The following is a 57,671-nucleotide window of genomic DNA, read 5'->3' as shown; positions in this document are numbered from 1 at the left end:
CATTGGATCCAAATGGAACTTATGAAGCATCTACAGAAATTTCAGATATGTTACAAGGGATTATTCAAATAAAATCTTTGATTCCTGGAACAGAATTTAAAATAACAGAAGTTAGTGAAACAACTACAGGAACAGATACTACTGTAAAAGGAACATATCAGTCAACAGCAACTGCAGTAATGGGAACAGGTAAAGCTGCTTTAGAAGATGCACGAGATGCATTATCAAGATTGGTTACTGGTAATCAGCAAAGTGTTTATACAACACAAGATTTATATGGTGATGCAACTGCAGCAACTTCAACTAGAGAATATAAATTTAGTATAACTATTTATGATAAAGATTTAGGATATGATATTCCTGTTCCAAATGATGGAAATGTACCTCCAAATGCAGTACCTATTGTAATTAATGCTGGTACAGGAGTTACATTAGATGATATTGTTACTGAAATAAATAATCAAACAACAGCAAGTGGACCACAATTAGGGGATTATATAACAGCAAAAAATGTAAATGGATATTTAGTTATTGAGACAAATGATGGAAATTATGATGTTGAATTTGATGCTGCATTAACATATACTGATCCAACACATCCGACAACTCCTGTAACAGATGATACTTTAATTGAAGTTAATCCAGATTATTCAGGAAGAAAAGGTGCTGGTGCAGAGTTTATGGAAATAACTACAAGGGTTGATCAAACTTCGACTCAATCAAGTTTACAATTAAGACTCGATAAATTAGGAATTTCAGATAGTAAATTTGGTTCATTTTCAGTAGATGAGACTGGATTAATAACTATAACGGAAGGTGGAGTTCAATATGCCGTTGGTCAAGTATCAATCGCTAGATTTACAAATAATCAAGGTCTTTTAGCTGTTGGTAATAATAACTTTCAAGCAACACAAGAATCAGGAAAAGCAATATATAGCACAAATAATAATAATACTGCTGGAATGCAAGGTAAAACTTTGGAACTTAGTGAAGCAGATTTAAGTGAAAGTTTAGTAAACTTAATGGTATTTCAAAGAGCTTTTGAAGCGAATGCAAAATCAATCACAACTGCTGATGAAATGCTTACAACACTCATTAATTTAAAAAGATAATTTTATAAATAAAGCAAGAAAGTTCTTGCTTTATTTTATGTATAGGAAAAAATTTGGATTTTTTAATATCATCAATACTTGGAATATTATTATTATATTTTATATCTAGTGCAAATGTTTATCGTTCTATGTATAAGAAAATGAATGAAGAAAAAAGTATCATAGAAGAAGATATGGTAAAACTTGAATCACTAATTGAAAGATATGAAAAACAAGTTAAAATTGGTACAAACACACTAAAAACAAATCAAGAAAATTTACAAGTTGCACGAGATGATTTACAAGCACTAAGACTTGAAAATATAAATCTGAAAAATAAAATCAACGATTTGCAAAAAAGAAATGAAGAACTTTTTGCACAAGTTAATGCTATTGTTTAGAATGGAAATTTTAAAAAAATTAGTATATAAAATACTTTTTGGTATTTTTATTTTTAACTCTATTTTATATGCTAATAATGATTTATTAGAGTCTCAACCAGAAATTATTTTTGAAACAGAGAGACTTTTAGACTCACAAGAAAACCTAGAAATTCAAGTTGATTTTAATAAAGCGGTTTTACATTTAAAAAAAGGTGAGTACGAAGAAGCTATAAAGATTTTTGAAAAAACTGCTTTAGTTATAGAAGTACCATCTCTTTTAAATATGGGTATTGCTTATTATAAGCTTGGAGACACAGAAACTGCAAAAAGTTATTTAAATAAAATATATGAAAAAAAATCAAATCTTGTAAATCAAACTTTCTCTTTTATATCAGCATGTTATTATTTATATGAGATAACAAAAGATGATAAATATATAGTTGATTTGGTAAAGATATTTCAAAATAGTAATAAACTAAGCGACCACAAGCAAGTAATTACTGATATAAAAGACTCTATATTAAAAGAGTTAGCAAATAGATATTTACTTATAAAAGATTATAAAAATGCTTTAGGTGCATTAAATGCAATGAGTTACTCTCTTGACTTAAAAAAAGCGATGATATATATAAAGCTCAATGAATTTACAAAAGCAGCATCTATTATCAAAAAATTAAAAGAGATAGAAAAAGACCCAAAAACTCTTGATAAAATTTTATGGATTTCAACTTTTGTAGATTTGAAACTAAATAAATTTGAAGATGTAAAATTAACTTTGGATTTAATAAATAGTAGAAAATCAAAGTTCAAAGTAAATGTAGAACTTCCATTTGAAATCTTTTTTAATAAAGATTTATATAGCCCAAAAGAGTATTTTTATTCAGTGTTAAAGTTTGATGAATCAAGAAAATTGGATTTTATTTATTATTTTGCTCCTTTTATTTTTTCTGATTCTCAAGAAATAATATATGATTCTGTAAAGGGTTTTATTTATAGCCAACAAAGTAATGTTGCTAATTTAGAAGATATGGTTGAATACAATTCAAAATTCTTAAGAATTGTAAAAGAAGACCCAATTTTAAGAGTTAATGAACTAAATGAATTACTAAAAAAAGCAGAAAATAATAGAGCATATATGTTTTATAATTTAGCTTTATCTTATGCACAAATAAATGATATATATAATGCTAGTAAATATTTTGAAAGAGCATATAAATTAAATCCAGGAAACAAGTTATATTCTGTTATGTATTTAATCACTGCAAGTAAAACATCTCTTGGCATTGATGATAAACAAAAAGAATATTTGGATACGAATATAAGAAATAGTGGTGGCTTATATAGTTATTTTGCCAAAGAGATTTATAAATTATTTGTAAATACTCAATATGTTTCAAATGATCCTTCTTATGAATATGAAAATACGATGTTTTATAAAGCAATAGATTTTTTAAAAGCAATGAATGCAAATCAAACTTTAATAAATCATAAATTACTTGATGAATATGAAAGAGACCCTTTAATTTATTTAATAAAATTAGTACAAAGAAAACCTAAAGAGAACGATTTTGCTTACTATTCAAGAATGCAAGATAATATTCCATTAATTTATAATAATAATTTTTTACAAGGTCCTTTAATTATTCCTAAGTATTACATAGATATATTAAAAGCTTTAGGTATTTTTTCAAGAGCAGATTTTTATATTGAAGGTAATACTAATCCAACATATATTGTAAGTACAATTTTAAAAGATTTATATTCAAATAAAGTAGAAAATGCAATAAATAATTTAAATTATCTAAGAGATACTTATAAATATGATAATAGATTTACTATGTACTTAACCGTTGCATCATATTTAGAAGCAAAAAGATATGGAGATGCTTCTATTCAAATCTCTTTAATAAAAGCATTTTATAAAGATACAGATACTGATTTTTTAACAGCAATTCAACTAATACAAGAGTTAAATATTAATAGTGCAAAACAATTTTTAAATGTAAAATATCAAAATCCATTGATAGATTTTCAAATGATAGGATTTGATGAATATTTACTATCTTTATAATTTTTTTGTTATAATAATAGACAATTACTCACATTTAGGAGAATCTTATGGAAATTGGAAGAGTTGCACAAATCGATAATGCAAAACAAAATAACATAGAGAAAGCTCAAAAAGTTAGTACAATAGAAGAAAAAAACAAAACTATTCAAGATGAAGAATACAAAAAAAACTCAAATATACTTCCTGATACAGAGTTAAATGAGGTAATTATTGATAATGTACGATTTGGTTATAATAAAGAATCAAAAGATTTTTTTGTAAAAGTAACTAGAGGTGAAGCAGAATATAAATACCCAACAGAAGATATGATGAAAGTAAAAGCTTTCCTTTTACAAGAGTTAGAAAAACAAAATAGATAATACAAAAAGGTAATATTTTGGCATCAGATTTATCAAATATTTTAAAAAGTGAACTTGCAAACACATTAGAGCAATTATTGTCAAAAAAGACAAAAGTAGATAGTGTTGAAAAGTTTAAAAATGATACAAATTTAACACAACTAATTGAGTGTAATGTAAAACTTGATATGAAGGGTTTATCTTCAAGAATTCACTTTTATATTCCAGCTGTAAGTGCAACAAAATTTGAGTACTTAATGCTTGGTGGGATGGGTGAATTAAAAGAATCAATCGATGATGAAACAACAGATGCGATAAATGAGATAATATCAAATATTTGTGGAAGTTTTTCAACTTTAGTAAATGCTCAAGGTTTAAGTGATGTTGGTTCAATAAAATCTGAAATAAAAAGTACAATAAAAGTTGAAAATTCTGTTTTATCAGCAAAAGATGATGCTTATGAGTTTACGATTAGTTTAGATGACGAAAAATACAAATTAATGGTCGTTTTTGATAAATTGCTTCTTCCTTATTTTTCTGCAATAACTGGTATTTATCAAGAAGAACCAAAAGTACAAGTTACTCCATCTACTCCAGTTTCAAATAATACAGGAAGTAGTAATAATTCTTCTGTTACTCCTACATCAAAAAATTTAGAACTTTTATACAATGTAAAGTTAAAGTTAAGTGTAAGATTGGGTACAAAGATAGTTTTATTAAAAGATATTTTGAGATGGGATGTTGGAGAAATTATCGAACTTGAACAAATGGTAAATGAACCTCTTGAAATTTTAATAAATGGTGTAAAGATTGGAGAAGGTGAAGCTGTAATCGTTGAAGGGAAATTTGGTTTAAAAATTAAAAGAATCATAAATGAAGATTTTCAAATTGATAAAATAGGATTATAAAATGGAAATTAATAGTAATAATCTGATAAATAAAGATATTTTTCAAACAAATAAATTTGATAATATTAATTCTGAATCTTTAAAAGAAGACAAAGAATTAAGACAAGTAAGCAATGACTTTGAAGCATTTTTCTTAAATCAAATATTAAATGTTTCTTTAAAAGATACAGCAGTTGCAGGAGAAGGAACTGGTTCTGATATTATAAAAGGTATGTATTTACAATCTCTTGCAGATAACTCTACGGGAACTTTTGGAATTAGTGATATGTTATATGATTTTTTAAGTCAAAATAATAAAAAATAGAAGTAGGAATTTTTTATGATAGAAGTTATTATTGAAAATATGAATAGATTGATAAATGAGTTGAAAGATTCAATAAATTTGGATATTGAAGACATAAAAGCAGCAAAACAAGAAGAGCTTTTAAAAAGAAATGATAAAAAACTTTCTATCATTGAAAATATTACAAATTTAAAACAAGATTTAAATCAAGAACTAATAAAACAACTTCAAGCAGGAATTGATGTTAATATTTATAGAAGTAAGGTTGATTTTCTAGAAACAAATTTAAAAGAATTAAATGAATTAAATAAAAAATTGGCTTCTATAGTTTTACCTGTACAACAAATGTATAAAGAACTAATAGCTGATGTTGCTGCTAAGCAAGGAGGGCAAATTTTTGATATTAAAGCTTAGTTTTTTATCTTTAATATTAAATTGTTCTCTTTTTGCTGTCACGGTGTTAGTTTCAAAAACTGCTATAAAATACGAAGAAAAGATTGACCCTTCAAATGTTATAGTAAAAGAAGTTGAAAGTATCAACAAAGCTTGTACTCCTTTAACTTTACAACAGTTAGAAAGTAATCAATTTATAACAACTCACTATATAAATAAAAATATGATTATTTGTGACAAAGATGTTAAAAGTTCTGAAAATGAAGGTGTTGTTTTCAATTTTGGTGGAGTGAAAATTGAAAAAAAAGGAAGAATAATTTTTGAAAACAATGAGTTTATTAGAATAAAAAACTTAGATGGAACGATAGAACAAATATATAAAGATGGAAGATTAAAATGAATAAACTCTCTTTTTTAGGTGAAACTCCTACTATTGCATTAAGAAAAGCTCAAGAAGAGTGTGGTGAAGATGCAATAGTAATCTCTACAAAAAAAATAGCTAATGCAAATGGCTTAAACAAAGATATGTATGAAATTGTAGTAGCTATTGAAGATGAAGAAACAAAAAAGAATTTAGTTTATACAAAATCAGCAATTACAAAAGCAAATGAAAATCAAGAAGCTATAAAAGCACAAGTTTATGATTTTAAAGAAGAAATTCTAAAAATGCAACACCTTTTAGAGCAAGTGCAAAAGTCTATTTGGAATCCAAAAAGTCAACTTTTTGATTTGACTATTCCTCCTGAATTTGCTCCAATGTATGATATTTTTGAAAAAAATGAATTTGATCAAGAGATGACTTATACAATTATGAAAAAAACTATTAAGCAACTTCCAATCTCTTTAAAATCAAATCCTAATAAAATAAATGATTTTTTCAAATTAATTTTAAGAAGAGTAATTCCAATAAAACATGAAGTTCCTTTAAGACCACAACAAAGAAAAATTATAATGATGGTAGGGCCAACGGGTGTTGGAAAAACTACTACAATTTCAAAATTAGCAGCACGATATGCTTATAAATTAGGACAAAATTATAAAGTTGGAATTGTTACTTTAGATTCGTTTAGAGTTGGAGCAGTTGAGCAACTTCAAGCTTACACAAATATTATGAGATTACCATTAGAAGTTGTGAAAAAACCTGATGATTTAGCTGAAGCATTGCTGAGGTTAAAAGATTGTAACTATATATTTATAGATACGGCTGGTTCTAGTCAATATGATATTGATAAAATTGAACTAATAAACGATTATCAAAAAAAAGTAGAAGAACTACCAATTGAAAAGATTTTAGTACTTCCAGCAAATGTTAAACATAGTGATTTATTAGAAATTTATAAAAATTATTCAATTTTAGATATTGACTATTTAACTTTTACAAAGCTTGATGAGACTAGAAGTTTTGGAAACTTAATCTCTTTTGCTCATAAAACAAAAAAATCTATTACATATTTTTCTATTGGGCAAAATGTTCCTGATGATTTGATAGTTTCTGATGCTACTTATTTAATTGATTGTTTTATGAATCAAGAGTGTGCTAGGAAATAATTGTGCTTGATACAAAACTTTCACAAGCTAGTAAATTAATAGATATTACTAGTAATATAAAAAAGAATATTCAAAATTCAAGAACTAAACTTCTAACAATAACTTCTGGAAAAGGTGGGGTTGGAAAATCTACTTTTACAGCTAATATTGCTTTTTTATTAGCCCAAAAAGATTTAAAAATAGCAGTTTTAGATGCAGATATTGGTTTAGCAAATATGCAAGTTCTGTTTGATATAAAACCACAATACACTCTTTTTGAATATATAAATGGACAAAAGAATTTATCAGAAGTTATTTTACAAACAAAGTATAAAAATATATCATTAATTGCAGGGAAAAGTGGTTATCAATATGCTTCTGGTACAAATAGTTTTGTATTTACAAGGCTTGTAAATGATATTATCTCTTTAAATCAATTTGATATTTTAATAGTTGATACTGGTGCTGGATTAAATGACTATGTAAAAGAGTTTTTATCAATATCTGAAAATATTTTAGCAATCACTACAACAGATCCAAGTGCATTAACAGATGTTTATTCTTTATTAAAGATGTTGGCCATTGATAAAGATAGTTTGATGTTGTGTTTTAATCATACAAAAAGTTATCATGCTGGAGAGACAATTACAAATTCTTTGGTAAATTTGGCGAAAAAGAATAGACTTAAAGAAGATTTTATGATAAAATATTTAGGTAGTATAACTAGTTCAGAAAATATTTCAATAACTGGTAGATTAAGAAAGTTATTTGTTAGTGAATTTCCAATGGGTGAAATAACAATACAAATGCAGAGAGTTGTAGAAAAGATATTAATAAATATTCGGTAAAGGGGTTATTTAAGTGCTAAATACAATTTTAAATAATTCTATATTTTTATTAGAGATTGAAAAATGGTAATTGAGCGTTTTTCTCAAAATTTAATAAATAGTGGTATATTTAAAATATATATTGCAACAGGATTTTTTGCAACATTAATATTTTTTGTAGTGAATTCAGAACTATTTAGCCCAATAGAGATGATATTAGGAAGTATTCTAATAACTATCATTTTAAAAGGCTTGAGTAATTTGATGCTTTCATTTATGGTAAGTTCTTTTAGTCTTGAAAATAAAAAAGCAGAGTTTGATTTTAAATACAATGAAGAAAAAATAAATATTTTATTAAATCAACTTGTTGCTAAAGAAGCAGATCAAAAACTCAATAAAGATAGTGTAAACAATGATGAATTTAGTGCACAGAATAATGATAAAACGGCTCAAGTAGAAGCTAGTTAAAAGGAGTAAAATTTGATTGGTACGATAAATTCTTTAAATTCATTAAATCCTTTAAAGATAAACTTGAATGCTGTTCAAGAAACACAACCTGATGATAATAATGAATTAGCAGGAAAATCTTTTCAAGAGTTACTTGATGGTGCAGTTAATGATGTTAATAGCACACAAATTAAAGGTTATGATTCTATGAAAGAAATTGCAACAGGAAAAGTTGTAAATTTACAAGAAGCTGTACAAAAAATTGAAGAAGCAGAACTAACTATGAAATTAGCATTAGAGGTTAAAAATAAAGCTATTAATGCTTATAGAGAAGTTATGAGAATGCAAGTTTAATTAAAGGAGTTGTTATGGGTTTTTTTGATGGATATAATGTAGCAACATCTGGAATGAGTGCACAAAGAACTAGAATAAATGTAGTAAGTGCAAATATTGCAAATGCTAAGACAACTCATACGGCTGAAGGTGGACCTTACAAAAAGCAAGAAGTTGTTTTTGAAGATGTTTTAGTTGCAAATACAAATAAAAGAACAAATGCAAATGATGTTGAAACTACAAATAGTCCTTTATCAGAAAGTTCTTTAAGAGGAGTAGGAGTAAGAAAAATAATTCAATCAGATGCTAAACCAGTTTTAAAATATGATCCAACTCATCCTGATGCAAATGAAAAAGGGTATGTTGCATATCCTGATATTAATCCTGTAATTGAAATGGTAAATTTAATAGAAGCTATGAGATCTTATGAAGCGAATGTCACTTCATTTAATACTCATAGAGGTATTGATAGCAAAACTTTAGAAATATTAAACTCATAAAAAGATAATTAAATGGCAAGTTTAGTAGATGTTTTTGTACAAAACAAAACGACAACACTCGATGTTCCAACATCAACATCAAAAGATGAAGGTGTAAAAGAAGCACCTTCTTTATTTGATTCTTTATTAAGTGACACTGCTAAAAAACTTGAAAAACCTCAAGAAGAGATAAAAACAACTAGTAATAATACTAATGCGTTAGAAAAAAAAGAAAGTAGTTTAAATAACTTAGATGCTACAGAAAAAAACAGTATCGAAGTTTCTGAGACTAAAATAGAAAAAAATCTCAATAGTGAAGAGCCAATAACTAGTCAAGATATAGCAGATAATAAAGCTCAAAAATCTTTATCTTTATTAGATAGACTAATAATTGAAGCAAAAGGTGAACTATCTGAAGACAAAACAGTTTCTAATAATTCTTTAAACAAACCAAATGAAAATCTTAAAAATGAGCCAAATTTAGATAATAAAAGTAGTAAAGAAAGTGATATTGAAGTAGTTGATGAAAAAACAGTTGATATTTCAACTGAAGAAAATGCTAAAGAGGATACTTCTTTAGAAGAAAATAGTGAAAAAACAGAAAATACTAAAAATCCTATTTTACCAAACGATACTCAAATAAAAGAAGAAACGAGTAACAACTCATCTGATATAATAAAAGATAATAAAATTCAAAATGAAGTTATTAATAACGAAATCATAAAAACAGAAATATCAAAAGAAGAGAATAAAAAAAATACTACAAAAAAAGATAATATTTTAAATATCGAAAATAATCAACAAAAAAATGAAGAGATAAAAGTAGATAATAAAGCTTCTTTAGATAGTAATTTTAAAGAACTTCAAGAAACTGTAACTTCAGAAGGAAATACAGTTATAAAAAGTGATAATACTCAAACTTCAAATGATGCTAATAAAACTATTGATAATTTATTGATACCAACAACAGAAGATGGAAAACCTATTTTAGAAAATAATCAATTAGAAGAAAAAGTAGAAGCTAAAAAAAGTTTGATGGATTATTTAATTGAAAAAAATAGTCAAAAAAATATTTTAGAAGTACAAGATACTAAAGTTACAAATTTATCAAAAGATGAAAGTGTTGTTTCAAAAGATTTTGTTTCAAATATTTATTTAGGTGAACAAAAAAATTCTATGGTAAATCAATTTTTATTTAATAAAAATGAAGCTTTAAAATTATTACAAAATGGTTCAATATCTCTTGAAGATATAGAAAAAAGTGCAAATATTTTAAATCTAGAATTAGATGATGTATCTGTTGAACAAGATACTACTATACAAATTTTAAAAAATGCAAAACAAGATTTGGATTTAAGTAGCGAAAAGAAAAATATTTTAGATACGATGCTTAGTGAAAAAAATATTAGAAGTGCTGATATAAAAAATCTAATTACACAATCAGTTGAAGCAAGTAGTGCTTTACTTGATAATACACTAAATGTTTTTAATGATGTAACTGTTGATATAAATCCAACATTATTAAATAATATTCAATCTAGAATTATTGGTGCTAAACAACAAATGTCTCAAATGATGTCAGATGTTGCAAGACAGATGTATGAAAATTATAAACCACCTGTTACTGTTTTTAAAATCAATTTAAATCCAGTTGAACTTGGTAGTATTTCTATTTTAATGAAGAATGATAAAAATAATGGTTTAAATATTAGTATGAGTGTTTCAAATATGACAACTTTAGATACACTATTAGGTAATCAAGACTTATTGAGAAATTCTTTAGCTAAAACATTCAATGAAAATACTCAATTCAATCTTGACTTTAGCTCTTCTAACCAAAATAATCGAGGAAATGAACAACAATCTTCAAATAAACAAAATAGAAAGTTTGAAGATAAGATTGATACTCAAACGGTTTTAAAATTAAAAGAAGAAAATAAAGATAGAGATGATAGTTTAGATTATATGTAATGGAAGAACTACTATCTTTACTTAATGAACAAACTGTTTATCAATTTCTTCTTTTACTTGCAAGAATATTAGCTTTTGTTGTTTTTATGCCAGTTTTTGGACATACAGCAATTAATGTAACAGTTAGGATTGCTTTTGCATTTTATCTTTCAATATTCATATATCCTTTTGTAGATATTGTAACAAGCATAAATCAAAATAATTTTATAATAAGTTTAATTTCCGAGATAACTTTAGGTTTAGTTGCAGCAATGCTTGTAAATATAATTTTCTCAGCAGTTAGAATTATAGGGGAATTTGTAGAATACTCAACAGCTTTATCTATGGCTATGATGTTTGACCCAACGACAAACTCTCAAGAAGGTTTAGTTGCAAAATTACTTTTTTGGATATCATTGATGCTATTTTTCCAAACAGGAATGTATGAAATGACTTTAGTAATTTTGGCAAAAAGTTTTACCATGATACATTTAGGAAGTTTTAATATATTTTCTTATGATGGAATACAACTTGCAATAGATGAGATAAAAAGGATGTTTTCTTTTGCATTTGCATTTGCATTACCACTATTTTTTATTGGTTTTATAATGGATGTATATTATGGTTATGGTACAAAATCAATGCCAGCTTTTTCACCGTTTATTATTACTTTTCAGCTTAAATTCGCACTAATATTTATATTTTTGATATTAGGAATGGAGATATTTGCTGATACATTTACAAACTATTTTATTAATAAATTTGAATAAAGGTTGTTTTAATGGCTGATGATGAAGAAAAAACAGAAGAACCCACATCCAAGAAACTTGAAGATGCCAAAAATGAAGGTAATGTATCTAAATCAATGGAAGTTGTTGGTGCTTCTATTCTAACTTTTGGCTCAATCTTTTTATTGTTTTTTTCTGGCTCATCTATGTTAGAGATAAAAAAATTGATGATGCTTTCTTATAATTTTATAGGTCAAGAGATGGATGGTCCTCTTTACTATGCAATTACTTATACTGTTGTAATAACTTTATTAAAAGCATTAGCGCCTTTATTTATTTTAGTGATTCTTTTAGGACTTGTTGGAAATTGGGCACAATTTGGTTTTATTTCTATTCCTTTAAAATTTGATTTACAAAAATTAGATCCAATAAAAGGTTTAAAAAATATTTTTGGATTAAAAAAATTATTGGAAGCTTTAAAATTGAGCTTAAAATTAGCAATTATTATTACAGTTATGTTCATCATTTTTAGTTTAACATATAATGAATTTTTAGCAATGATGAATAAAGAAACAATGGCAACAATTTCATCAATGCTTCAATTAACAATATACTTTATATTCACAATTCTATTTATTATTATTATTTTTGCTATAATGGACTTTTACTTTTCTAAATATTATTATATGAAGTCTTTGAAAATGAGTAAACAAGAGATAAAAGATGAATATAAAAATATGGAGGGAGATCCTCAAGTAAAAGGTAGAATTAGAAGAATTCAAATGCAAATGGCACAAAAAAGAATGATGGGTAATGTACCAAATGCGGATGTTGTTATCACAAATCCAACTCATTATGCAGTTGCTTTGAAATATGATAATAAAGTAAATTCTGCACCAGTTCTTGTAGCTAAGGGTATTGATTTTTTAGCTTTAAAAATAAAAGATATAGCCAAAGAAAATAATGTAACAATAATAGAAAATCCAGCATTAGCTAGGGCTTTGTATGATCAAATTGAAGTTGATAAAGAGATACCAAATCAGTTTTATAAAGCAATTGCTGAAATTTTCTCTTATCTTTATGAATTAAAAAGAAAAAGGTAAAAATTGAAATTTATATTTGTATTGTTTTTATTAGTAATTACTTTAAATGCACAACAAGAAAAAGATTTTTATTATAGCTTTATTGATTCAAATGGACAACAAATTCCCCAAAAAGTAACTCAAACAATAGTTGATGGCTTGAACTATTTACAATATATAAGAGATTTAGCACAAGATGGAAAAATAAACGAAGCCTTTACAAAAATAAAAGATTTTAAAGAAAATAATAAAACAAAAATTTTGTATTCAGATATTATGATTTTATATTCAGAATTAGCATTAAAAAATCAATCAAAGAAATTATTACTAGAAACTTCAGTTGAACTAGAAAAAGCAATAAATAGCTCTTTAGTCAGCCAACAAGATTTATTAAAAGCATATATGATTTTAGTAGATTTAAAACTAGGAGTAAATAAAATTGAAGATGCAAAGTATTTTTCAAAAATAATTATAGAAAATTTTGATGATGAACTTACAAAAACTTATGGGAAAATATCTCTTTCAAAAGTTTATAAATACCAAAAAGATTATGAAAAAGCTACAAAAACTCTTTTTGAAATATTGTCTTCGACAAAAGATAAACAAGTTGCAACTGTTGTAGGGAATGAACTATTTGATATTTACTTATTACAAGGTAAAAATGAAGAAGCAAAAGAGTTAATGACTCAAATTCTTAAAAGTAATATGGCTTTTTATATAAATGATGTTTTTTTAGCAAATAAAAAAATTGATGTTTTTGCAAGACTTGGAATGATTGACCAATCAATCGAACTTCTTCAAGGAATTATTGAAAAGTCAAAAAAAGATGATGCAATAGAAGATGCAAAATTTAAGTTAGCAAATATTTATATGCAACTTTATGACAAAACAGATCTTTATTTAGATAAAGCGAAAACTTTATATAAAAATATTTTAGATGATTATCCAAAAGGAGAACATGCAAAAGATTCTCAAATGTATCTTGATGAAATTTTAATGAGGCAAAATATTTTGGTTCCAAATAATGTTGCTGAAAAATATACTGATAATGAAGATATGCAACAAAAAGCTCTACTTCAAGAACTAATAAATAATAATAAAAATAAGCAGTATGAAGAGATATTAAAATTTGAAAAAGCTTATAGAGAAATTCCAATTAAAATACTAAAACGATTTGGATATGACACTATAAATGACCTTTTAGATGAAGTATATATTCAAATTATAAAAGATTATATATCTAAAGAAGAGTGTGTTGAATTAAATAAAATCTTAAAAAATATAAAATTTTCAATTTGGCAAAAATTGGTTAATGATGAGGTTATGAGAGGTGGACTTATAAATTGTGTTGTAGAAGTTCCTTCGGAAGAGTCTTATTCCCAAATTAAAAATATTTTTAATGATACAACAGATGCAAATATGTATTTGATTCTTGAAACTATGGCTTATTCTCTAAATTATATAGATGATGCTTTATATTTTTCATCAAAAATTGAAGCTATAAATGATAAAAAAGTTTTAGAAAAAGAGTTTTTATATAAATATCAAGTAATTAAGGCTAAAAATGATTCTAATAGATTGGATAGATTTTTAAAATCTGTATCTGAAAATGAAGAATATATTTCACAAAATGAGAATAATCCAGTGATTATAGACTTTTATTATGATTACTATAACTATTTATTGAGAAATGACATTGAAAAAGCAAATAAAGTATTAAAAAAACTTTATGACAAACAGAATGAATTTAGAGCCTTTGTGTATTCTCCTTTAGTAGAGAGTGATTTGTCAAAAGTTGCAAAAAAAGAAAATAAAACTCAAGAAGCACTTAACTATTTATTAGAAGGAATAGAGCGTTCAAAAAGAATAAAACCAGATGAATTAGCAAGAATGTATTATGAGATTTTATCTTTATATAGTGATTTAGGAGATAGCAAAAATAGTGATGAATATCTTAAAAAATGTAAAGATTTAAAAAATGTATCAGAAGATAATTTATACAAAAAAATGTGTGATATGAAATGATTAATATAGAAGAATTATTAAATAAAATAGACTCTGCTTCTTTACCTATTGCTTTTGGAAGAATAACAAATATTTCAGCTATTACTTTAACGGCAATTGGGCTTGAAGTTGCAGTTGGTGATATTGTAAGAATAGAATCAGAACAACGATTATATTCCGTTTTAGGAATGGTTACAACTATAAATGATAGTTCTTTTATTATTGTGCCTTTTTCATTTATAGAAGGTTTTAAAATAAATGATAAAGTGTTTCTACAAAGAGATGGATTAACTGTAAAATGTGGAAATGGACTTTTAGGAAGAGTTGTTAATGCGTTGGGAGAACCAATTGATAATAAAGGTAAGATAAGAGATTTAGATGAAAATTCGGCCATAAATAAAATCTCTATGTCACCACTAGAAAGAGGAATAATTGATCAAAAGTTTTCTACAGGAGTTAAGGCAATAGATTCAATGTTGACTTGTGGAAAAGGTCAAAAAGTTGGTATTTTTGCAGGTTCTGGGGTTGGAAAATCAACTTTGATGGGTATGATAGTAAAAGGTTGTGAGGCTCAAGTAAAAGTTGTAGCATTAGTTGGAGAAAGGGGAAGGGAAATTCCTGAATTTATTCACTATAACTTAAATGATGATTTGGAAAATACAGTAATTGTTGCTGCAACTTCAGATGAGTCAGCATTAATGAGAAAATATGGTGCATTTACAGCTATGAGTATTGCTGAATATTTTAGAGATAAAGGTCTTGATGTTCTCCTTATGATGGATAGTGTGACAAGGTTTGCAATGGCTCAAAGAGAAATTGGACTAAGTACTGGTGAGCCACCAGTAAGCCGAGGTTATCCACCTTCTGTTTTTGCACTTTTACCACAATTAATGGAAAGAGCTGGAAATAACCAAAAAGGTTCAATAACAGCCTTTTTTACTGTTTTGGTTGATGGTGATGATATGAATGATCCAATTGCGGATCAAAGTAGGTCGATTCTAGATGGACATATTGTTTTAACAAGAGAATTAACTGAACAAGGATTTTATCCACCAATTAATCTTTTAAAATCTGCTTCAAGGGTTATGGATAAAGTTGTTACAAAAGAACACTATAATGATTTTTTAAAGTTAAAAAGAGTATTATCGCTAATAAAAGAGAATGAAGTTTTAGTTAGAGTTGGTGCATACAAAAAAGGTATGGATCCTGAGCTTGATAATGCAATGGCAAGAAAAGAGAGAATACGAGAGTTTTTAACTCAAAGTACACAAGAAAATGTCTCTTTTGATGAAATTATTACAAATTTTAGAAAGGTTTTACAATGATAGCACAAGTTAATTCCTCACTGTATAGATTAAATAATTTGAATAGTACTCAAGATAAGTTAAACTACCAAATGGGTGGTGAAAAGCTTGAATATGGAAGTGACGATTCTATGCTTTTTGGAAGACTTTCTCATATAAATGATAAAGTATTGACTCAAACAGAGATAAAAGATCAACTTGAAAGAACAAACGTTTTAAATAAGAATGCAGATTCAGCAATATCTACTGTGAAGCTTAAATTAGAATCAGTAAAAGAAGAACTTATTAAAGCAAATACATCAACAACAAGTATTGAAGGGCTGGAAGCAATTGCACAGAATCTTTCTGGATATAAACAAAATCTTTTAGATTTAGCAAATACTCAAGTTGAAGGGCAATATTTATTTTCTGGTTCGGATTCTTCAGTAAAAGCTTTTACAATGGATGCAAATGGAAAAGTAACATATAATGGAAATGATAGTTTAAGAAAAATTGCTGTTGATGAAGGTTCTTATAGAGAATCAGGAGTTAATGGTCTTGAACTTTTTTATTATACTGCTAACTCAGCATCAAAAGGTGAAACTTTAACTTTTGAAGATGCTGATAGAATACTTGACCAAGAGGGGAATGAATGGACATTAGATACGGCTACAAATATTTTGTCTAAAAAAAATTGGGATGGTTCGTTTGATACTTTAACTGTTACTCCTCCAACTGCACCAGCAACTGAATATAGCGTTACAGTACCAAATACTGATGGGACAAGATTTGAAGCAAAAAGAAGTGTTTTTGATTTGTTAGATGATGCAGTAAGTAGTTTAAAAGGTTTAGATAGTAGTGGAAATGCAACTTTAACTTATGAACAAAGACGTGCTGGAATTTCTTCAGCACAAGATGAAATAGATAAAGCGAATAATAATGTTAGTATTGCACATGCAGATTTAGGTGCAAGAAATAAGACATTCAATAACTCTTTAGATATAATAGAATCAAAAATTAGTCAATATAATAAAACATATACAGAAATAGGTTCTTCTAACTTAACAGAAGTTGGAATTAAACTAAAAAGCTTAGAATTAATGTTCTCAGCTTTATATTCAACTATAAGCCAAACAAACCAATTGTCATTAGTTAATTATATGAAATAGTTAGCTAATTAAATAATTTATGAATTTTGATTTTAAAAAGATATTTACAAGAGATTTAATCGCTGTAGCATTGTTCCTTTCAATGCTTGCGATTATAATTGTTCCTTTAAATCAAGAGGCACTTGACTTTTTTATATCAGTATCGCTTGCTATATCTTTTCTTATTTTATTAATTTCTTTATATATTCAAAAACCAGCTGATTTAACAACTTTTCCAACTCTTATTTTGATTTTAGTTGTATTTAGACTTGCTTTAAGTATTGCAACCACAAGATCAATTTTGGGAGAAGGGCATAATGGTCCAGATGCTGTAAGTTCTATTATTACAGCATTTGGTCAATTTGTTGTTGGTGGAAATATGGTTATTGGTATAATCATATTTATCATATTAGTTTTAATTAACTTTATGGTTGTTACAAAAGGTGCTACAAGAGTTGCAGAAGTTACTGCAAGATTTACACTTGATTCTATGCCTGGTAAACAAATGGCGATTGATGCAGATTTAAATGCTGGATTTATAGATGATATACAAGCACAAGCAAGAAGAAAAGCTTTAATATCTGAAGCAAACTTCTATGGAGCGATGGATGGGTCTTCAAAGTTTGTTAAAGGTGATGCAATTGCAAGTATTATTATTACTTTAGTAAACTTGGTTGGAGGAATTTTAGTTGGTCTTTTCCAACATAATTTGTCTATTGCACAAGCAGGAGAAACTTATACTATTTTAACTATTGGTGATGGATTAGTTAGTCAAATTCCAGCCCTATTATTATCAACAGCAACAGCTATTATTATTACTCGTTCAAATACTGATGATGAAAAATTTGCTACACAAACAGTTAATCAGCTTATTAAAGATAGTAAATCTTTAATTTTAGTTGGTATTGGTTTAATGCTTTTTGCATTAGTTCCTGGTTTCCCAACATTCATTTTAATGACAATGGGTCTTTTAATGGGTGGATTAGGATATATTATTATTATGATTGAAAGAGGTGATAATAATATAGTTACAAGATTCTTGAAAACCCCCGAAGTTAAAAAAGTTGATAAACCAGAAGATTTAAAAGAAAAAAGAAGAACTGCTTCTGCCGCTGATGAAACACAGACAATTGAAACAATTATGAAGTTAGAAGTTTTAGAGTTAAAACTTGGAATCCGACTTTTACAGTTAGTTCAAGGAAACTCTGAACTTTTAGATAAAATTAAAGCAATAAGAAAAACAATAGCTAGTGAGTTAGGATTTGTAATACCACAAATTAGAATTTCTGATGATTCATATTTATCACCAAATGAATATCAACTTTATCTTAAAAGAATTCCTTTGGTAAAAGGAAGAATTGAAGTTGATAAGTTTCTTGCGATGGGTGGAACAGGAAATGAAAAATTACAAGGTATTCATGTAAAAGAACCTGTATTTAATCTTGATGCAACTTGGATAACTGGTGATTTAAGAGAAGAAGCTTTAATGAAAGGTTTTACTGTTGTTGATGCTCCAACGATTATATCTACGCATATTTCAGAGATTATTAAACGACATGCAGAAGATATTATAACAAGACAAGATATCGTTGATATTGTTGAAAGATTGAAAAAAGACTTCCCTATAGTAATAGAAGAAGCAATGAAAGTTACTTCTTATGGAGCATTATTAAAAGTTTGTAAAGATTTATTACATGAAAAAATACCAATTATTGATATGTTAACAATTATTGAAGCAATAGCAGATATTGCAGAGTTTACAAAAGCTCCTGAAATTTTATTAGAACACGTTAGAGCAAAATTATATAGATTAATTACTCAAAAATTCAAAGATACTGATGGAATTTTGCATATTATTACTATTAAACCTGATGTTGAGCAACAGTTTATTGGAAAGTTACAAGAACACCATGGAATTTCTCAATTGATGTTATCTATTGCAGAGATAAATAATCTAGTAACTAAAACAAAACAACTTCTTGATGATGTAGAAATGAAAGGTTTTTCTAAAGTTTGTATGGTTGTTGATCCTGTTTTAAGAAAAAGAATATCAGAAATTTATGAAAAATTTGGACTTCAAATTGCTGTCTTATCTCATGCTGAATTAGATTCAAAAGCAAATTTTGCTATTGAAGGTACTTTAGAGTTCTAAAACTCGCTGCTTTTTTATATTTAAGGAAATTATTTGAAACAATATATTTTATTTTTAAAAGAGAATAAAATTATTAGAGATTTATCTTTAGTAAATTTTATCTCATCTTTTGGTGCATGGTTTTCTACTGTTGCAATATATACAATGGTTGTAGAATTTGGTTCTACTGAACTTGCTATTTCTATTGTTACAGCAATGCACTTTATTCCTGCAATTATAATTGCACCATTGAGTGGAGCAATTATTGATAGAGTTAGAATTAAACCTTTGATGATATCTTTACTTTTTGTAGAATTGCTTATGACAATTATGTTTTTAACAATAAATGATTTGAGTCATTTGTGGATTTTATTAATTTTTATTTTTATTAGAATGAGTGCAGCTTCAATGTATTTTTCAACAGAAATGTCGCTTTTAGCTAAACTTTTAGATGGTAAAAATCTTCAAACTGCAAACGAGATAAATTCTATAATTTGGTCATTTACTTATGCTGTTGGTATGGCAACAAGTGGATTTATAGTAAACTTATATGGTGTAAAAACGGCAATTATGGTTGATGTATTTATATTTGTTTTAGCAATTATTGTATTTTTGCAAATAAAACTTAATATAGAGCACAAAAAAGTTACTGAAAAGATTTTTGAATTAATGAAAGATGGTTTTTTATATATCAAAAATAATAAGGTTATTTTACATTTGATATTTTTACATGCAAGTGTTGGACTAGCTTCTTATGATGCTTTGATTACAATTTTAGCAAAAAATCAATATAAAGAGTTGATTGCGGTTCCTTTAGCTATTGGTCTTTCAAATGCTGTAAGAGCACTGGCTTTGATGATTGGTCCACTTTTTTTAAATAAAATTATAAATAAAGAGAATCTTCATTATCTATTAGTTTTTCAAGGAGTAACTATAATTCTTTGGGCTTTAACACAAGATAATTTTTATTTATCTTTAGTTTCTTTATTTTTTGTAGGATTAAGTACAGCGTTCTTGTGGTCATATACATATTCTCTTTTACAAAATAGTTGTGATAATAAATATATTGGAAGAGTAATATCGTATAATGATATGTTCTTTATGTTATCAAATGTTTGTACAACTATGTTTATTGGTTTTATGGCACATATTACAACAACGCAAGTTATTACGGTTTGTTTAGGAGTAGCTTTTTTATTATTTGCTTACTACTATACAAAAATTTTAAAACTGATTTAAGAAAGGCTTTTTTCTAAAAGCCCTTTAGAGTTTTGCTACTTTTAGAAATTTTAGAAATTTTGTTAAAAAGTAGTTATTAAATGATAGGTTTCCTTTTAAATGGAAACCATTTAAAAGGAGAGAAAATGATTTTAGATTATAAAGATGTAAATGATTTAAATAGATACAAAATAATGTCTGGAAGTATAGTTCCACGACCAATAGCATGGATAGTAACAGAAGATAATGGAGTTTTAAATGCTGCACCATTTTCTTATTTTATTCCAATCTCTACAAATCCAGCTCTTGTAATTGTTGCTATTGGAAGAAAAGAGAATGAAAGTCCAAAAGATACTTTAGCAAACATATTAAAAACAAAAAAGGCAACAATTTGTTTCCCAAATAAAGACAATGTAGATCAAGTTCAAAAATGCGCTATACAATTGCCAAAGGATGAGAGTGAAATAGAAAAATATGAAATAGAAGTAAAAAAAGAATTAGAAGATTATCCTCCTATGATTTGTTCTACTCAAACTGCGCTTTTTTGTGAGTATTATGATACTTATAAAGTTGATGGAGACATAACACCAGTTATTCTAAAAATAAATTATCAATATATTGAAGATGGACGAATAAATGAAAGAAATCATACAAATATAGATAGTATCGGAAGAGCAGGAGTTACTTTTAAAGCTATGGTTGATTTATAAAATAAAAATCTCTCTTTTTGAGAGAATTTTTAATATTTATATATCAATATATCTTGATATATAAATGTATTTGTGATACAATTTCCAAAACTTTATAAAAGGACAAATATGAAAAAAGTATTGATTTTATGTACAGGGAACTCTTGTAGAAGTATTATCGCTGAAGCACTTATAAATGCTAAATTAGAAGGAATTTATGCAGATAGTTCTGGTGTTCGTGCAAGTGGAAAAGTAAATCCAAATGCAAAAAAACTTCTTGAAGAAAAAGGGATTTGGAAAAAAGAGTACCATTCAAAAACTATTGATAAAGTAATAGATAATGTTTATGATTTAGTAGTAACAGTTTGTGACCATGCAAATGAAACTTGTCCAATGTTTCCAAAAGCTGTAAAAGTTATTCATGTGGGATTTGAAGATCCTGATGGAAAAGGATTTGAAGCTTTTGAAAAAACATATAAAGAGATAGAAGAAAAACTTCTTCCAAAAATTGTTGAGGTATTAAAATAGATGTTTGATTGGCTTGTAAACTTAACTTCAATTTTTGTATTTGATATTTTACGACTTTCAAAAGGAACTCATTTAGGTGAAGCTTTAAATTTTTTTATTTACGATACGATAAAAATATTTATCCTATTAATAACAATTATTTATATGGTTACACTTCTTAGAAGTTATTTTCCAATAGAAAAAGCAAGGGATTATTTAAGTGGAAAACACAAAATTGTGGGGCATATAATGGCAGCAATTTTTGGGGTAATAACGCCATTTTGTTCTTGTAGTGCAATTCCACTTTTTTTAGGATTTTTACAAGCAAGAATTCCTTTAGGAGTTACTTTTTCATATTTGATTTCTGCACCACTTAGTGATGCAGTTGTGATTGCAATGTTATTTTCTTTGTTTGGTTGGGAAATTGCTCTTTTATATGTTGGATTAGGATTATTAATCGCCATTGTTGCTGGACTTATAATTGGAAGTATGAATTTAGAAAAGGAAGTTTTAATAGAAGTAAAACCAATAAATAGTTGTTGTAATGGCTCAAATAGTGATGAAATTTTATTTTCTCAAAGAGCAAAAGAGTCTTGGGAATATACAAAAGATATATTTAAAAAGATTTATCTGTATGTGATTGTTGGAGTTGGAATTGGAGCATTTATTCATGGATATATTCCTGCTGATTTTATCAGCAAATATGCAGGCGGAGATGTTTGGTATGCGCCAATAGTTGCAGTTATTATGGGAATTCCTATGTATTCAAACGCTGCTGGAATTTTACCACTTGTTGAAGTTTTAACACAAAAAGGAATGTTACTTGGAACAGCATTGTCATTTATGATGGCAGTTGTGGCTTTAAGTCTTCCAGAAGCTATGATTTTAAAAAGAGTTTTAAGTCTGAAACTTATCTCTATATTTTTTGCAATTGTGGGATTTGCTATACTTTTAACAGGGTATTTATTTAATTATTTAATAGGATGAAAAAATGAAAATAGAAATTTTAGGAACAGGTTGCTCTAAATGCAAAGCTTTAGAAGAAGCCGTAAAACAAGCAGTTACAAAAATTGGTGGATTTCACGAAGTTAAAAAAGTTGAAGATATAGTTGAAATTATGAATTATGGTGTTATGAGTACACCTGCACTTGTTGTTGATGGAGTTGTAAAATCTACTGGAAAAGTTTTGAGTGTTGATGAATTGTTAACACTATTTAAAGGAATATGATGGATATTTTTTTACAAACAATTGGTTCAATAAATGATGAAACAAGAGTCAAAATATTGCATTTTATAGATATACACAATGAAGTTTGTGTTTGTGATATAGAGAGCTCTTTTTCAATGATACAATCAAGAGTTTCAAGACACTTAAAAATCTTAAAAGATGGAGGTTTTTTAAGAGTTGATAGAAGAGGGCGTTGGGCATATTATAGTATAAGAACACCTTTAGATGTTTTTAGACAATCAATTTTAAAAGAAATTAGTTATTTAAACTTAGAAATTCCTGCATTAAAAAAAGGTTGTGAGGTATGTTAATTCCAATTTGCATATTTTTAGTAACTTTATTTTTAATCATTACTCAACCAAAAGGTTTACAAATAGGAACAACGGCCATTTTAGGTGCAATTGTTGCTTTAATTTTAGGTGTAGTAAGTATCAATGATGTTTTAGATGTAACAAACATAGTTTGGGATGCAACTTTAGCTTTTATTGGAATCATTATTTTATCTTTAGTTTTAGATGAAATTGGCTTTTTTGAGTGGTGCGCCTTAAAAATGGCAAAATTTTCAGAAGGAAGTGGAATAAAAATGTTTGTTTATTCCATTTTATTGGGAAGTTTTGTTTCAGCACTTTTTGCAAATGATGGAGCAGCTCTTATATTAACACCTATTTTATTGGCTAAAATGAGAGTTTTACAATTAAGTACAAAAACTATAATTGCTTTTTTACTTGCGGGTGGTTTTATAAGTGATAGTGCGTCTTTACCTTTTGTATTTTCAAATCTTACAAATATAGTAACTGCAAACTATTTTAATATAGGTTTTGTGGATTATTTTCTTAATATGATTATTCCTTTTATTGTGAGTGTTATTGCTTCAATAGTTTTTTTATGGTTAATTTTGAGAAAAGATATTCCAAAAAAAGTTGATGTAAGACTTTTAAAAGAACCAAAAAGTGTTATAAAAAATATGAATCTATTTTATTTTTCTTGGTTTTTTCTAGCTTTTTTGTTGAGTGCTTATGCTTTGGGAGATATTTACAAACTTCCTATCTCTTTTTTTGCATTAGGTGGAGCATTAGTTCTTTTAATAATTGCAAGTTTAACAAAAAGTGTAAATGCAAAAAATATTATAAAAGAAGCTCCTTGGCAAATCGTTTGGTTTAGTATTGGTCTTTATATTGTTGTTTATGGTTTAAAAAATGCAGGATTAACTGAATATTTAACAACGATATTAAATTATTTAGTTTTGCAAGGTGATACAATAGCTATCATATCAACAGGGTTTATAAGTGCAATTTTAAGTGCAGTTATGAATAATCTTCCAACAATTATGATTATGGATATAGCACTAAAAGATATACCAAATGAGGCTTTAGCTTATGCAAATATTATTGGATGTAATTTAGGTCCAAAAATGACACCATTTGGAAGTTTAGCAACTCTTCTTTGGCTTCATGTTTTAGCAAAAAAAGGTATAAAAATAAGCTTTTGGGAATATAGTAAATTTGGTTTGATTATTACACCACCTGTTTTACTACTTGTTCTTTTGGCAGTTTAAAATAATTTTTAAACTGCTAAACTTTTTAGATTTATAAAGAGTTTTTTTACTAAATTTAACTAAAAAAATAACAAAAAAATAATCATTAGATTTCAGTTTGATTACAAAAAATAATTATATAACCTTTTATTCAAATAATAAAGAATATATTGCTAAAAATATAATTTTAGGAAGAGTATTATGAATAATTTGAAGCTTAGGAATAAAATCTTACTTATATTGGTATTACCGATTTTAGCGATTTTTATGCTTTCATCTGTTTTGATTTTTGAAAAAATTGAGAAAAAATCAAATATGAATAAAACTTCAAGCTATATTGATTTTACGGTTAAAATCTCAAAAGTTTTAACGGCTTTTCAAAAAGAGAGAGAATTATCAATTTTATATTTAAATAGTTATGGAAAAATAAAAAAAGATGAATTAGAAGAGCAAATAAAAAGTAGTAATGAAAATTGGAAACAATTAAATGATTTTATAGAAAATTTCAATTTAATCAAAAAAGATAATAATCTTTTAGAAAAAATAAATAATTTAAAAAACTCTTTTCATAGATTGGATGAAATAAGAAAAAATACAATAGATTTAAGAGTTGATATAAAAGAAATTGAGAACTTTTATAATGAAAAAAATCTAAATCTTATATCATTTTTTGATGATTTATTAATATATTCAAATAGTAAAGAGTTATCAAAATCTTCTTTGATTTATATTTCAATAATAAATATAATAGAAAAAGTTTACAATGAAAAGATTTTAGTAAAAAGTATATTTGAACACAATTTTATGTCAAATAGTAACTATAACAATTTTATATCACTAATAGTTTTTCAAGACTCATATTTAGAAGTATTGAAAAAAAATTTATCAAATGAACAACTTGAAGATTTAAAAAAACAGTTAGAAGATAATAGTTTTAAAGATATAGAAAAATTAAGAAGTATAATTTTTCTTAAAATTGAAAAAGAAAACCTTTTATCACAAATAAAAGAGGCTTTTGGATATGGTGGATTAATACATTTATATAAAAACTATGTTTTAACAAAAGATGAAAATTTATTAAATAAAATTCAAAAAAGTCATACAAAAATATTAAGAGCTATAAAAGATTATAAAAAATTAGAGTTCTCAAAAGAAGAAGAGGAGTTACTAAATAACATCCAATTTGCTATTGATACATATATGGCAGCTGCATATAATAGTGAACGTATAGATGAAGCACAACTTGATTCAAAAACTTTACAAGCAATAGATACTTTGTCTAAAAATATTTATGGTGCAAATAGCAAAAAATGGGAAGAAGCATCTTCACTTAAGATTACAATTTTTGAAAATATAAAAGATAAAATGGTTGAAGATATGCTTTTATATATAAATACAAATGTTAAAACTTTAGATAATCAAATAGTATTATTCTCTTTATTTTTAATTGTTTTAATCATTTTAATTTTTGCTGTAATTATATTAATGACAAGTAAAGTTTCAAAATCTATTAAAAAGTTTGAAAATAATTTAACTCAATTCTTCTCTTATTCTATGAGAGAAAAAGATGAAATATATTTGGATAGACTTGAAGGAAAAGATGAATTTGCTTTGATGACAAAAAATATGAATACTCAAGTTGAAAAAATAGAAAAAATTATTGAAAATGATAAAAAAGTTATTCTTGAAATAACAGATATTATGGAAAAAGTAAATAATGGCTTTTTTGAATATTCAATCAAAACAAAAGCTTCAACAAAAGAGTTACAAACTTTAGTTGAAATTATAAATAAAATGATTGATAGAACAAGATTGAAAATTGATAGTTTAAATATGCTTCTAAATAGTTATACTCAAGGTGATTACAAATTTAAATTAGATGAACAACATACAAGAGGAATGTATGGAGATTTTGGGATACTTTGTAATTCAACTGTTCTTTTAGGACAATCTTCTTCAGAACTTATTGCTATGATTACAAATGCTGGTGTTGAACTTGAAAAAAATACAAAAATTCTGACAAACTCTTCAAATGAATTGGCTGTTTTATCTTCAGAACAAGCAAATTCTTTAAAACAAAGTTCTGTTGCCCTTGAACAAATCACAGCAAATATAAAAAATAACAATGAAAATATGGGACAAATGTTAAAAATCTCAGATGAACTAAATAGTTCTGCAATAGAAGGAAATAAATCTGCAAATCAAACTTTTGTATCAATGGATGAAATAAGTAAAAAAGTAAATGCTATAAATGAAGCAATAATTGTAATAGACCAAATAGCATTTCAAACAAATATTCTTTCACTTAATGCTGCTGTTGAAGCAGCAACTGCTGGAGAAGCTGGAAAAGGTTTTGCTGTTGTTGCACAAGAAGTGAGGAATTTAGCAAATAGAAGTGCGCAAGCTGCAAGTAAAATAAAAAGTCTAGTTGAAAGTGCAAATTTTGAGGCAAATGAAGGTAAAAATATTGCAGATAATATGATAAAAGGTTATGAAGATTTAGCTTCAAAAATCTCTCAAACAAAAGAGATAATAAATAGTGTTACGATTTTTAGTAAAGAGCAAGAAATAGGAATTATTCAAATAAATGATACGATTTCAAAGATTGATTCTGCTACACAAAAAAATGCCAAAACAGCTTTAAACATAGATAATTTATCAAACGAAGTTTCGAAATTATCTAATAAATTACTTCAAATTACTTCACAATCAAAAATCGATGATAAATATTATGAAATGGTTGAGAACATAAATTTGATAAAAGAGTTATCAACTTATAAAAATGATCATATAAACTTTAAAAAAAGATATTATAAAACACTAAATAATTTTACAAATATTGTTATTGATAATTCTGAATCTTGTAATGTAGGAAAATGGATGATATCTTGTGAAAATAATAATGAGATTTTTGTAAAAAATGAGAACTGGAAAGTTCTAAAACAAACTCATAAAGATGTTCATCAAAAAATGCAAGAATATATTACTCAAAATGCAAATAAAATTGAGAACAAAATACTTAGACAAATTGCAAGTCAAATAGAAGATGCAACTATGAAATTTTTTGATAGTTTAAATAATATTTTGTATTTAGAATCAAAAAATAAAAAGTAATAAATACTTTTTATTGAACTATTTGATGAAGTTTTGAACACTGTCCTAGATATGTATCTACTCCACACATATCATTCATAATGTCATTGAAACTATGAGCACGAGCATTGTAAACATATACAAAAATCTCATCACCTTTTTTCAAAAAGTTTTTTTTACCAAAATCTGTATAAGCTGTTGCACCTGCTGCGATTAAAATACCTTTTGCTTTGTGAGCATCTTTTAAAAACTGCCCAAGTTCTTCAAGTGGTCCACAATCTTCTTGTGTATTTATTTTTTCAACCATCCAATTTTTTAGCTTCTCAAAAAAATAACTATATGATTTAACCGCACTTGTAGTTCCATAATCATATACTATTCCATCTCTTTTAATAAAAGAAGAGATATGATATTTACTTAATATTCCTTTTTCAGTGAAATTATCAATTTCGATAATATCTTGAGAAATTCCTTTAGTTTTTTCTCCCCAATTCTTTTTACAACTTAATTTATTTCCATCTTGAACTCTAAGAGAGCAGTCATTAAATGCTGCAAAATATCTTGGAATTATGTCTATAATTTTTTCATTTTCATATACAAAATCGCAAATCAATGCAACTTCTGCTTCAATTTGTAAGTTATCTTCTTCTCTACCATGAGTTAAAATAATCTCATCACATATTGGATATGTTCCTAAAAAACTATTATGGTTTTTAATATAAAAAGGAAAAAGTCCTTTAGGAGCATCTTTTTCAGTTGTTTGGATTACTGAAAATTCATCTGCTTCCCCAGCTTCTCCTAGATGATTTGCGAAGTTTCCTGCAACTGCAAATCCTAAATAATCTTTTAAATCTTCCAATAAATTCATCAATATATCCTATAATTTTTTAAAACAAAAAGTTAATTTATAGTATAACATTAATTAAATTTACAAAAAGTCAAAGTAGAGAGATAAATTAATAATATAAGGATTTTTTAAAAAAAGAGAGTTTACAAAAGGTTAAAAACCTTTTGTAAATATAGGAAATTAGATAGTTCTCCATTTTGCTGGTCCAGTTGTATGAATAGAGTTACCTTCTGTATCAACAGCAACAGTAACAGGCATATCAACTACATCAAATTCATAAATAGCTTCCATTCCAAGTTCTTCAAATGCTAAAGTTTTTGCACCTTTAATTGATTGAGAGATTAAATAAGCTGCTCCACCAGTTGCAATTAAATAAATAGATTTGTATTCTTTTATTAAATCAATAGTTGGTTGTTTTCTTTCAGCTTTTCCAATCATTCCCATGATACCGATTTCCATCATATCTTTAGTAAATTTATCCATTCTTGTTGATGTTGTTGGTCCTGCAGGTCCTACTACTTCATCTCTTACTGGATCAACTGGTCCAACGTAGTAGATAAATCTGTCTTTTAAGTCAACACCATTTGGAAGTGGTTTTCCTGCATTTTTATATTCAACAATTTTTTTATGAGCAGCATCACGTGCTGTTAAAATTTTTCCTGAAAGTAATAAAGTATCACCTGATTTAAACTCTTGTAATTTTTCTTTTGTTAAATCGGCAATATTTACTCTTTTAATAGTATCCATTGGAAGTTCAATATCTGGCCAAAGGTCTAAAGATGGGTTTTTAAATATTGCTGGTCCATCACCTTTTAATTTGAAGTGAATGTGTCTTGTTGCTGCACAGTTTGGAATCATAGCAACTGGAAGTGAAGCTGCGTGACATGGGTAATCTAAGATTTTAACATCTAAAACAGTTGTTAATCCTCCTAAACCTTGTGCACCTATTCCAACTTTATTGATATCTTCATAAAGTTTTAATCTTAACTCTTCTAAAGCATTTTGAGGACCTCTTGCTTTTAATTCATGAATATCAACATGTCCCATTAAAGACTCTTTTGCTAAAAGCATAGCTTTTTCTGGATTTCCACCAATACCAATACCTAAAATCCCTGGAGGACACCATCCTGCACCCATTTGTCTAACATTATCCATAACCCAATCATAAATACTATCACTTGGATTTAAAACTGTAAATTTAGATTTATTTTCACTTCCTCCACCTTTTGCAGCAACAGTGATATCTAATTCATCAGAATTATCAGTTGTTATATGAATAACTGCTGGAGTATTATTTTTTGTATTTGTTCTTTTTCCTGCTGGATCTGCAACTACAGAATATCTTAAAGTGTTATCTGGATCAGTATAACCTTTAGCTACACCTTCATTTAAAATATCTTCTAGGTTTCTTGAAATATCTAAATTAGCTTTTAACCCAATTCTTATAAAGATATTTACACTTCCTGTATCTTGGCAAAGGGGTCTATGACCCATAGCACACATTTTTGAGTTAATCAAAATTTGCCCGATAGCATTTTTTGCAGCTTCACTTTCTTCTTTTTCGTAAGCTTCAACCATTCCTTTTACGAAATCTTCTGGATGGTAAAATGAAATATATTGACAGGCAGATGCAACTGAATCTATAATGTCTTGTTCTGTGATTTTTTTACTCATAAATTTTCCTTTGTTTTGTTTAGAAATCCTAAAATTATATCAATGCACTTTTGAAAATAGGCTTTTTTTAATGCTAAAAATAAAGATATTTTTAAAAATGTTTAATTTTGGAATATAAAATAAATTAGTGTATAAAAGAGCGTACAAAGCCAAAATATGGCTTTGTATAAAAAGATTTAAGCAAAAAATCTTTTTTCAGTTTCTTCAAGTAAATTAGCACCAGAGAATTTAGCTCTTTGAACTAATTCCCAGAAGTATCTATAAGTTGCTCTATCGTGTAACTCACCATCATATTGGATTGGTCCCCATTCAGCATCTTGAGCTTTAATTAAGATATTTTGAGCAGCTTCAAGTTCTGTAAAATCTGGTTTCATAGCATCAACGATAGCTTGAACTTGTGTTGGGTAAATTGACCACATTCTCATAAATCCGAACTCATTTCTTGCTCTTTCAGCATCTTTATAAGTTTGGTATGGATTTTTTAAATCTAAAGTTACGTTGTGTGCAGGAATAACTTTATTTTGAATTGCAGCTTGTGCAACTCTAGCTTTTGCAGCACCAATTAATCTATGATCAAATTGACCTGGGCTTCTCATATTAATTGCTGGAATTGCTCCTTGGTATCCTGAAACAAAGTCCATTAAACCAAAGTCTAAAACTTGTAACCAAGGTAAAGTTGCAATTTTTTCTACATCTTGTAATGCACCATGAGTTTCAATTAATACGTGAATAGGAATTTCTCTTTTAATTCCAGCTTTTTTTGCAACTGCTTGAATATACTCAATTTGAGTTTTTGCATCTTCATAACAAGTTGATTTTGGTAATGTGATATATGCTAATTTTTCACCAGCACCAGGAACTAAAATATCAACATCTTGTCTCCAATCTGGATGTGAATGGTCGTGAATTCTAGTTCCTGCCATACCATATGGATTTTCAGCAGAATTAACAACTCTAACAATCATATTTGCGTGTTCAACTTCTTTACCAGTTTCTGCACCATCTTCGCAGTCACAAGTAATATCAAAAACTGGACCCAATTTTTTTTGCATTTCAAAACCTTTTAGGATTAGCTTTTCGCTTCCTGCAAAGTGTTCACAAGTTGGGATGATTGGTAAAGATTTACCATTTTCAAATAAAGCTTCGCTTGGGTGTGTCATATTTTTTCCTTTTTATTAAAATTAAATTTGTTTTATTTTTTTTCAGTAACTTTTTTTGGGATTACAATAGTGTAATCTAAATCTAAAACAACATTTGGTAAATATTTACCATCTTCATTTTTTGGAGTTGGAGTCTCTTTTGGAGTTTGATTTTTTAATCCAATAGTTCTAACTCTTAATAATCCAATATCTTCTCTATTTACTTCAATTTTTTCTAAAATTTCAGTATATGCATAAATAGTATCACCAGCATACGTAGGATTAGCATGAGCTCCACTATTTATAGCACATACCCATTGTGCATTTTGCAAACCATTAAATGAAATAGCTCTTGCCATTGAAATAATGATTCCACCATACATTAGTCTTTGACCCATTGGTGTACTTTTCATCATATGGTCATTGAAATGTACTTTTGCATTGTTTTGGTATAACTTAGTTGCAAGTGTATGATCACTATTATCAACAGTTATTCCTTCAGGATGGTCAAGTCTTTCACCTATTTCATAATCTTCAAAGAAATATTTTCCACCAGTTGAATCTGTATCAACACATTTAATAGTAGGAATATTAATTTGCGAAATTGGTGTTGTTTTTGCAAAAGTTGGAACTTCATTTACTCCACTCAAATTTGTGTGGTCTTTTTTATGAACCATTACCCATCTTTTAAAATCAAGTACAACAGCACCATTTTGATTTACACCAATAGAGTGAACATAAATAACTCCACTTTTACCATTTGAATTCTCTTTTAATCCAATAACAGTCGAAGTCATAGAAACTGTGTCTCCAACATATACAGGATTAGGAAAAGCCATTTCTGCATATCCTAAATTTGCAATTGCATTTAAAGAGATATCTTGTACAGATTTTCCAAATGTTAGGTGAAACATTAAAATATCATCAAGTGGTCTTTTATCATATCCCATTTGCTTTGCCACTAAATCAGAAGAGTGTAGAGCAAATCTAGAACCAGTAAAAGCGATGTATAAAGATACATCTCCTTCACTTATTGTTCTAGGAAGTGGATGAACTATTTTTTGACCAATTGAAAAATCTTCAAAAAAATTACCCATATTTATTTTAGACACTTTCTCTCCTTATTTACCAAATAGATTTTGACCTAAAGCTTTGTATGTTTCATACAATCTAATCATTTTTCTAGCCCATTTGATTTTTGAAGAATCTACTAATTTATCATTATGTAAAATTACTTCTTTTCCTTCTTTAGTTGCTTCTTCATATTTTGCTATCATATCTTCATAATCTTCAACTTCAGATTGTTTTGGAGTAAAAATATCATTTATATACTCTATTTGAACAGGATGAATTAAACATTTTCCATCAAATCCTAAGTTAAATGCATCTTTTGTTGAATCTTCACAAGCAAACTCATCTTTAACATCAAAATGTGGACCATCAATTACAGTTTTTCCATAAGCTTTAGAAGCTAGTGCAATTTGTGATAGGTAGTTGAACATTGCTTTTGAACCTCTTTTTATGTCTATTTGAAGTCTATTTGCAAGTTTGTTTGAACCAACAACAACAACTTCAACTTGAGGACTAGCTGCACAAATTTCATGTATATTTAAAACTGCAAGAGGAGTTTCAATCATAATCATAAGTGTAAGATCAGGATTTACTTCATTTATTAATTCAACTGCCTCTAAAACATCATCTTTTGATTGAATCTTAGAAAATAATAATCCATCCAATTCAATCTCTTTTGCTAAAGCTAAATCTTTTTTTAAATCTTCACTTCCAAGATTATTTATTCTTAAAACTCTTTCACTTTCACCAAATTTTGAACCTTGTTCTTTATAAACTTCTTTTATTGTTTGTCTAGCAACTTCTCTTTGTTCTTGTAAAATTGCTTCTAGGTCAAAAATTACTGTATCAGCTAGAACAGTTTTTGCTTTTTCTACATTATGTTTATTATATGAAGGAATAAGTAACATAGATCTTCTTGCTTTATATTCAACTATTTCTTGCCCAGTGATTTTTGCTTTTTCTAAATCATTTAAATTTTTAACTAGTTGTTTTCTTAGAACCTTACCATTTTTAGTTCTTGGATAATCTTTCATAGTAAAGATTCTTTTTGGTGCTTTATATTTTGCTAAATTTGCTTGAGAGAATGCTAAAATCTCTTCTTCTTGCTCTTTTGTTAATTCAGTATGACCAACAACAGCAATAGCAACTAAAGTTTTCTCTTTTTCAATATCAAGTCCAAAAGCAACACAATCAGCAACTAATGGGTGAGTTTTTACAACTCTTTCAATTTCATGTGGACTTACTCTAAATCCAAATGTGTTGATAATATCATCTTTTCTTCCAATAAACCAGATATATCCATCTTTATCTTTTCTAGCATAATCACCTGTAAAGAAATATCCATCGTGTCTTGATTTTGCAGTTTCTTCTTCTAATTGCCAATATTCTAAGAATAATCCTGGATCATCTTCTCCAATACAAATCATTCCTTCTTCTTCTAATCCAACTTCTTCTAAAGTTTCTGGATTTATAAGTTTTACAATATGTCCTGGTTGTGGGAAACCTGCACTTCCTGGACGAATAGGATTATATTTTGAGTGAGAAATATAATAAGAACATTCACTCATTCCAATTGCTTCATAAATATCTTGTTTAAATCTTTCTCTCCAAAGTCCTAACATCTCATCTGATAAATGCTCACCTGCACTCATACAATATCTTAATGATGGGCAATCATCAAGTGTAAAGTCTGTTTTTTGGATGATTTGTCTATAAATTGTTGGAACTCCAATGAAAATTGTACATTGGTGTTTTTTAATTAAATCAATCCAAGTTGAAGCATCATTAGCTCCTTCGTATGCAATAACTGTATGACCATTATACAATGGGTCCATAAGTGCAGAACCTAAAACATATGTCCAGTTAAATTTCCCAGAGTGCATGATTCTATCGTTTTCTTTAAAATCGAACCAATAATCAGTTGCTGGTTTTCTACCAACTAATGATCTATGTGAATGTAAAACACCTTTTGGATAACCAGTTGTTCCTGATGTATATACTAAATAAGCAGGTTCTCCTGATTTTGAGTTATAGTGATTTGGTGTTGAATCGATTGTTTTAAAAATTTGATTTAAAGCGTAAACATTTATATCTTTTGGCTTTTTTAAATTTTCAACACTATCAATTCCTGCAACAACAATAGTTTTTAAGTTATCTAAGTTTTCTAAATATGGAACTAAGTTTTCATACATAGTTGAACTTAATACAATAGCTCTTGCTTGAGAATCTTCAGCTAAATATTTAACTTCGCTACCACTTAAGAGTGTTGAAGTAGGTACTGCAATAATTCCAGCTTTCATTGTTCCAAAAAATGAAATAGGGTATGCTAAAGAGTTTTTTAAACATACTAATACTCTATCTCTTGGCTCTAATCCAATTCCTGTAAAGAAGTTTGCAACTTGGTCAGATTTTTTTGCTAATTCTTTATAAGTTATTTCATCAGTTCCAAGTTTATCATCTTCGATGATCATAGCAATATTATTTTCTTTTGTTGTTCCAATATGTGAAGATGTACAAGCGACACCAATATTTAAAAATTCTGGTACTTCTAATTTAACTAATTGACTCATTTTAATCTCCTAAATTTTACAGTTGACCATATGGCCAGTTTTCTTTAAACGTATGAATTGGCATTTTATTTAAAACAGATAACGCAAATAGTTCATCTTCTTTTGTTAAACTATTTAATGCATATGCTCTTAAGATATTTTGTAAAGATTTTCCAAACATTGGTGGATCTAACATTTCACCTTCATATCTAATAGCACCACTTAAAAGTGCATCAGCTTCAATAGCCGCTTTTAAAATAGAAACATCTTTTGCAATCTCATTTGGAGATGGAGTAAATGCAACCTTACAAATATTGATATGGTTTGGAGTAATAACTTGTTTTCCAGTTAATCCCATAGCATTTTCTCTAATAGCATGAGCATAAACATGTCTACTTGCTTCATCACCATGTAAATCTAACCATCTTCTTATATCTTTTTTCTCTACACATGAATCAGGTAATGAATGTGGTGTAAGCATAACTTCAACTCCACCAATAACTCCTTTTCCTTTTATTCTTGCTTCTAATGTAAGAATATTAAAGAATGTTTGTAGTTCATCAATCCATCCTTTTGGAGTGATTTTATAAGCCATTGCTTTTGAAAAATCGTGAATACCAAAAACAATATGTTTAACAGTTGAATATTCCATCAATCTATCAGCAATTTGAAGTGATTTTGGATGTTCAATAATTGGTTGAATTGTTAATTTACTTCCAATTGAAACTAACCAAGATGATAAATCTCTGATTTCAGCACTTCCATAAATTTCTCCAGCTTTTGCTAAAACAATAACATCAATATATTGGTGAATTTGTTTTAACATTTTTAAATCTTCTTCATACTCTTCAGTTCTAAAAGGATTTATTCTTACAGCTATTTGAAAGTTTCTTTCAGGGAATTTTGGTAATTCTTGAATTAATAACTCTCTACTCATGGCTTTTTGTCTACAACCATCCTCTAAGTCAAATAAAACTGTATGAGCTTTTGTTTTATAAGCATGTTTTTGAAGTCTTAATTTTGCTTGTTCCATACTTTCATATGTTCCATCAAGTGGATTAAACTTAATTGGCGGATAGTAAATTTGAATACCAGGCCAATAACCACCTAATACTGGTGTCAAATCATCGTTTGCCGTTAATTTAGATAAATCTATCGTAGAAGTCATCATATATCACCTTTCATAATTTTTGCTATATTTGTTTTATATACAAAATAGATTATACATAAAACTAATAGAGAATTTATACACAAATTAAAATGAATTATTTTTATGGCTTTTAAAATAGCAAATAAATTTAAGCTTAAAATAATAATAGCCTTTGAAAGACCTAAAATAAGGGAATTAAAACTTAAATGGAAGTCAAAAAAGTCTAAAAATATAATAAAACTTTTTCAGACTTTTTTAGGAAAAGAGTTAAAATATATAAAAATTTGAAAAAAAATCAAAAAATTTATAAATCTTGTAAAAAATTTAAGTTACCAAAGTACTCAATTAAAAATGGTTTTGATACTTTTTCAAAACTATCTTCATCTTTATATAAATTTATAAAAAATTCAAAATCTATATTTCTATTTTTTAAAGCTTCTATTGAAAGTAGTGTATCATTTATACAACCAAGTTTTGATGGAGTTATTAAAAAAGCAAGACTATCAAAAATATTTATCAAATCTATCATAAAAATATCTTTTTTAAGTGGAACCATAAGTCCTCCAGCTCCTTCTATTATTAAAATATCGCAAAAAGATTGTAGATATTTTTTTTTCTCTTTTAAAAATTCTATATCAATATTTGTATTTTGACTTGCGATATAAGGAGCTGCTGGAAGTTCAAATTGGTAAGGAACAACATCATTTATAGAAAGTTTTTCAAAATTTGGGTTTAATTTTTTTACTAATTCAAACATTTTTGTACCATCAAGAGGTTTATTATTTATAACTCCTGTTTCACAAGGTTTGAAATAACCAACTTTTAAACCATTTTTTGCAAAATAGTTTAATAACTTTTCGCAAGCATAAGTTTTTCCCACATCTGTATTTGTAGCGCTGACAAATATTGATTTATTTTTATAATAAGTGATGTCATTTTTCATAATAATCTCTTTTTTGTTATAATAGGACGTTTTTTAAAAAAGTGATTTTATCATAGTAAAAATAATAAGGGTTTGATGTGAGTAATGAAATAGAAGTAGAATTAAATGATGAACTAGATTTACAAGAGCCAAAAAAATATAATGTATTTCTTTTAAATGATGATTATTCAACTATGGATTTTGTAATAGATGTTTTAGTAAAGATATTTAGAAAATCAACACAAGATGCTACAGAAATAATGTTAAATATACATAATAACGGAAAAGGATTATGTGGAATTTATACTCATGAAATAGCTTTAACAAAAGTTATGCAAGTAAAAACAATGGCTAGAGAAAAAGGCTTTCCTTTAAAAGCTGTTATGGAAGAAGAATAAAATGATAAGCAAAGAATTAAGACATATTTTTGCACAAGCTGTAAGTTATGCAAAAAGTAGTAAACACGAATATTTAACAGTAGAACATGTTTTTTTGATGTTGATTAATGATCAAACAATTGAAAATCTTTTTATAGATTTAGGTGTTGATACAAATATTTTATTTAATGAATTAAAAAGTTATATAGATGAAAATACTCCTTTGCTTCCAAATGATGCAAATGATGAACCAATAGAAACAGTATCTTTATCTTCAACGATAGATTATATGGTTTCTCACACTCAAAGTAGTGGAAAAACAAATGCAAATGTTGAAGATATGTTTGTAGCTATTTTAAAAGATGAGAAGAGTTATTCTACATATTTATTAAAAAAATATGGAATACAAAGAGTTGATATACTTGAAGAGATTTCTCATAAAGATGAAGATGAACAAAAAAATGATGAAAATAGTGAAAATGAAAAAGTTTTAGATAAAAATTCTAGTGAATTAGTTTCAATTGCAAAAAAAGGTGAAATTGATCCTGTAATTGGAAGGGATAGAGAAATTTCAAGAGTAATTGAGATATTAAGTAGAAGAAAGAAAAATAATCCAATACTTGTTGGAGAGCCTGGCGTTGGTAAAACTGCAATAGCTGAAGGTTTAGCTTTACAAATAGCACAAAAAAAAGTTCCAGAATTTTTATTGGATTCTAAAGTTTTTTCACTTGATATGGGTTCTATGATTGCGGGAACAAAGTACAGAGGAGATTTTGAAAAAAAATTAAAGAGTTTATTGAAAGAAGTTTCAAAAATAAAAAATGCAATTTTATTTATAGATGAAATTCATACAATTGTTGGAGCAGGAAGTGTTGGTGGGTCTGCTATGGATGCTTCAAATATTTTAAAACCAATGCTTGCAAATGGAAAATTAAGATGTATTGGTGCAACAACTTTTAGTGAATTTAGAAATGACTTTTCAAAAGATAAGGCACTTAGCAGAAGATTTGCAAAAGTTGATGTTGAAGAACCAAGTATTGAAGATTCTATTTTGATTTTAGAAGGTTTAAAATCAAAATACGAAGAATATCATGGTGTAAAATATTCAAAAAGTGCAATACAAAGTGCTGTAGAACTTAGTAAAAAATATATAACTGATAGATTTTTACCTGATTGTGCTATTGATGTTATTGATGAGGTAGGTGCAGCTAAAAAAATTAGTTTAGCAACAACTTTAAAGACAAAAGCAGAAAGTAATATAACGATAACTTCAAAAGATGTTGAAGAAATAATTTCAAAAATGGCTCATATTCCACCAAAGAGTGCAACAAAAACAGATTTAAGTTTATTAAAAAATTTAGAAAAAAATATGCAAAAAAGAGTTTTTGGACAAGATACTGCAATTTCAACTATTGTACAAGCAATTAAAAGAAATAAGGCTGGATTAGGTTTAGATAAAAAGCCAATAGGAAGTTTTTTATTTACAGGTCCTACTGGAGTTGGAAAAACAGAAGTAGCACGTGAATTATCTTTACAAATGGGAATACATTTTGAAAGATTTGATATGAGTGAATATATGGAAGCTCATACTGTTTCAAGACTTATTGGAGCACCTGCTGGTTATGTTGGATTTGAACAAGGTGGACTTTTAACAGAAGCTATAAGAAAACACCCACATACAGTTTTATTACTTGATGAAATAGAAAAAGCCCATCCTGATTTGATGTCAATTCTTTTACAAGTTATGGATAATGCACAATTAACAGATAACAGTGGTAATAAAGCAGACTTTCAAAATGTTGTTTTAATTATGACTTCAAATTTAGGGGCAACTGAAGCAAATGTTATGGGATTTGCAAAAAATGAAAAACTAAATGAAAATAAAGCAATAAATAAATTTTTTGCTCCAGAATTTAGAAATAGATTAGATGCAGTTGTAACTTTTGAAAGCTTAAATATTGATGTTGTTTCAAAAGTTGTTGGTAAATTTATAGAAGATTTAGAAAAACAACTGGTTGATAAAAAAATCAAAATTGAAATTAGTGTAAAAGCAAAAAAAGAGTTAGCAATATTAGGTTATGACAAAGCAATGGGAGCAAGACCATTAAATAAAGTTATTTCAGATAAAATCAAAAATCCTTTAACTGATGAAATATTATTTGGAAAGCTAAAAAAAGGTGGTATTGTGAAAATTGACTACAATAATGAATTTATTTTCAATTTTAGCAATTTATAACACTATTTTTATACAATTGTTTGGTTATAATTGCGAGATTAATTTAAAAAATATACAAAGGGAAAGAAATGAATAGAATTTTATTGGGTTCAGCTATTGCTGTATTGTTGCTCTCAGGATGTACAGAAGATAAAAAAGAAACTTCTAATCAAACAGTAACAAAAGAGGAAACAACTCAAAAGATAAATGAAACTTCAAATAATACAGTTGTAGAATCAACTAATAAAGTTGTAGATGAAAAGAAAAAAGCTCAAGAAGTAGTAAAAGAAGATACTACTAAAGATAAAAAAAATGAACAAGTTGAAAATAAAGAAGAAATAGCAGTAGTAACTCCTGACGGTGAAACATTATATAAAGTTTGTGCTTCATGTCATGGACAAAAAGCAGAAAAAGAAGCTCTAGGAAAATCACAAGTTATTGCAGGTTGGGATAAAGAAAGAATTATTACTGCTATGAACGGATATAAAGATGGAACTTATGGTGGAATTATGAAAAATATTATGAAACCACAAGTTGAAACAAAAACTGATGAAGAAATAGAAATATTAGCTACATATATCTCTAATATAAAATAACAACATATAAAGGAAAAATCCTTTTATATGTTTAAAACATTAAATTTTCTAATTTAAGTAAAATTTAAACAAAAATCTCTTGACAAAAAGAGAAAAAGGTATTATAATTCCCGTCCAATTTAAGATGATAAGTTAAAAAAAGATTCCGGCATAGCTCAGCGGTAGAGTAGATGACTGTTAATCATTTGGTCCCTGGTTCGAACCCAGGTGCCGGAGCCACTTAAAATTTTAAATATGATCTTTAAAAGAAGAAGTTTAAGAAGAAGTAATCTTTGTAAACTAAATATGTTAATCAAACAAACAAAGAGAAAAAAAACAAGAAGTAAAACTCTTGTCTATTCAAAAAAACATGAGTGATAATTTTGTAATTTAAGTAATTATAAAATATGTCAGTTTCAAAACTACATAAAGATTAAAGAGATTTAATCAAAAAATTTATGGAGAGTTTGATCCTGGCTCAGAGTGAACGCTGGCGGCGTGCTTAACACATGCAAGTCGAACGAGAACGGATTATAGCTTGCTATAATTGTCAGCTAAGTGGCGCACGGGTGAGTAATGTATAGGTAATATGCCTCTTACTAAGGGATAACAATTGGAAACGATTGCTAATACCTTATATTCCTTTTTATCAAAAGATAAAAAGGGAAAGATTTATTGGTAAGAGATTAGCCTGTATTGTATCAGTTAGTTGGTGGGGTAATGGCCTACCAAGACGATGACGCATAACTGGTTTGAGAGGATGATCAGTCACACTGGAACTGAGACACGGTCCAGACTCCTACGGGAGGCAGCAGTGGGGAATATTGCACAATGGACGAAAGTCTGATGCAGCAACGCCGCGTGGAGGATGACACATTTCGGTGCGTAAACTCCTTTTATATAAGAAGATAATGACGGTATTATATGAATAAGCACCGGCTAACTCCGTGCCAGCAGCCGCGGTAATACGGAGGGTGCAAGCGTTACTCGGAATCACTGGGCGTAAAGAGCGTGTAGGCGGATTGATAAGTTTGAAGTGAAATCCTATAGCTTAACTATAGAACTGCTTTGAAAACTGTTAATCTAGAATGTGGGAGAGGTAGATGGAATTTCTGGTGTAGGGGTAAAATCCGTAGAGATCAGAAGGAATACCGATTGCGAAGGCGATCTACTGGAACAATATTGACGCTGAGACGCGAAAGCGTGGGGAGCAAACAGGATTAGATACCCTGGTAGTCCACGCCCTAAACGATGTACACTAGTTGTTGTGAGGCTCGACCTTGCAGTAATGCAGTTAACACATTAAGTGTACCGCCTGGGGAGTACGGTCGCAAGATTAAAACTCAAAGGAATAGACGGGGACCCGCACAAGCGGTGGAGCATGTGGTTTAATTCGACGATACACGAAGAACCTTACCTGGACTTGACATAGTAAGAATGATTTAGAGATAGATTAGTGTCTGCTTGCAGAAACTTGCATACAGGTGCTGCACGGCTGTCGTCAGCTCGTGTCGTGAGATGTTGGGTTAAGTCCCGCAACGAGCGCAACCCTCGTCCTTAGTTGCTAACAGTTCGGCTGAGAACTCTAAGGAGACTGCCTACGCAAGTAGGAGGAAGGTGAGGATGACGTCAAGTCATCATGGCCCTTACGTCCAGGGCTACACACGTGCTACAATGGGGTATACAAAGAGCAGCAATACGGTGACGTGGAGCAAATCTCAAAAATGCCTCCCAGTTCGGATTGTAGTCTGCAACTCGACTACATGAAGTTGGAATCGCTAGTAATCGTAGATCAGCTATGCTACGGTGAATACGTTCCCGGGTCTTGTACTCACCGCCCGTCACACCATGGGAGTTGAACTCATTCGAAGCGGGGATGCTAAAGTAGCTACCTTCCACAGTGGATTCAGCGACTGGGGTGAAGTCGTAACAAGGTAACCGTAGGAGAACCTGCGGTTGGATCACCTCCTTTCAGAGAAATACTTTAAGATTTGTTTCTTAAAGTATGAAAAAAAAAGATTGATTACATATTTAGTTTATAAAGATTATTTAGAACTAATAAGAAATGAATAGGTGAAGGGGCCTATAGCTCAGCTGGCTAGAGCGCTCGACTGATAATCGTGAGGTCTCAGGTTCAAGTCCTGATAGGCCCACCATGAATAATCTTAGAATCGGGTCCTAAAAGAATGAATATTTTTTTGGGTGATTTTGGGGAATTAGCTCAGCTGGGAGAGCGCCTGCTTTGCACGCAGGAGGTCAGCGGTTCGATCCCGCTATTCTCCACCATCTTATTAATAGATAAACTATAGAAGAAGAATAAATTCTAATATAAGTTTTATATAGAGATATATAAGATTTATATTAGAACTTATAAAAAGTAAGTTTCTAATGATATTTAAAAACATAATGTTAAAGTCTTTAATTTTTTCGTAAAGATTAAATAATAGATATAAAGAAGAGATTTTTTATAAATATTAAATAATTAAAACAAAAAAAATTTCATATCTTAAAAATGTTTATTATGAAAATAATAGATATAACATAGATAGAACACAACTAAATTATTAGATATATTGAAAAATGTACTTAATAAGATAGTAGCCAAAGAATATTATCAAACTAAAAGTATTAATTTACTTTTAAAAGGCAAATAACTCTTTCGAGTTATTTATTAATAAGCTATTAAGGGCTAATGGTGGATGCCTAGACTGTAAGAGGCGATGAAAGACGTATTAGGCTGCGATAAGCCTCGGGGAGCTGCCAAAGAGCTTTGATCCGGGGATTTCTGAATGGGGCAACCCAATATAATGAGAATTATATTACCCTACGGGGAGCGAACCTAGTGAAGTGAAACATCTCAGTAGCTAGAGGAAGAGAAATCAAACGAGATTCCCAAAGTAGCGGCGAGCGAAATGGGATTAGGACAAACCCAATGCTTGCATTGGGGGTTGTAGGACCATGATATGAGACTAAAGAGGATAGATGAAATACTTGGAAAAGTGTAGCATAGAAGGTGAAACTCCTGTAATTAAAATTCTCAATAGCTCTAATGGTATCCTGAGTAGGTCGGAACACGTGATATTTTGACTGAAGCCGGGGGGACCACCCTCCAATCCTAAATACTACTTACAGATCGATAGTGAACAAGTACCGTGAGGGAAAGGTGAAAAGTACTCCAGCGAGGAGAGTGAAATAGAACCTGAAACCATTAGCTTACAATCATTCAGAGCCCTATGATTTATCAGGGTGATGGACTGCCTTTTGCATAATGAGCCTGCGAGTTGTGGTATCTGGCAAGGTTAAGTCAAGTACGAAGCCGTAGCGAAAGCGAGTCTTAATAGGGCGAATTAGTCAGATGCTGCAGACCCGAAACGAAGTGATCTATCCATGAGCAGGTTGAAGCTGGTGTAAGAGCCAGTGGAGGACCGAACCCGCAGGCGTTGAAAAGTCTTGGGATGACTTGTGGATAGGGGTGAAAGGCCAATCAAACTTCGTGATAGCTGGTTCTCTCCGAAATATATTTAGGTATAGCCTTGTGTTGTAGCATATGGGGGTAGAGCACTGAATGGGCTAGGGCTGCTTACCGCGGTACCAAACCCTATCAAACTATGAATACTATATGTGGAATCACAGGAGTCAGGCGGTGGGTGATAAAATCAATCGTCGAGAGGGGAACAACCCAGACTAACAGCTAAGGTCCCTAAGTTACATCTAAGTGGAAAACGATGTGGAGTTACTGTGACAACCAGGAGGTTGGCTTAGAAGCAGCCATCCTTTAAAGAAAGCGTAACAGCTCACTGGTCTAGTGATTCTGCGCGGAAAATATAACGGGGCTAAGATGTACACCGAAGCTTTAGATTCAATTTTTAATTGAGTGGTAGGAGAGCGTTCTATTCAGCGTAGAAGATGTACCGGTAAGGAGCGTTGGAGCGGATAGAAGTGAGCATGCAGGCATGAGTAGCGATAATTGAGGTGAGAATCCTCAACGCCGAAAACCCAAGGTTTCCTACGCGATGCTCGTCATCGTAGGGTTAGTCGGGACCTAAGTCGAGTCCGAAAGGGGTAGACGATGGCAAATTGATTAATATTTCAATACCAACATATAAGCGCGATGTGGGGACGCATAGAGTTAATCGAGGTCACTGATGGAATAGTGGCTCGAAGGACGTAGGCTGTTAAGTAGGCAAATCCGCTTAACATTAGGCCGAGATCTTACAGGCTCTTGACACTCTTCGGAGGAGATGGAGAATCGATGATACTGTCGTGCCAAGAAAAGCCACTAAGTTTATTATATGTTGCCCGTACCGTAAACCGACACAGGTGGGTGGGATGAGTATTCTAAGGCGCGTGGAAGAACCCTGGTTAAGGAACTCTGCAAACTAGCACCGTATCTTCGGTATAAGGTGTGCCTACTTTTGTATATGAACTTGCTTCAAAAAGCGAAAGAGGTTGCAACAAAGAGTCCCTCCCGACTGTTTACCAAAAACACAGCACTTTGCTAACACGTAAGTGGATGTATAAGGTGTGACGCCTGCCCGGTGCTCGAAGGTTAACTGATGATGTCAGCGCAAGCGAAGCATTTGATTGAAGCCCGAGTAAACGGCGGCCGTAACTATAACGGTCCTAAGGTAGCGAAATTCCTTGTCGGTTAAATACCGACCTGCATGAATGGCGTAACGAGATGGGAGCTGTCTCAACCAGGGATCCAGTGAAATTGTAGTGGAGGTGAAAATTCCTCCTACCCGCGGAAAGACGGAAAGACCCCGTGCACCTTTACTACAGCTTGACACTGTAGCTTGGATATTCATGTGCAGGATAGGTGGGAGGCTATGATGACTAGACGCCAGTAGAGTCGGAGCCATCCTTGAGATACCACCCTTGAATATTTGAGTTACTAACTGCGTACAATTATCTTGTATCAGGACAATGTCTGGTGGGTAGTTTGACTGGGGCGGTCGCCTCCTAAAAAGTAACGGAGGCTTACAAAGGTTAGTTCAAAGCGGATGGAAATCGCTTGTTGAGTATAATGGCATAAACTAGCTTGACTGTGAGACATACAAGTCGAACAGAGACGAAAGTCGGTCATAGTGATCCGGTGGTTCTGTGTGGAAGGGCCATCGCTCAAAGGATAAAAGGTACGCCGGGGATAACAGGCTGATCTCCCCCAAGAGCTCACATCGACGGGGAGGTTTGGCACCTCGATGTCGGCTCATCGCATCCTGGGGCTGTAGTCGGTCCCAAGGGTATGGCTGTTCGCCATTTAAAGCGGTACGCGAGCTGGGTTCAGAACGTCGTGAGACAGTTCGGTCCCTATCTTCCGTGGGCGTAGGAAAGTTGAAGAGATTTGTCCCTAGTACGAGAGGACCGGGATGAACGTACCACTGGTGTACCAATTGTTCTGCCAAGAGCATCGTTGGGTAGCTACGTACGGATGTGATAAGAGCTGAAAGCATCTAAGCTCGAAGCCAACTCTAAGATTAACTTTCCCTGAAGTTCCCAGCAAGACTAGCTGGTTGATAGGCTGGATGTGTAAGCGTTGTAAGACGTTTAGCTGACCAGTACTAATAGAACGTTTGGCTTATTTTATACATTTCTTTGGTTTACTATCTTATTAAGTATTTTTACTTAATATGTGTTTGAAATTTTTTAGACTTTAACATTATCTTTTATTCACACTTAATCTTCGAGTTAAGTAATAAGATCAATTACTTCTTTATTTGCTTTTATTACTTAACTTGCTGGTGGTACTAGAGAAGAGGAAATACCCAGCTCCATTCCGAACCTGGAAGTCAAGCTCTTCATCGCCGATAATACTGCAGGGTCCCCTTGTGGAAACGTAGGTCATCGCCAGCTCTTTAAGTTTTTTCTCAAAGCCTTTCCTAAGTTAGTACTTCCTTACTACCTTTGGTGAGGCTTTTTTTTAGCACTTCCTTCCTTTATTTACTCTCTTTGTATTTATTCCAAGTAGTATATTGTGTTATGTACTCTTTTTTAGATTTTTTATCCCTTTATGTTTCAGCATATCTTACATTGACACACTATTAAAAATTCCTTCTCTCTACTATCTAGTGCTAAGTTTTATTTTTATTATGCCTTCCTTCCCTTTTATCTTTTTAAGCATATTTTATTTCATTATTTCTTGTTTTTTATATATTATTTGATTTTTCAACTGTGTAGTTCTATTTAGAGTTATTTTTATTAATCATTATTGCTTCTTTTATATACGTTAATCCTCTACGTTTTAATTCTTCAATATAACAGATTAAACAAAAGAAATACAACTCTCCTAATTTTATAGGCATAAAAAAAGCCAAGCTTTTATAGCTTGGCTCTCTCTTCTTTTGGAATTAACAAATATGAGATTATTTACTTTCTAAAATCTCAATTGAAACTATTTTATCACCTTGTGTGATAGTATCTAAAGTTTTAAAACTATCTTTGTCTGTTACTTCAATTCCACCAAAAACAGTATGATGTCTATCTAGGTGTGGACAAGGAACAAAACAAATGAAAAATTGGCTTCCACCAGTATTTCTTCCTGCATGAGCCATAGATAAACTACCTCTATTGTGAACTTGTTTTGGAGCATCAATTTCACATTTAATAGCCCAGTCTGGACCACCCATACCTGTTCCATCTGGACAACCACCTTGTGCCATAAATCCTGGAATTACTCTATGAAAATTTAAACCATTATAAAATCCATCATTTGCAAGTGTTGCAAAATTCGCAACTGTATTTGGAGTTTCTTCATTAAAAAGTTTTATCCAAATTATTCCTTTATCAGTTGTTATCTTTGCATAAGCAAATTTTGCTAATTCTTCTTTTGAATAGTTATATTCTTTTAATTCTTGTCTAGATCTAAACATAATAAATATTTTTCCTTTTCTTAATTTCCCGAAATTATATCAACTTTTGGTGATAAATAGTTTAATTTTATAAGGTTTTGCACAATTTCTTTAAATACTGGTGCTGCTGATTGAGCTGCATAATAGTAATACCAATTTGGTCCAGTAGAAATTGGATTTATTACAGTTACTCCAATTGTATACGAGTTTCCTTTTTCATCATTTACAAAGCCAAAAAAAGATGAAATATATTTTTTTAAATAACCACTTCCTCCTGCAATTTGTGCTGTTCCTGTTTTTCCACCTATTTCTAAACCTGGAATTTTAGCTGATCTTCCTGTTCCTTCATTAACAGTTTTTATTAACATTCTTTTCATTTCATCAGCAGTTTTTTTAGATATTACCTGTTCTAACGGTTTATCATAGGGTGAAGCATATTTATTTTGATCCCCATCTCGACTCAAATAAGATACAATTTTAGGTGTTACCATTGCACCATCATTATTAAATACAGAATATGCTTTTATAAGTTGTATAAAAGTAGCTGTCATACCTTGTCCAAATGATACAGTCGCTTTATAAATATTATCTCTTTTTTCTTTATCTCCTACAGAAAATTGCCAAAGTTTTGGCATAACACCTTTTTTTTCATAAGGTAAATCAATTCCTGTTTTTCTTGTAAAACCAAATTTTTTCATTCCTTCAAAAAATTCAGGTCCTGTTAATCTTTGTGCAATTTGTAGTGTTCCAATATTTGAAGAAAAAATTACTATATCATCTAAACTCAAAGTATGTTTTGAAAATTTATGATCATCTTTAATAAAGAATTTTCCAATAGGGTAAGCGCCTTTTGCCGAGTTAAAATTATATGCAGAAAAAGTTTCATTTGATTTAACTAATCCTTTATCCATAACTAAAGCAATTGATAATGGCTTTACAATTGAACCTGGTTCAAATTGATATTCAACGGCATTTACATTTAAAGAACCTATATCTTCTTGTCTGATTTTTTCAGGATTAAATCTATTAGAAGATGCTAATGATAAAATCTTTCCTGTACGACTTTCCATAATTGTAACCATTATTTCATCAGCACTTAATCGTTTTTTGTGATTATCCAATGTTGTTTCATTGTTTTTTTGAAGTTTTAATGGAATGTTTAGTTTTAAAGCATATCCATCTTCTCTTTTTGTCATTACAGAAGTTCTATTAAAAGATATATATGATAAAACATCTCTATATCCTTGCAAAATACCATCTTTCCCATCATTTAAATATTTATTGTAAGAATTTTCTAAGCCTTTTATTCCATTTACTTTTGTTTTTCCAGCATCTGATTCAAATTTTGAAATATATCCAACAACTGGAGTTAGAGTATCATTATATGAAAAAGTTCTTTTTTCACCACTTTCACTTATAGTAAGGCTTCTTACAATTCTAGAACCATTTACTTGTCTTGCAGTAAAAACATCAAGTTGTCTTAATTTGAAATCTAATTCTTTTAAATTCTTTGCAGATCTTGAATCTATACTATAAGATAAAACTAAATTACCAGGAGTTTTTTCTCCTTCTTCTAGTTTAGTTTTTAAAGTTTTATAATCAATTCCACTATATATAGAAAAAAGAGTTAAAAACAGTTCTTTTTTATCTGGATCAAGGTGTCTTGTATCTATTGATGCTCTATATAATTTTTTAGAAGATGCAATTTTGAAGTTATCTTCACTTATGATATCTCCACGAACTGCTAATTCATTTTTTTCACCTTTTAAAGAAGGTAAATGCCGTTTCTCATTCATTGTTCTAAAAATAGAGAACATTAAAATTAATAAAGCTAAAAAAATTAGAGTAAATAGTATGACGATTTTTTTTGTTTTATTCTTTTTTTCGATTTCGTTTGAAGACATATTTATCCATATTATTGTATAATGAGATATGAATTTTATCAAAAAAAAGATTAAACCTATCGAAAATAACCCAAATTTAAAAGATGCAGATTATGTATTGTTTATATTGGTGTCAGTATTAATTATAATTAGTATAATTTTTTCATATTCTTTGACTATTTACACTGTTGAATTTTTTGGTTATGACCAATATCATTTCTTTTTAAGACAATCTTTAGTTGGAATAGTTTCTATATTTATAATGTGGTTTTTAGCAAAAACTGATCCAGATAGAATTATAGGAAAAATATCATGGATTCTTCTAATAACATTTTCTTTGCTTATGATTGCAATGCCCTTTTTGCCTGGAGCTTTAGTTACTGCTTCTGGTGGTGCAAATAGATGGATTAGGCTTCCTGGAATTTCTTTATCACCTGTTGAATTTTTTAAAATAGGGTTTATTTATTTTTTATCTTGGTCTTTTCATAGAAAAGTTATTCATCAGCCTAAAAAAGGCTTATTAGATGAAGCTTTACTTTTATCTCCATATTTTTTAGTATTTTTTGGAGTTGTATTTATTATTGCTTTTTTACAAAAAGATTTAGGTCAGGTTGTACTTTTAGGAATAATATTAGTTGTACTTTTGATATTTGCGAATAGATCTTTCAAAATATTTTTAGTATTAGGAACTATTGCTTTAGTTGGTTTGGTTGGTTTAATCATTGCTGCACCTCACAGGATAAAAAGAATTCACTCTTGGTGGGCTATGGTTCAAGATGGTATTTTATCAGTGCTTCCAGCTTGGGCTGAAGTTTTGAGAATAGATGATTTACCTGAACCTTATCAAGTTTCTCACTCTTTAAATGCAATTCATAATGGAGGAATTCTTGGGCAAGGTGTTGCTTTAGGAAATTTAAAATTAGGCTTTTTATCAGAAGTACATACTGACTTTGTTTTGGCAGGAATGATTGAAGAAATAGGATTAATAGGACTGATTTTTGTAGTTGGAATACTTTTTTGTGTTGTATGGAGAATCTTTAAAATAAGTAGACGAGTAGAAAATCCAATATACCATCTTTTTAGTTTAGGAATTGCATTGATGATTATAATTGCATTTTTGATTAACTCTTATGGAATTTCTGGAATGATTCCTATTAAAGGTATTGCTGTTCCTTTTTTATCTTATGGTGGTTCTTCTATGCTCGCAATGGCACTTGCAGTTGGTTTAGTATTATCTATAAGTAGATTAGCAAAAGATGAAATTGTAAAAAAGAATATTCCAACTAAAAATGTAAACAATCAAGTAAATATGAATATCAATAAGGTAAAGGTTAGATGAAAGAAACAGTTGTTATAACAGGTGGTGGTACAGGTGGACATCTTAAAGTTGCAGATGCTTTTATAGAAGAATTTTATAGAAGAGATATTGATATAATATTTATAGGTTCATCAAATGGACAAGATAAAGCTTGGTTTGAGAATGATGATAGAATAAAAGAAAAATATTTTTTAGACACTAAAGGAGTTGTAAATAAAAGAGGTTTAAATAAAGTTTTTTCTTTATTTAATATTTTATCAAAAACTTTTTTTTGTTTAAAAATCTATAAAAAATATAATGTAAAAAGAGTTATTTCTGTTGGTGGTTTTTCTGCTGCTGCTGCATCTTTTGCTACTGTATTAAAAAAAGGTTGCAAATTTTATATACATGAACAAAATTCTAAAATGGGCAAACTTAATCAAATTACATCACGATTTGCAACTGAAGTTTTCTCTTCATTTGATAAAAATTCTTCTATAAAAGATTATCCTGTTTCAAAAATATTTTTTGATTTGTCAAGAATTAGACAAGAAGTAAAAACAGTTGCTTTCTTTGGAGGTTCTCAAGGAGCTATTTGTATAAATGATTTTGCTTTAAAAGTTGCACCAAAATTAAATGATATGAATATAAGAATTATTCATCAAACTGGAAAAAATGATTTTGAAAGAGTAAAAAAAGAGTATGAGAAATTAAATATAAAAGTTGATGTATTTGATTTTTCTAAAGATATACCTTTAAAAATGCAAAATGCAGATTTTGCAGTTAGTAGAGCAGGGGCTTCAACTTTATGGGAATTATGTGCAAATTGTTTACCAACTTTTTTTATACCTTTTAAATATGCTGCTGGTGATCATCAATACTTTAATGCAAAAGCTTTGAAAGATAAAAATTTATGTTTTTTACAAAGAGAAGAAGAACTTGATGAAAAGTATTTTTTTGAGGCAATAAATTCAAATATAAATAAAATGAGCATTGATTTAAAAGATTCTATTAAACCAGATGCTATTTTATTGATTGTAAGTAAAATTTTAGAAGATTAAAAGAATTAAAATTCCAAAAATAATTCTATAAATTCCAAAAGCTACGAATGTAAATCTTTCTAAGAATTTTAGGAATAATTTTATAACAATAAGAGCAACAATAAATGAAACTATAAATCCAATAGCTAAATTTAATAAATTTGCTCCCACTAATAACTCTTCATGATGTTTAACCAAGTCGTAACCTGTTGTTGCACACATAACAGGAACTGCTAAAAGAAAAGAAAATTCTGCACTAGTTTTTCTATTTAATCCAGCCATCATAGCACCAATGATACTAGCTCCTGCTCTTGAAGTTCCAGGAATTAAAGCAAATATTTGCATAACACCTATAAAAATAGCTTGTTTATACGATACATCTTCAACATTTAAAGTATGAGTTTTGTTTTCATCATAAAATTTTTCAATTATTAAAAATACAATACCTCCAATAATAAACATCCAAGCAATTATTTCAATTGAGAATAGATTTTTAATTTGAGATGAAAATAAAAAACCTACTATACCTATTGGTAAAAAAGCAACTACTATTTTTTTCCATAATTCAATATGAGAAAAAGTAAACTTTGATGGATATACAAAAACTAAAGCCATAATTGCAGCAAACTGAATGATAATTTCAAAAGCTTTATTTACATTATTTTGTTCAAGTCCTAAAATCTCACTTAAAACTATTAAATGCCCTGTTGAAGAAATAGGCAGAAACTCTGTGAAACCTTCTATAATTCCTAATAATATGGAATCAAATATCGTCATCATAATCCTTTTTTTTGTGCAAGATTTAAAAAGAGTTTTAAAGCTCTTTTTTCTTTTATTCCTAAATCATAATCGATTTTTTTTAGGTAATTAAGAATATTTTGTTTTGATACACCACTTCTTTTTGAATACTGTTCAAGTATATATTGTGGGATTTTTATATGAGATTTCTTAAATTTCTTTGTCAAATTTTTTAATTGTGTTTCGTGCTTATTGTAGCATAAAACTGCAAATACAAAAGGCAAATTATATTTTTTTTGCCAAGCTTTTGCTAAATCAATTTTTGAGATATTTGGATAATCGTGATAAAACTTTAGTGCTTTATCTCCAATGATAACTTCTCCTTTTAAATCAAGAACTTTCGCTAAAGCATTTGAAGTTTTTGATTGATAATCTTCTTTTTGTTCTCCTGGTACTAATAAAACAGATAATACTTCATCATGTGCAACTATTCCTAAATCTAAGAATTTTTCATTTCGTGATTCAATTGAAGAGATAAATGCACTATGAACTTTTCTAGTTTTAAACTTATTTGTAATTAGAGATGGATAAGATTTTTTATATTCAAGAATTGCTTTTTGTTGATTTGATTTTATATTTTTTTTCATATATATATGAAAAGGTAATAAATTTATAAATTCTATTTTGGCAAATAACATAAAAATAGTCCTTACGGTCTTAAAATCTTTTTGATATAATAATACAAATATAATAAGAGGGCATTAAAAATGGTAAAAATTGAATTTCTTGGACCTATTAATAAAGAAGATATGGATTTAGATATTACTAATTTAAAAGAGTTAAGTCAAATTTTAAAAGATGATAAAGAAGTTTCAACTTGGCTTCAAAATTGTGCAGTTGCTGTTAATGATGAATTGATTTTTTCAAAAGATTTTGAGTTAAAATCAGGAGACAAAATCTCACTATTACCTCCTGTTTGTGGAGGTTGAAAATGCTACAAATATTTGATGGAGATTTGGCTGTTGAGCAAATTACAAATTCTTGGTATGAGAAGTATAAAAATTTAAATTACGGTGCAATAATAACTTTTGTTGGTGTTGTAAGAAATGAAAACAATATTGAAGGATTATCTTTTGATATATATGAACCAATATTAAAATTATGGTTTGATAGTTGGCAAAAAAAAGCAAATGAGAAAAATGCAATAGTATTAATGGCTCATAGTAGAGGTGATGTAAAAAATCATCAAAGTTCATACATTGCTTGTGTTTGTAGCCCAAAAAGAAGAGTTGCTTTAGAATTAATAGATGAATTTGTTGAAGATTTTAAAGCAAAAGCACCAATTTGGAAATATGATATTATAAATGGGCAAAGAGTTTATGCTATTGATAGAAGTACAGCTATTGAAGGTGCAGGAGTTTTAAATTGAGAGTAGATTTACATAATCATACACTTTTATGTAATCATGCAACAGGAACAGTAAATGAGTATATACAAAGAGCAATAGAACTTGGTATTGACGAATATGGATTTGCCTGTCACGCTCCGATGAATTATGATTTAAAATATAGAATGAATATAAATCAAAAGACAATTTACGAAAAATGGATAAATGAAGCCAAAGAGCACTATAAAAATAAAATTAAAATTTTATTAGCTTATGAAGTTGATTATCTTGATGGATATATTTTAGATGAAGTTATAAATTCAAAAGTTGATTATCTAATAGGATCAGTTCATTTTTTAAAAAACAAAAATGATATGTGGGGATTTGATAATCCTGAATTTATTGGGCTTTATCAATCAAAAGATATTGATACAATTTGGAGTGAGTATTTTGCTGCTATAAAAGATATGGCAAAAACGTCTTTATTTGATATAGTTGGACACTTTGACTTAATTAAAGTATTTAAGTTTTTACCAAAAAAAGATATTAGAATCATTGCAAAAGATGCTTTAAGTGAGATTAAAAAATCAAATATGGTTTTAGAAATAAATACTTCAGGGTTTAGAAAACCAATAGGTGAAAGCTATCCGTCTATTCCACTGTTAGAAATGGCCTATGAAATGGGTATAGATATAACATTTAGTTCAGATGCACACAGCGTTGAGCATATTGGATTTAAATATGATGAAGCTACATCTATAGCAAAAAAGATAGGATATACAAAATGTATATCTTTTGAAAATAGAGATAGAAAAATAGTAGAGTTTTAATTTAATATCTAATTGTATAAAAAATATACAGTTGATTTAGTTTATTTTTTCTATTTCTCTGATAGAATACATTTATTAATTTCAAGGAGTTTACCTTATGGGAAAATTTGTAAATAACACAGAAGAGTTTTTTAAATATTGTCAAGAAAATGATGTTAAATTTGTAGATTTTAGATTTACAGATATGAAAGGTACATGGCACCATGTAACTTATAAATTTACTGCAGTTAGTGCTTCTACTTTAGATAATGGAATGCCTTTTGATGGTTCGTCAATTGATGCTTGGCAACCAATTCACAGATCAGATATGGTGTTAAAACCAGATGTTGGTACTGCGTTTTTAGATCCATTTACTGCAGATTCAACAATCATTGTAATTTGTGATGTTTATGATATTTATAAAGGACAAATGTATGAAAAATGTCCTAGATCTATTGCTAAAAAAACTTTAGATTATTTAGCGCAATCAGGTGCTGGTGATGTTGCATATTTTGGACCAGAAAATGAGTTTTTTGTATTTGAAGATGTAAGAATAAAAGATACAATCAATGAATCATATTATAAAGTTGATAGTGAAGATGGTGAATGGAATGATTCAACAGATTACGAAGGTGGAAATGTTGGACATAGACCAAGAGTAAAAGGTGGATATTTCCCTGTAGCTCCAATTGATACAGGAGTTGATTTAAGAGCTGAAATGATGCAAGTTTTAGAGCAAGTTGGTTTAGAAGTTGTTTTAGGACACCACGAAGTTGCTCAAGGACAACACGAAATTGGTATTGTATTTGGAGATTTAATTGAAGCTTCTGATAACGTACAAAAATTAAAATATGTAATTAAAATGGTTGCTCACTTAAATGGTAAATCAGCAACATTTATGCCAAAACCACTTTATGGTGATAATGGAAATGGAATGCACGTACACCAATCAATTTGGAAAGATGGGAAAAACCTATTCTATAAACAAGGTGAGTATGGAAATTTAAGTGATACTGCAAGACATTATATTGGTGGTATTTTTAAACATGCTAGAGCTGTTGCTGCATTTACAAATCCTTCAACAAACTCTTATAAAAGATTAATTCCAGGATTTGAAGCTCCTTCAATTTTAACTTATTCTTCTCAAAACAGAAGTGCTTCTTGTAGAATTCCTTATGGAGCAGGTGAAAAAGCAACAAGAATTGAAATGAGATTCCCAGATTCTACTTCTTGTCCTTATTTAGCATTTGCTGCTATGTTAATGGCTGGATTAGATGGAATTAAAAATAAATATGAGCCTGTTGGACCAATGGATGACGATTTATTTGAATTATCATTAGATGAAATTAGAGAAAGAGATATTCCTCAAATGCCTCATACTTTAAGAGGTTCATTAGAAGCTTTAATTAGAGATAATGATTTCTTAAAACCAGTATTTACACAAGAGATGATTGATACTTATCAACATTATAAATTTGAAACTCAAGTTTGGCCTTATGAAGCAAGACCTACACCATTTGAGTTTAAAACAATGTATTCTTGCTAATATTTAGCTAATAAATATATTTTATAAGGGGAAAGTCAAATGACTTTCCCCTTTTTTTATTGTTATATAATTTAATACAGCATATTAAAGAGTTTATTTAAAAGTAATCTATTTATTAATAATAATTTTGTTTTGATTTTTTATTTTGAAGTATGTGTAAAAGCTATAAAGAACATTTTCCTTTATAGCTTTTTAAAATGAAGAAGTTTATTAGAACTCTAAAACTTCTTCATTAGAATTTGATTGGTCTATTAGAATTTGTGAATCAATATCTGGTAAAGGAGACATATCTGTATATAGTTCATCTTTCCCATTAAAATTACCAACATAAACACCTTCTGGTTTTGTAAATGTTCTAGGAATTTCAGGATGAAGTGCTAGATATTTTTTAAAGAAGTATGAAAATGCTGGAGCTGCTAAAGTACTTCCTGTCTCACTTTTTCTCATAGGAGTATTATCATCTTGTCCAAACCAAACTATTGTTTGAATTGATGGTGAAAATCCACAAAACCAAGCATCAATATTATCATTTGTAGTTCCAGTTTTACCTGCAAGTTCTATTCCTTCAACTGCTGCTCTTTTTCCTGTTCCTTTATTTACAACATCATTTAAAATTGAAACCATCAAATAATTTTGTTCAGGTTTATTTATCTCTTTTGTTTGAGGTTCAAAAGTTACACTTTTCCCATCTTTATTTACAATTTGTTCAACAATATATGGTTTTACTTGAGTTCCATTATTTGCAAAAGTGCTATATGCTTCACTAAATTCAACTAAAGATACACTCATCGAACCTAAAGTTATAGATAAATTATCAACTATATCTTTAAATCCGTATGTTTTTAAATCGTTTGTAACAACTCCCACTCCAACATCAGTTACTAAGTTAAGAGTTGATAAATTTCTTGACTGTGTTAAAGAATCTCTTAGTGTCACAATACCTTGGAAGTTTCCTCCATAATTTTTTGGTTGCCATTTTTTTTGAACACCACCTACTGTATAGTTATATGTTCTTGAAATATCAAAAAGTTGGCTAGCAGGATTATAACCTTCATTCAAGGCTGTTTGGTATAAAAATGGTTTTATTGCACTTCCAGCTTGTCTTTTTGATTGGAATGCTCTATTAAATACTGATTGATTATAATCAACTCCTCCAACCATTGCTAATATTTTACCTGTGCTACTTTCCATTGTGATCATTGCTGCATTTAGCTCTTTTGTATAAGGATTATTATCTGGGTCTTTAGAATTTTTTCTTATTTCTAAATCTCTTTTTAAAGCCTCTTCATAAGCTCTTTTTATAGAATCATTTGCCATTTCTTGAGCATCTAAATCAATAGTCAAATAAACTTTATATCCACCATAAATAATATCTGGAACATCATTTATTAATTGACTTATTGCATAATCAATAGCATAAGGAGCTACATTTTTTGTCAAAGTTTGATTGTGAATAGTTGGTGTTTCATTTATAGCTTCTTCATATTGTTCTTTTGTAATCCAACCTAAAGTATCCAGTCTTGTGATAACTTGATTAGCTCGAGCTAATGAAACTTGAAGATTTCTTGTTGGATCATAAAAGCTTGGAGCTCGTGGAAGACCTACTAAAATAGCTATCTCTTTTAAAGATAATTCGTATAAATCTTTATTAAAATAACCTTTTGCAGCAGTTTTTATTCCATAATAACCATGTCCAAAATATGTATGATTTAAATATCTTTCTAAAATTTCTTCTTTTGTTAAAATAGTTTCAAGTCTAATTGCAAGTAGGGCTTCTTTAACTTTTCTCATTAACTTTTTTTCTCTAGTTAAAGTAAGATTTTTTATAAGTTGTTGAGTTAATGTACTAGCACCTTCTACAAAACCACCAGCTTTTAAGTTTTTTATCATAGCACGACTAATCGCATCAGGATTTATTCCCCAATGTTC

The 57,671-nt window shown here is 28.9% G+C and carries 49 protein-coding genes, 3 tRNA genes and 3 rRNA genes (2 of these 55 cut by a window edge); 43 read left to right on the top strand and 12 right to left on the bottom strand.

Going from position 1 to position 57,671, the window contains the following annotated elements; genetic code table 11:
- From CKV87_RS09785 to CKV87_RS09650, 28 genes are all read left to right on the top strand, one after another.
- Positions 1 to 1,112, top strand: partial view of a flagellar hook-basal body complex protein gene (locus tag CKV87_RS09785; protein WP_012147862.1) — the 3' portion only. The gene continues 1,060 nt to the left of window position 1, outside the view; the window shows 1,112 of its 2,172 coding nt (coding positions 1,061–2,172); its start codon lies beyond the left edge, outside the window; the stop codon is at positions 1,110 to 1,112.
- Positions 1,113 to 1,165: 53 nt separating this feature from the next.
- Entirely contained in the window at positions 1,166 to 1,492 is a 327-nt protein-coding gene (locus CKV87_RS09780; RefSeq protein WP_004511316.1) for a hypothetical protein, read from the top strand.
- 1 nt (position 1,493) lies between these two features.
- Positions 1,494 to 3,545 carry a tetratricopeptide repeat protein gene (locus CKV87_RS09775; RefSeq protein ID WP_228126918.1) on the top strand — a complete coding sequence of 684 codons (2,052 nt, stop codon included), beginning with the start codon at positions 1,494 to 1,496 and terminating at the stop codon, positions 3,543 to 3,545.
- Positions 3,546 to 3,592: 47 nt separating this feature from the next.
- The gene (locus CKV87_RS09770) at positions 3,593 to 3,904 is read left to right on the top strand and encodes a hypothetical protein (protein WP_004511314.1); all 312 of its coding nucleotides are present in this window, start codon (positions 3,593 to 3,595) and stop codon (positions 3,902 to 3,904) included.
- A gap of 17 nt (positions 3,905 to 3,921) precedes the next feature.
- A complete protein-coding gene (locus tag CKV87_RS09765) occupies positions 3,922 to 4,791 on the top strand; it encodes a FliM/FliN family flagellar motor switch protein (protein WP_012147860.1) in 870 nt (289 codons plus the stop codon).
- Between the two features lies 1 nt (position 4,792).
- Positions 4,793 to 5,095 carry a rod-binding protein gene (locus CKV87_RS09760; RefSeq protein ID WP_004511312.1) on the top strand — a complete coding sequence of 101 codons (303 nt, stop codon included), beginning with the start codon at positions 4,793 to 4,795 and terminating at the stop codon, positions 5,093 to 5,095.
- Between the two features lie 15 nt (positions 5,096 to 5,110).
- Positions 5,111 to 5,488, top strand: a complete 378-nt coding sequence (locus tag CKV87_RS09755; RefSeq protein WP_004511311.1) for a hypothetical protein — start codon at positions 5,111 to 5,113, stop codon at positions 5,486 to 5,488.
- A complete protein-coding gene (locus CKV87_RS09750) occupies positions 5,472 to 5,867 on the top strand; it encodes a hypothetical protein (RefSeq protein WP_012147859.1) in 396 nt (131 codons plus the stop codon). Before CKV87_RS09755 ends, CKV87_RS09750 begins: the two co-directional genes overlap by 17 nt.
- Complete coding sequence (gene flhF, locus CKV87_RS09745) at positions 5,864 to 7,015, top strand: flagellar biosynthesis protein FlhF (protein WP_004511309.1); 1,152 nt, start codon at positions 5,864 to 5,866, stop codon at positions 7,013 to 7,015. Before CKV87_RS09750 ends, flhF begins: the two co-directional genes overlap by 4 nt.
- Positions 7,016 to 7,017: 2 nt before the next feature.
- A complete protein-coding gene (locus CKV87_RS09740; RefSeq protein WP_012147858.1) occupies positions 7,018 to 7,842 on the top strand; it encodes a P-loop NTPase in 825 nt (274 codons plus the stop codon).
- Between the two features lie 63 nt (positions 7,843 to 7,905).
- Positions 7,906 to 8,289 (top strand): hypothetical protein, encoded by a 384-nt coding sequence (locus CKV87_RS09735; protein ID WP_012147857.1) that lies wholly within the window; start codon positions 7,906 to 7,908, stop codon positions 8,287 to 8,289.
- A gap of 12 nt (positions 8,290 to 8,301) precedes the next feature.
- Positions 8,302 to 8,622, top strand: coding sequence for a flagellar hook-basal body complex protein FliE (fliE, locus tag CKV87_RS09730; RefSeq protein WP_004511306.1), 321 nt, complete (start codon positions 8,302 to 8,304; stop codon positions 8,620 to 8,622).
- A gap of 14 nt (positions 8,623 to 8,636) precedes the next feature.
- Entirely contained in the window at positions 8,637 to 9,101 is a 465-nt protein-coding gene (flgC, locus tag CKV87_RS09725; protein ID WP_012147856.1) for a flagellar basal body rod protein FlgC, read from the top strand.
- Positions 9,102 to 9,113: 12 nt separating this feature from the next.
- Positions 9,114 to 11,051: a flagellar hook-length control protein FliK gene (locus CKV87_RS09720; protein ID WP_012147855.1), complete on the top strand. Its 1,938-nt coding sequence runs from the start codon at positions 9,114 to 9,116 to the stop codon at positions 11,049 to 11,051.
- A complete protein-coding gene (locus tag CKV87_RS09715; protein WP_012147854.1) occupies positions 11,051 to 11,800 on the top strand; it encodes a flagellar biosynthetic protein FliR in 750 nt (249 codons plus the stop codon). The genes CKV87_RS09720 and CKV87_RS09715 overlap by 1 nt, the downstream gene beginning before the upstream one ends.
- A gap of 11 nt (positions 11,801 to 11,811) precedes the next feature.
- Positions 11,812 to 12,861, top strand: coding sequence for a flagellar biosynthesis protein FlhB (gene flhB, locus CKV87_RS09710; RefSeq protein WP_004511302.1), 1,050 nt, complete (start codon positions 11,812 to 11,814; stop codon positions 12,859 to 12,861).
- A gap of 3 nt (positions 12,862 to 12,864) precedes the next feature.
- The gene (locus CKV87_RS09705; protein WP_012147853.1) at positions 12,865 to 14,865 is read left to right on the top strand and encodes a tetratricopeptide repeat protein; all 2,001 of its coding nucleotides are present in this window, start codon (positions 12,865 to 12,867) and stop codon (positions 14,863 to 14,865) included.
- The gene (gene fliI, locus CKV87_RS09700; RefSeq protein ID WP_004511300.1) at positions 14,862 to 16,169 is read left to right on the top strand and encodes a flagellar protein export ATPase FliI; all 1,308 of its coding nucleotides are present in this window, start codon (positions 14,862 to 14,864) and stop codon (positions 16,167 to 16,169) included. Before CKV87_RS09705 ends, fliI begins: the two co-directional genes overlap by 4 nt.
- Entirely contained in the window at positions 16,166 to 17,296 is a 1,131-nt protein-coding gene (gene flgL, locus CKV87_RS09695) for a flagellar hook-associated protein FlgL (protein ID WP_012147852.1), read from the top strand. The genes fliI and flgL overlap by 4 nt, the downstream gene beginning before the upstream one ends.
- 19 nt (positions 17,297 to 17,315) lie before the next feature.
- Positions 17,316 to 19,427, top strand: a complete 2,112-nt coding sequence (gene flhA, locus CKV87_RS09690; RefSeq protein ID WP_004511298.1) for a flagellar biosynthesis protein FlhA — start codon at positions 17,316 to 17,318, stop codon at positions 19,425 to 19,427.
- Positions 19,428 to 19,460: 33 nt separating this feature from the next.
- Entirely contained in the window at positions 19,461 to 20,645 is a 1,185-nt protein-coding gene (locus CKV87_RS09685; protein ID WP_012147851.1) for an MFS transporter, read from the top strand.
- A gap of 125 nt (positions 20,646 to 20,770) precedes the next feature.
- Complete coding sequence (locus CKV87_RS09680; RefSeq protein WP_228126917.1) at positions 20,771 to 21,334, top strand: flavin reductase family protein; 564 nt, start codon at positions 20,771 to 20,773, stop codon at positions 21,332 to 21,334.
- Between the two features lie 108 nt (positions 21,335 to 21,442).
- A complete protein-coding gene (locus CKV87_RS09675) occupies positions 21,443 to 21,841 on the top strand; it encodes an arsenate reductase ArsC (protein WP_012147849.1) in 399 nt (132 codons plus the stop codon).
- The gene (locus tag CKV87_RS09670) at positions 21,842 to 22,807 is read left to right on the top strand and encodes a permease (protein ID WP_012147848.1); all 966 of its coding nucleotides are present in this window, start codon (positions 21,842 to 21,844) and stop codon (positions 22,805 to 22,807) included.
- A 4-nt stretch (positions 22,808 to 22,811) separates the two neighbouring features.
- Positions 22,812 to 23,048, top strand: coding sequence for a thioredoxin family protein (locus tag CKV87_RS09665; protein ID WP_012147847.1), 237 nt, complete (start codon positions 22,812 to 22,814; stop codon positions 23,046 to 23,048).
- Entirely contained in the window at positions 23,048 to 23,359 is a 312-nt protein-coding gene (locus CKV87_RS09660) for an ArsR/SmtB family transcription factor (RefSeq protein ID WP_012147846.1), read from the top strand. The genes CKV87_RS09665 and CKV87_RS09660 overlap by 1 nt, the downstream gene beginning before the upstream one ends.
- Positions 23,353 to 24,603, top strand: coding sequence for an arsenic transporter (locus tag CKV87_RS09655; protein WP_012147845.1), 1,251 nt, complete (start codon positions 23,353 to 23,355; stop codon positions 24,601 to 24,603). The genes CKV87_RS09660 and CKV87_RS09655 overlap by 7 nt, the downstream gene beginning before the upstream one ends.
- 180 nt (positions 24,604 to 24,783) lie before the next feature.
- Positions 24,784 to 27,696, top strand: a complete 2,913-nt coding sequence (locus CKV87_RS09650) for a methyl-accepting chemotaxis protein (protein WP_012147844.1) — start codon at positions 24,784 to 24,786, stop codon at positions 27,694 to 27,696.
- A 10-nt stretch (positions 27,697 to 27,706) separates the two neighbouring features.
- Here CKV87_RS09650 and CKV87_RS09645 read toward each other — a convergent pair whose 3' ends face one another.
- The 7 genes from CKV87_RS09645 to bioD form a co-directional block, all read right to left on the bottom strand.
- Positions 27,707 to 28,543 (bottom strand): DUF5718 family protein, encoded by an 837-nt coding sequence (locus CKV87_RS09645; protein WP_012147843.1) that lies wholly within the window; start codon positions 28,541 to 28,543, stop codon positions 27,707 to 27,709.
- Between the two features lie 159 nt (positions 28,544 to 28,702).
- Positions 28,703 to 30,196, bottom strand: coding sequence for a fumarate hydratase (locus CKV87_RS09640; RefSeq protein ID WP_004511287.1), 1,494 nt, complete (start codon positions 30,194 to 30,196; stop codon positions 28,703 to 28,705).
- A gap of 176 nt (positions 30,197 to 30,372) precedes the next feature.
- Positions 30,373 to 31,356, bottom strand: a complete 984-nt coding sequence (locus CKV87_RS09635) for an HpcH/HpaI aldolase/citrate lyase family protein (protein WP_012147842.1) — start codon at positions 31,354 to 31,356, stop codon at positions 30,373 to 30,375.
- Positions 31,357 to 31,388: 32 nt separating this feature from the next.
- Entirely contained in the window at positions 31,389 to 32,447 is a 1,059-nt protein-coding gene (locus CKV87_RS09630) for a MaoC family dehydratase (protein WP_012147841.1), read from the bottom strand.
- Between the two features lie 9 nt (positions 32,448 to 32,456).
- A complete protein-coding gene (locus tag CKV87_RS09625; RefSeq protein WP_012147840.1) occupies positions 32,457 to 34,976 on the bottom strand; it encodes an aldolase/citrate lyase family protein in 2,520 nt (839 codons plus the stop codon).
- Between the two features lie 16 nt (positions 34,977 to 34,992).
- A complete protein-coding gene (locus CKV87_RS09620; RefSeq protein ID WP_080504848.1) occupies positions 34,993 to 36,123 on the bottom strand; it encodes an HpcH/HpaI aldolase/citrate lyase family protein in 1,131 nt (376 codons plus the stop codon).
- A gap of 286 nt (positions 36,124 to 36,409) precedes the next feature.
- Positions 36,410 to 37,048 (bottom strand): dethiobiotin synthase, encoded by a 639-nt coding sequence (gene bioD / locus CKV87_RS09615; RefSeq protein ID WP_012147838.1) that lies wholly within the window; start codon positions 37,046 to 37,048, stop codon positions 36,410 to 36,412.
- 77 nt (positions 37,049 to 37,125) lie between these two features.
- On the opposite strand from bioD, the gene clpS reads away from it, so the two are divergent.
- The 9 genes from clpS (at position 37,126) to rrf (ending at position 46,047) form a co-directional block, all read left to right on the top strand.
- Entirely contained in the window at positions 37,126 to 37,425 is a 300-nt protein-coding gene (clpS, locus tag CKV87_RS09610; RefSeq protein ID WP_004511281.1) for an ATP-dependent Clp protease adapter ClpS, read from the top strand.
- A gap of 1 nt (position 37,426) precedes the next feature.
- Entirely contained in the window at positions 37,427 to 39,640 is a 2,214-nt protein-coding gene (gene clpA / locus CKV87_RS09605) for an ATP-dependent Clp protease ATP-binding subunit ClpA (protein WP_012147837.1), read from the top strand.
- A 68-nt stretch (positions 39,641 to 39,708) separates the two neighbouring features.
- Positions 39,709 to 40,215 carry a c-type cytochrome gene (locus CKV87_RS09600; RefSeq protein WP_012147836.1) on the top strand — a complete coding sequence of 169 codons (507 nt, stop codon included), beginning with the start codon at positions 39,709 to 39,711 and terminating at the stop codon, positions 40,213 to 40,215.
- A 144-nt stretch (positions 40,216 to 40,359) separates the two neighbouring features.
- Positions 40,360 to 40,434: transfer RNA gene (locus CKV87_RS09595), tRNA-Asn, on the top strand.
- A 215-nt stretch (positions 40,435 to 40,649) separates the two neighbouring features.
- Positions 40,650 to 42,166: ribosomal RNA gene (locus CKV87_RS09590) — 16S ribosomal RNA — on the top strand.
- A 107-nt stretch (positions 42,167 to 42,273) separates the two neighbouring features.
- Positions 42,274 to 42,350: transfer RNA gene (locus CKV87_RS09585), tRNA-Ile, on the top strand.
- Positions 42,351 to 42,404: 54 nt separating this feature from the next.
- Positions 42,405 to 42,480: transfer RNA gene (locus CKV87_RS09580), tRNA-Ala, on the top strand.
- Positions 42,481 to 42,866: 386 nt separating this feature from the next.
- A 23S ribosomal RNA gene (locus tag CKV87_RS09575) occupies positions 42,867 to 45,780 on the top strand.
- A gap of 151 nt (positions 45,781 to 45,931) precedes the next feature.
- Positions 45,932 to 46,047, top strand: a 5S ribosomal RNA gene (rrf, locus tag CKV87_RS09570).
- The 16S, 23S and 5S rRNA genes sit together here with 3 tRNA genes alongside, the layout of an rRNA operon.
- Before the next feature lie 509 nt (positions 46,048 to 46,556).
- On the opposite strand, the gene CKV87_RS09565 is transcribed toward rrf, so the two are convergent.
- Entirely contained in the window at positions 46,557 to 47,063 is a 507-nt protein-coding gene (locus CKV87_RS09565; RefSeq protein WP_012147835.1) for a peptidylprolyl isomerase, read from the bottom strand.
- Positions 47,064 to 47,083: 20 nt separating this feature from the next.
- Positions 47,084 to 48,946, bottom strand: coding sequence for a peptidoglycan D,D-transpeptidase FtsI family protein (locus tag CKV87_RS09560; RefSeq protein ID WP_012147834.1), 1,863 nt, complete (start codon positions 48,944 to 48,946; stop codon positions 47,084 to 47,086).
- 28 nt (positions 48,947 to 48,974) lie between these two features.
- On the opposite strand from CKV87_RS09560, the gene CKV87_RS09555 reads away from it, so the two are divergent.
- Both CKV87_RS09555 and CKV87_RS09550 read left to right on the top strand, forming a co-directional pair.
- Positions 48,975 to 50,264: an FtsW/RodA/SpoVE family cell cycle protein gene (locus CKV87_RS09555; RefSeq protein ID WP_012147833.1), complete on the top strand. Its 1,290-nt coding sequence runs from the start codon at positions 48,975 to 48,977 to the stop codon at positions 50,262 to 50,264.
- A complete protein-coding gene (locus CKV87_RS09550; RefSeq protein ID WP_012147832.1) occupies positions 50,261 to 51,283 on the top strand; it encodes a UDP-N-acetylglucosamine--N-acetylmuramyl-(pentapeptide) pyrophosphoryl-undecaprenol N-acetylglucosamine transferase in 1,023 nt (340 codons plus the stop codon). Before CKV87_RS09555 ends, CKV87_RS09550 begins: the two co-directional genes overlap by 4 nt.
- Here the strand turns inward: CKV87_RS09550 and CKV87_RS09545 are convergent.
- Together CKV87_RS09545 and CKV87_RS09540 are read right to left on the bottom strand one after the other, a co-directional pair.
- Positions 51,272 to 52,039 carry an undecaprenyl-diphosphate phosphatase gene (locus CKV87_RS09545; RefSeq protein ID WP_041645007.1) on the bottom strand — a complete coding sequence of 256 codons (768 nt, stop codon included), beginning with the start codon at positions 52,037 to 52,039 and terminating at the stop codon, positions 51,272 to 51,274. The genes CKV87_RS09550 and CKV87_RS09545 overlap by 12 nt on opposite strands.
- Entirely contained in the window at positions 52,039 to 52,698 is a 660-nt protein-coding gene (locus CKV87_RS09540) for an MqnA/MqnD/SBP family protein (RefSeq protein WP_012147830.1), read from the bottom strand. The genes CKV87_RS09545 and CKV87_RS09540 overlap by 1 nt, the downstream gene beginning before the upstream one ends.
- A gap of 69 nt (positions 52,699 to 52,767) precedes the next feature.
- Here CKV87_RS09540 and CKV87_RS09535 point away from each other — a divergent pair, with 69 nt between their 5' ends.
- From CKV87_RS09535 to glnA, 4 genes are all read left to right on the top strand, one after another.
- A complete protein-coding gene (locus CKV87_RS09535) occupies positions 52,768 to 52,989 on the top strand; it encodes a MoaD/ThiS family protein (protein WP_012147829.1) in 222 nt (73 codons plus the stop codon).
- Positions 52,990 to 52,991: 2 nt separating this feature from the next.
- Complete coding sequence (locus CKV87_RS09530; protein WP_012147828.1) at positions 52,992 to 53,429, top strand: molybdopterin synthase catalytic subunit; 438 nt, start codon at positions 52,992 to 52,994, stop codon at positions 53,427 to 53,429.
- A complete protein-coding gene (locus tag CKV87_RS09525; protein ID WP_012147827.1) occupies positions 53,426 to 54,217 on the top strand; it encodes a histidinol-phosphatase in 792 nt (263 codons plus the stop codon). Before CKV87_RS09530 ends, CKV87_RS09525 begins: the two co-directional genes overlap by 4 nt.
- Before the next feature lie 97 nt (positions 54,218 to 54,314).
- Entirely contained in the window at positions 54,315 to 55,742 is a 1,428-nt protein-coding gene (gene glnA / locus CKV87_RS09520; protein ID WP_004511269.1) for a type I glutamate--ammonia ligase, read from the top strand.
- A gap of 210 nt (positions 55,743 to 55,952) precedes the next feature.
- Here the strand turns inward: glnA and CKV87_RS09515 are convergent, their stop codons facing one another.
- On the bottom strand, positions 55,953 to 57,671 hold the 3' portion of the coding sequence (locus CKV87_RS09515) for a transglycosylase domain-containing protein (RefSeq protein WP_012147826.1). The gene runs 261 nt beyond the window's last position; 1,719 of the gene's 1,980 nt are visible here — the last part of the coding sequence; its start codon lies off the right edge, out of view; the stop codon is at positions 55,953 to 55,955.

This window comes from Aliarcobacter butzleri (assembly GCF_900187115.1).
Lineage (GTDB): Bacteria > Campylobacterota > Campylobacteria > Campylobacterales > Arcobacteraceae > Aliarcobacter > Aliarcobacter butzleri.
This window is presented reverse-complemented; position numbering and strand designations above follow the sequence as displayed.

Coding starts and splice junctions, on each gene's coding strand:
- CKV87_RS09775 (WP_228126918.1), top strand. CDS start 1,494: ATGGAAATTTTAAAAAAATTAGTATATAAAATACTTTTTGGTATTTTT.
- CKV87_RS09770 (WP_004511314.1), top strand. CDS start 3,593: ATGGAAATTGGAAGAGTTGCACAAATCGATAATGCAAAACAAAATAAC.
- CKV87_RS09760 (WP_004511312.1), top strand. CDS start 4,793: ATGGAAATTAATAGTAATAATCTGATAAATAAAGATATTTTTCAAACA.
- CKV87_RS09755 (WP_004511311.1), top strand. CDS start 5,111: ATGATAGAAGTTATTATTGAAAATATGAATAGATTGATAAATGAGTTG.
- flhF (WP_004511309.1), top strand. CDS start 5,864: ATGAATAAACTCTCTTTTTTAGGTGAAACTCCTACTATTGCATTAAGA.
- CKV87_RS09735 (WP_012147857.1), top strand. CDS start 7,906: ATGGTAATTGAGCGTTTTTCTCAAAATTTAATAAATAGTGGTATATTT.
- flgC (WP_012147856.1), top strand. CDS start 8,637: ATGGGTTTTTTTGATGGATATAATGTAGCAACATCTGGAATGAGTGCA.
- CKV87_RS09720 (WP_012147855.1), top strand. CDS start 9,114: ATGGCAAGTTTAGTAGATGTTTTTGTACAAAACAAAACGACAACACTC.
- CKV87_RS09715 (WP_012147854.1), top strand. CDS start 11,051: ATGGAAGAACTACTATCTTTACTTAATGAACAAACTGTTTATCAATTT.
- flhB (WP_004511302.1), top strand. CDS start 11,812: ATGGCTGATGATGAAGAAAAAACAGAAGAACCCACATCCAAGAAACTT.
- fliI (WP_004511300.1), top strand. CDS start 14,862: ATGATTAATATAGAAGAATTATTAAATAAAATAGACTCTGCTTCTTTA.
- flgL (WP_012147852.1), top strand. CDS start 16,166: ATGATAGCACAAGTTAATTCCTCACTGTATAGATTAAATAATTTGAAT.
- flhA (WP_004511298.1), top strand. CDS start 17,316: ATGAATTTTGATTTTAAAAAGATATTTACAAGAGATTTAATCGCTGTA.
- CKV87_RS09680 (WP_228126917.1), top strand. CDS start 20,771: ATGATTTTAGATTATAAAGATGTAAATGATTTAAATAGATACAAAATA.
- CKV87_RS09675 (WP_012147849.1), top strand. CDS start 21,443: ATGAAAAAAGTATTGATTTTATGTACAGGGAACTCTTGTAGAAGTATT.
- CKV87_RS09670 (WP_012147848.1), top strand. CDS start 21,842: ATGTTTGATTGGCTTGTAAACTTAACTTCAATTTTTGTATTTGATATT.
- CKV87_RS09665 (WP_012147847.1), top strand. CDS start 22,812: ATGAAAATAGAAATTTTAGGAACAGGTTGCTCTAAATGCAAAGCTTTA.
- CKV87_RS09660 (WP_012147846.1), top strand. CDS start 23,048: ATGGATATTTTTTTACAAACAATTGGTTCAATAAATGATGAAACAAGA.
- CKV87_RS09655 (WP_012147845.1), top strand. CDS start 23,353: ATGTTAATTCCAATTTGCATATTTTTAGTAACTTTATTTTTAATCATT.
- CKV87_RS09650 (WP_012147844.1), top strand. CDS start 24,784: ATGAATAATTTGAAGCTTAGGAATAAAATCTTACTTATATTGGTATTA.
- CKV87_RS09645 (WP_012147843.1), bottom strand. CDS start 28,543: ATGAATTTATTGGAAGATTTAAAAGATTATTTAGGATTTGCAGTTGCA.
- CKV87_RS09640 (WP_004511287.1), bottom strand. CDS start 30,196: ATGAGTAAAAAAATCACAGAACAAGACATTATAGATTCAGTTGCATCT.
- CKV87_RS09635 (WP_012147842.1), bottom strand. CDS start 31,356: ATGACACACCCAAGCGAAGCTTTATTTGAAAATGGTAAATCTTTACCA.
- CKV87_RS09625 (WP_012147840.1), bottom strand. CDS start 34,976: ATGAGTCAATTAGTTAAATTAGAAGTACCAGAATTTTTAAATATTGGT.
- CKV87_RS09620 (WP_080504848.1), bottom strand. CDS start 36,123: ATGACTTCTACGATAGATTTATCTAAATTAACGGCAAACGATGATTTG.
- bioD (WP_012147838.1), bottom strand. CDS start 37,048: ATGAAAAATGACATCACTTATTATAAAAATAAATCAATATTTGTCAGC.
- clpA (WP_012147837.1), top strand. CDS start 37,427: ATGATAAGCAAAGAATTAAGACATATTTTTGCACAAGCTGTAAGTTAT.
- CKV87_RS09600 (WP_012147836.1), top strand. CDS start 39,709: ATGAATAGAATTTTATTGGGTTCAGCTATTGCTGTATTGTTGCTCTCA.
- CKV87_RS09565 (WP_012147835.1), bottom strand. CDS start 47,063: ATGTTTAGATCTAGACAAGAATTAAAAGAATATAACTATTCAAAAGAA.
- CKV87_RS09560 (WP_012147834.1), bottom strand. CDS start 48,946: ATGTCTTCAAACGAAATCGAAAAAAAGAATAAAACAAAAAAAATCGTC.
- CKV87_RS09555 (WP_012147833.1), top strand. CDS start 48,975: ATGAATTTTATCAAAAAAAAGATTAAACCTATCGAAAATAACCCAAAT.
- CKV87_RS09550 (WP_012147832.1), top strand. CDS start 50,261: ATGAAAGAAACAGTTGTTATAACAGGTGGTGGTACAGGTGGACATCTT.
- CKV87_RS09545 (WP_041645007.1), bottom strand. CDS start 52,039: ATGACGATATTTGATTCCATATTATTAGGAATTATAGAAGGTTTCACA.
- CKV87_RS09540 (WP_012147830.1), bottom strand. CDS start 52,698: ATGTTATTTGCCAAAATAGAATTTATAAATTTATTACCTTTTCATATA.
- CKV87_RS09535 (WP_012147829.1), top strand. CDS start 52,768: ATGGTAAAAATTGAATTTCTTGGACCTATTAATAAAGAAGATATGGAT.
- CKV87_RS09530 (WP_012147828.1), top strand. CDS start 52,992: ATGCTACAAATATTTGATGGAGATTTGGCTGTTGAGCAAATTACAAAT.
- glnA (WP_004511269.1), top strand. CDS start 54,315: ATGGGAAAATTTGTAAATAACACAGAAGAGTTTTTTAAATATTGTCAA.